Genomic DNA, 56,335 nt, shown 5'->3' with positions numbered 1-56,335 from the left:
GCGTCGCCATCCTCGACCTCAACCTCGAAGCCGGTCAGCAGGCGGTGGCCGAGCTCGGTGCCGAGCACGCCCTGTTCGTGCAGACCGACGTGGCCAGCGAGGAATCGGTGCAGGCCGCGGTGGACGCGGTGATGCGGCGCTTCGGCGCCATCCACGTGTGCATCAACGGCGCCGCGATCCCGACCGGCTTCAAGCTGCTCGGCAAGGAGGGCAAGGCGGCACCGCTGGCGCGCTTCGCGCAGGCCACCGCGGTCAACATCAACGGCGTCTTCAACGTGATGTCGAAGTGCGCCGAACAGATGGCGAAGAACGAGGCCGAGGTCGGCGAGGAGCGCGGCGTGGTGATCAACGTCTCGTCCGGCGCCGCCTACGAGGGCCAGGTCGGACAGACCGCCTATGCGGCATCGAAGGCCGCGATCATCGGCATGAACATGCCAGCGGCGCGAGAGCTCGGCGCCATCGGGGTGCGGGTCAATGCGATCGCGCCGGGCCTGTTCCTGACCGCCATGGTCGCGGGCCTCGAGGCCAAGGTGCTCGACTCGCTCAAGGAGCAGATGGAGGCGCCTCGCCGCCTCGGCGACATGCGCGAGTTCGCCCATTGCTGCGCCTTCATCGTCGAGAACGCCTACGTGAACGCCGAGACCATCCGCCTCGACGGCGCGGCGCGCCTGCGAGCGCGCTGAGCACCGCCCCTTCCAAGACCAAAGAACGAGAGAGACATACCATGAGAATCGCCGACTACTTCGACGGCGCCGCGGCGCAGTACCCCAACAACCTGGCCTTCGTCGATGGCCAGACCCGCATCGACTTCGCCGAGGCGCAGCGCACGGCACACGCCATCGCCCATGCGCTGGTGCGCGAGAAGGCAGCGGGCTGCGGCACGCACGTGGCGATCTACGCCCCCAACGACTACCGGGTCACGCTGCTGCACCTGGGCATCAACCTGGCCGACATGGCCTGGCTCTCCGTGCACATCAAGAACACGATCGAGACCAATGCCGAGGTGCTCGAGTACTTCGATGCGGACATCGTCTTCTTCCACAGCCAGTTCGCCAGCTTCGTGCCGGTGCTCAAGACCCGGCTCTCGAAGGCGCGGCTCTATGTCTGCATCGACGGCCCTTCCGAGCATGGCATCTCGATGCAGGATTGGCTGGCCGGCTGCTGGACGCCGTTTTGCAACACGTGCGAGCAGCCCGGCACCGTCGCCTTCCTCCAGCCCACCGGCGGCACCACGGGGCCGTCGAAGGGCGCGGTTCACACGCACCGCACGCTCGAGATGATGGGCCTCGCGCTGGCGACCGAATTCACGGCCACGCCCGAGTCGCGCCATCTCGTGATCGCGCCTCTGACGCATGCGGCCGGCCTGATCGTGCTGGGCTTCGCCGCGCGCGGCTGCGCGACGATCATCCTGCCGGGCTTCGATGCCGATGCGGTCTTCAACGCCATCGAGAAGGAAAAAGTCTCGCACCTGTTCCTGCCGCCGACTGCGGTCTATGCGCTGCTCGCACATCCGCGCGCGAAGACCACGGACTTTTCGTCGCTGCGCTGCTTCATCGTCGGTGCGGCGCCGATCGCGCCCGAGAAGTTCAAGGAAGCCGTGCGCGTGTTCGGCCCGATCATGTACGAAGGTTTCGGCCAGACCGAGACACTGATCCCGATTCTCGTCAAGCGGCCCTCCGACTACCTCAACGACGATGGCAGCTTCGACGAGGCGGCGGTGCGCGCTGCCGGCAAGCCGGTTGGCGTGGTGCGGGTGGGCATCATGGACACCGAGGGCAATTTGCTGCCTGCCGGCGAGCGCGGCGAGATCGTGGTGCGCTCCTCGATGACGATGCAGGGCTACTACAAGAAGCCCGAGGAGACTGCCGCGGTCTCGACCTTCGGCTGGCACCACACCAGCGATGTCGGCGTGGTGGACGAGCGCGGCTTCGTGACCATCGTCGACCGCATCAAGGACATGATCGTCTCGGGTGGCTTCAACATCTATCCCGTGGAGATCGAGAAGGCGATCCAGGACCATCCCGCGGTGCTCGACTGCATCGTGGTCGGCGTGCCCGACGAAAAGTGGGGCGAAGCGGTCAAGGCCGTGGTGCAACTCAAGCCCGGCCAGACGCTGGAAGAGGCCGAGCTCATCGCCATCTGCAAGGCACAGCTCGGGAGCGCGAAGGCGCCCAAGACGATCGAGTTCTGGGACACGCTGCCGCGCAGCGCGGTAGGCAAGCTGCTCAAGAAGGACGTGCGCGCCAAGTTCTGGGGTGACCAGTGGCGATCGGTCTGAGCGCGCAGGTTGATGCCGTCATGCGCGGCCGGCGTTCGGTGCGCGCCTTTCTCCCGACACCGGTGCCGCAAACCACGGTGGCCGAAATCCTGGCGCTGGCGGCCTGCGCGCCGAGTGGTACCAACATTCAGCCCTGGCAGGTGATCGTGTTGGCGGGCGACGAAAGGCAGCGTCTGTGCGATCGGGCGCAGCATGCCTTCCATCACGAAAGCGGGCTGCATGCGAGCGAGTACGACATCTACCCGGCCGAATGGGTCGAGCCCTACCTGGGGCGCCGACGCCGCAACGGCTTGGCGCTGTATGCCTCCTTGGGCATCAAGCGCGGCGACCAGGCTGCGATGCAGCGCCAGCATGCGCGCAACTTCGCCTTCTTCGATGCGCCGGTGGGTCTGATCTTCACCATCGACCGGCGGCTTGCGCAGAGCAGCTGGGTCGACTACGGCATGTTTCTCCAGAACGTGATGCTCTCGGCCCGTGCCCGCGGCCTCGACACTTGTCCCCAGATGGCGTGGGCGATGGTGCCGAAGCTGCTTACTGAGTTGCTCGAAATTCCGCCGCATCTCATGGTGGTGTGCGGTATGGCGCTCGGCCACGCCGACGCCGACGCGCCCGAGAATCGGTGGACGCCCGAGCGCGAGCCAGTGGATTCGATCGCGCAGTACCGAGGGTTCGCAGCCGTTCGCTGAAAACGCTACGGTGCTACTGCAGGATGCCGACGCGCGAACCCGTCGGAAACAGCTTGAACCGTTCTTCGGGCAGATCACGACATAGGTCGTACGCTGTCCCGCAACCAGAAATCCCGATACTGTACTCGGCCCGGACGGTGCCCTGGAAGTGGAAGGTCTGGACCAGCGGCTGGATCGTCTCTCGCGACACAACCTCGGCGGAGGACGTCGGGCAGTTCAGTTCGAACTGCGCCTCAGGTGCGCATAAGGGCGACAAACTCGCACCATGGGCGTCACGGCGTCCGAATCTCGAAGCCCGGTGCGACGGCGAGGGCCGCGCGGTGTGCAACTGGAGGAAGTGGCCGAGGCAGCCGACGCGTTGCTGGGTCGAGGACTCAAGCCGACCATCGATCGCGTGCGCCAGCACCTCGGCGGTGGCTCGCCCCACACCATCAGCCCCATGCTGGACGTCTGGTTCGAGCGGCTTTCTGCCCGTGTGGCAGGGGTCGCCGTCCCGACCGAGGACGATCTGCCGACCAACCTGCGCAGCGCCTGGAACCATGCCAAGCACGAAGCGTCGACTTTGGCGAATCAGGCGCTGCAGGAGGATCGCGCGACCCTGGAGCAGGGCAGGGCACAACTTTGCGCCGATCAGGCAGAGTCGACGAGGCGCGAGGAACAGTGGGCCGCTACCAATGCGGCCATCGAGAAAGCGCTCGAGGAGACGCGCGATGCGTTGGAAGCACTGCGGAGCGAGCCGGCATCGGCCCAGAGCGAACTTGCCAGCCTGCGCAAGCGCTATGACACCGATGTCGACAAGCTACGAGCGTCGCTTTCATCCGAGCAGCGCGTGAATGCAACGATGCGGGCCGATCACGAGCGGGCACTGCGAGATCGCGAGACCACGTGGGGGCAGGAGCGCGAGCGCCTGGAGGCGCGAGAGCTTGCGCATGAGCGGCGCTTCCTGGCGGAGGTCGACCAGGCTCGACCAGGAGCCAAGGTGCTGGAGACTGATCTGGCCAGGGAAAGTAAGCGTCGGCTGCAGATCGGGGAAGAAGCCGCGGTCGAACGGAAGACCCATTGGGTCGCGCTCGAGGAGGCGAAACAACTCGAGCGAAAGCTCCGCGAGGAGTTGCAGTCGCAAGCCGTTGCGCTTGCGCAGACGAGGGCACAGGGGGAGGGTCTGAGCGAGCAACTTGCGGCGGTACGGGCGCAACTCTCCAAGGAAGTGGCAACGCACGCGGAGGCGGCTGTCGCTCTCGGGCAAAGCATGAGACAAGCCACGCGAGGGCCCCATCACGAGCGGCAATCCAAGGTCGGCTGCCTACCGCCCCCTATTTATTTCTTTGACGTGATGGTCAACACGACGTCGAAGAACTCGCTGCTGCCGTCGTCGTTGTCGCTGACCAGCGCACCGATTGCGCGGTGTCGTTCCGTGTGCGTAAGCGCAATGGACTCCACCTTGGTCCTCAGCGGTGCCCGAGCTTTGGAAAGGAGCTGCGCGCTCCGAGTCAGGTCGAGCGCGGCGCCCGCTTTCAAGGCGGACAGGGGAATCAGCCCCAGGTAGCTTCCCAGCACCGCACCATCGGCGTAGGCGTTGTCAGCGCCCTCCACCGAGGCGCTATAGACCAGGCAGTCGATCTCGGGCCAGTAGTCGGCCCCCGAGAATCCCGCCTCGCTTCCCTTCAGTTGCGGCAACCTGGCTTCATGCAGCCGGATGTCTGCGATTCGGTCGGCCTTGCCGGTCATGTAGGCCACAAGGTCGCCGAGCGGCACCTTGAAAAGGATGTTCCGGACGGCATTGCCTCGGTTGAAAAAATAGGCATCGTCATGGGCCACGGCCAGGGCTTCGATGTTGACCGTCTGACCAGCCTTGAAACCCGCTAGGGCGGCGAAGTCCCGATAGAGTACGGCCATGTCCCGTACATGCACTGTGGGCTTGCCATCCGTGGAGACGAGGAGCCCGGTTTCCCGCGTCCCCTTCTTGCTTCCTGAGCCAAGGATTAGGTTCCAGTCAGCCCCATCCGACTGCACGATGGCCATCGCCTCATAGTCCGGCTTGATGTCCTTGGCGATGCGGCCGTTCTTTCGAACCGGATAGTTCTGCAGCGGGAAGCGATCGGTGATGGCGAACTGCCGGTTTAGCGTGAACAGATAGGGCGAATCGTCCCCGACCACGGAGTATTGTCCCGCGTGCCAGGTCATTCCGGAGCCCGAAGGCAGCCCTTTCTTGACGATGGGCCCGGCAAGGCGGATGTCCATGTCTGCGGCGTACGAACTCCACGCGAAGACGGCCAACACCAGCGAAGCGACGAGACTCTTGTTCATGGCGAGTCATTTCTCTAACGTTTAGACGGCTTGGTCTCAGTACAGGCGACCATCAAGGGAGTCTCCGTCCGGTATTGGCCCGGAAGCGGCCGGGTGCCAGTTGGCGACCGAAGCAATCATAGACACTGCTCATCAATGCGGCCCTACTGAAGATATTCAGCCGCCGGCCTTCCAGGCCATCAAGGACGGAGCCGTTGATTTTCTGCAGAAGCCGTACCCGCAACAGCACCTGTTGGACGCCAATTATCGGGCGCTGGAGAAGGCTAATTCGGATGACGACGTCGAACGTCGGCCGGCGGTAGACCGTCGCGGATCAGCTGCTCCGTTGGAGGCATCGACAGCATCGACAGGTCGCTGCAGCGAGCGCGGCAAGAGCAATGTGACGACGGTGCCGACGCCGACGCGGCTGTCGAGCGTGAGCCTGCCACTGCCGGCTGCACGAAACCATACACCTGCGGCAAGCCCAAGCCCAAGCCCAAGCCCAAGCCCAAGCCCAAGCCCAAGCCCAAGCCCGAGCCCTTGCCGACGTCCTTCGTGGTGAAGAAGGGGTCGAAGGGTTGACGGCGCCCGTCCCGCGGTGCTCCTGAAACGGCTCCATGCGAACCATGCTCGCACCCACGGGCGGCGCCACGCTAGATCAACGTCTGAGCGGGCGACGCTATTGCGTCGGAGCAGCAAACGCTCCACAGCGGCCTCCTAGCGTCTAAGTCTGGCAGGTCTTTGAATCGTTGCGGCTCACAATGAGTTAATGGAGACAGTGAACGAACAACTTGCCGCAGCGCCGCAAGCCCGAGAATCTTTAGGATTGCTGCGGCGCTCCACTGCCGTTTTCAGCAGGGGGGCTTGGTTCGTCGTACTTTCCAGCACTCGCAGGCCGTGTTGCAGATGCTGTCTTGCCGGATTCCGTCACGCGCATCACCGTGGCATGCCCCGAATAAGTACGCGCGCCCCGTCGATTCGACGCAGGAGGAATATCCGCTTCGATCAGTCTGGCCGTGAAAAGCACGGCACATTTCTCGATGTCGTCGTCGGCATCGATGTTCATGGGAAGTCGAGCGCAACATAGGCGCTGGAGCAGTTGCATAGGCATGGTGATCCTTTACCCTCCTCAATCGCGGCGTCAACCGATCTGAGCTTTTTGCGCTCGCATACGAGCCAGAAGGATGCGCCTCCTCGGTAGTCCCGGTCCGTGCGTCACCGCACATTGGGACGAACCGTCCGCCCCGGAGGGGTCGAAGAACTCGTTCGAGGTCCCCGTGGCGCCGAGGAATCCCCCCTTGGTGTGCTACCGCACAGACCCAAGCGCAGCACGAGCGCAGGGTAGGGCTGTTGGCGTGCGGACCTTCAGCGTTTTGACTGATGGAAGCTCGCTTCGCCACGCAAGGAGATGCAGTGAGCGAAAAAGCGATCATCTATCCGGTACCAGAGGCTGCCATGAAGGGCGCACACGTATCCGGCATGCCGGCCTATCTGAAACTGGTGGCCGAGGCCGACGCCGATCACGGTGCCTACTGGGCACGGCTGGCCCGAGAGTTCGTGAGCTGGAAGACGCCCTTCACGGCATCGCTCGATGAGCGAGAGGCGCCGTTCTTCAAGTGGTTCGAGGACGGCACGCTGAACGCCTCCTTCAACTGCCTGGATCGCCATGTCGAGCGCGGCCTGGGCGACAAGGTGGCCATCCTCTTCGAGGCCGACGACGGCCGCATCCACCGCGTCACCTACAGCGACCTGCTGGCGCGCACCTGCCGCATGGCCAACGCCCTGAAGGCGCGCGGCGTCAAGAAGGGCGATCGCGTCGTGATCTATATGTCGATGAGCGTCGAAGGTGTCGTCGCGATGCAGGCCTGCGCCCGCATCGGCGCGACGCATTCGGTGGTGTTCGGCGGCTTCTCGGCGCAAAGCCTTCGCGAGCGCATCACGGGGGCGAGGGCTGTGATGGTGATCACTGCCGATGAGCAGTTACGCGGCGGCAAGCAGCTTCCGCTCAAGGCCATTGTCGACGAAGCGATGGCGCTTGGCGGCTGCGAGTCGGTCAAGGACGTCATCGTGTACCGGCGCACCGGCCGCCAGATCGCCTGGGAGGCTTCGCGCGACCGCTGGATGCACGAGGAAACACAGGCGCAGGCCGACACCTGCGAGCCCGAGTGGGTCGGTGCGGAGCACCCGCTGTTCATCCTCTATACCTCGGGGTCGACCGGCAATCCCAAGGGCGTGCAGCACTCGACGGGTGGCTACCTGGTGCACGCAGCGGTGAGCTCGACCTGGACCTTCGACTTGAAGGACGAAGACGTGTTCTGGTGCACTGCCGACATCGGCTGGGTCACCGGCCACACCTACATCACCTATGGTCCGCTCGCGATCGGAGCGACTCAGATCATTTTCGAAGGCGTGCCGACGTACCCGGATGCGGGTCGCTTCTGGAAAATGATCCAGGACCACAGGGTCAGCGTCTTCTACACCGCGCCGACCGCCATCCGCTCGCTGATCAAGGCGGCCGAGGCCAACGAGGCGGTGCATCCGAGGCGCTATGACCTCAGCAGCCTGCGCATCCTGGGTTCGGTGGGCGAGCCGATCAATCCGGCCGCCTGGGAGTGGTACCACCAGCACGTCGGCGGCGGCCGTTGCCCCATCGTCGACACCTTCTGGCAGACCGAGACCGGTGGCCACATGATCACGCCCCTGCCTGGCGCGACGCCGCTGGTGCCGGGCTCCTGCACGCTGCCCTTCCCCGGAATAGCAGCCGCTGTCGTCGACGAAACGGGCAACGACGTACCCAACGGCCAAGGCGGGCTCCTCGTGGTGAAGAAACCCTGGCCCGGGATGATCCGCAACATCTGGGGCGATCCCGAGCGCTTCAAGAGCAGCTATTTTCCGCCGGAGCTCAAGGGCTACTACCTGGCGGGCGACGGCGCCATCCGCGACGCTGAGTCAGGGTACTTCACCATCACCGGCCGCATTGACGACGTGCTCAATGTGTCGGGCCACCGCATGGGCACGATGGAGATCGAGTCGGCGCTCGTGTCCTGCACGGCGCTGGTGGCCGAGGCGGCCGTCGTGGGCCGTCCGGACGAGACGACGGGTGAGACGATCTGCGCCTTCGTCGTGCTGAAAGGCCCGCGGCCGACCGGCGATGAAGCCAGAAAGGTTGCAACCGAGTTACGCAACTGGGTGGCGAAGGCGATCGGCCCCATTGCCAAGCCGAAGGACATCCGCTTCGGCGACAACCTGCCCAAGACTCGCAGCGGAAAGATCATGCGACGCCTGCTGCGGTCGATCGCCAAGGACGAAGCGATCACGCAGGACATCTCGACGCTCGAGAACCCGGCCGTCCTCGATCAGCTCATGGAAAGGAACTGACCATGGAAAACGATCTGACGTCGAGAATCCTGCGCGACCCGAACTACCAGGCGCTCAAATCCAAGCGTTCGCGTTTCGGCTGGTGGCTGGCGGCGGCAATGATGGTCGTGTACTACGGCTTCATCCTGCTGGTCGCCTTCGACAAGCCGTTCCTTGCAACCCGGCTGGGCAGCGGCGTCACGACGATCGGCATGCCGATCGGGCTCGCCGTCATCGTTTTCACCATCGTCATTACCGGCATCTACGTCAACCGGGCCAATGGCGAATACGACAGGCTGACCGACGCCATCGCCAAGGCGGCGCTGAAATGAGCGGCGCCCTCCTTGCGAAGCCGCTGGGCCTGGCGGTTCTGCTGGCGGCAGCCCAAGCGGCCCAGGCCGCCGGCGCCGATCTCGGCCAGCTCGAAAAGCAGCCCACCAACTGGACGGCCATCGGAATGTTTGCCGCCTTTGTCGTCGCCACGCTTTTCATTACCAAGTGGGCCGCGGCGAAGACCAAGAGCGCGGCCGACTTCTATACCGCCGGCGGCGGCATCACGGGCTTCCAGAACGGCATGGCGATCGCGGGCGACTACATGTCGGCCGCCTCGTTCCTTGGCATTTCCGCGGCGGTGATGATCGGCGGCTTCGACGGCCTGATCTATTCGATCGGCTTTCTGGTCGGCTGGCCGGTGGTGACCTTCCTGCTGGCCGAGCGGTTGCGCAACCTGGGCAAGTTCACCTTTGCCGATGTTGCGGCCTTCCGCTTCGAGCAGACGCCCGTGCGCGTGTTCGCGGCATCCGGTACGCTGGTCGTCGTGGCCTTCTACCTGATCGCCCAGATGGTCGGAGCGGGGCAGCTCATCAAGCTTCTCTTCGGCCTGGAATACTGGATCGCGGTGGTCATCGTCGGCGCGTTGATGATGGTGTATGTGCTGTTCGGCGGCATGACGGCGACGACCTGGGTGCAGATCATCAAGGCCTGCCTGCTGCTCGCGGGAGCCACCTTCATGGCCTTCATGGTGCTATGGAACTTCGGCTTCAGCCCCGAGGCGATGTTCGCGAAGGCGGTCGAAGTGAAGACCGCCATCGCAACCGCCGCGGGCAAGCCGCCCGCCGAGGCTGCAGCCGAAGGTTTCTCGATCATGGGGCCGGGAGGCTTCATCAAAGACCCGATCTCGGCGATCAGCTTCGGCATGGCGCTGATGTTCGGCACCGCCGGCTTGCCGCACATCCTGATGCGCTTCTTCACGGTGCCCAATGCCAAGGAGGCGCGCAAGTCCGTCCTGTGGGCAACCACCTGGATCGGCTACTTCTACGTGCTGACCTTCATCATCGGTTTCGGCGCCATCACCTTCGTGCTGACCGATCCGCAGTTCCTCGACGCCAAGGGCGGGCTGCTCGGCGGCGGCAACATGGCGGCGGTCCACCTCGCGAAAGCGGTGGGGGGCAACGTGTTCCTCGGGTTCATCTCGGCGGTGGCCTTCGCAACCATCCTGGCCGTGGTGGCGGGCCTGACCTTGTCCGGTGCATCGGCGGTGTCGCACGACCTGTACGCGACCGTCTTCAAGAAGGGCAAGGCCGACAGCGTGGCCGAGCTGAGGGTGTCGCGCATCACCACCGTGGCGCTGGGCTTCGTCGCGGTGGTCCTGGGCATCGTTTTCGAGAAGCAGAACATCGCGTTCATGGTGAGCCTGGCCTTCGCGATCGCTGCCTCCGCCAACTTCCCGGTGCTGCTGATGTCGGTGCTGTGGAAAGACTGCACCACCCGCGGCGCGGTCATCGGCGGATTTCTGGGGCTCGTCTCGTCGGTGGCGCTGACCGTCGTGTCGCCGGCAGTGTGGGAAGCGACGCTCGGCAATCCGAAGGGTTCCGCGCTCTTCCCGTACCAGTCGCCCGCGCTGTTCTCCATGACCATCGGCTTCGTCGGGATCTGGTTGTTCTCCGTTCTCGACAAGAGCCCACGCGCGGCCAAGGACCGGGCCGGGTTCCTGGCGCAGCAGGTGCGCTCGGAGACCGGCATCGGCGCGGAGGGAGCGTCCGGACACTGAAGTGTCGTTCGGCCCTCTCGGCCCGTGCGCCCTGCGGGCCTATTCGATGCCCTTGCCCACAGCGTCGTGCAGGTCGTAGTCGCGAACCATCACCGGTTCGATGGAGCCGCCCGAGACGCGCCTGCGCACGGCCGCATCGATGACCTGGGCGTGAAGCTGGTAGGTCTCCAGCGGCTGGTCATCGATGGCCGTCGACCGAGAGCAGTAGTGCAGTGTTTCCTTTCGAATGGTCGCACCGACGAGTGCGCCATCGATGGGCACCCAAATGGACGGAGCCCGAGGCCTCATGAAAGTAGGGAGGGTTCGACATGGGAGGTCCTGGGGTTGCTTTCGCGGCCGTCGATCCAGAGCGACGCCCTGGTTTCGATGGAATGGATGGCATCCCCGCCGTCGGCGAATTTTCTGCAGGAGATGATGTGGCACTTGCATGTCTCTTCGAAGTACAGCATCGCCCCGGCGGCCACGGTGCCGTCCAAGAAAACACCGGTGAGGTGGCTGCGTATCTCCCAGCCGTGATAGGAGAGGCGCACTGAGTCGCGGTCGTATTCCATGATGCCTCGCGTGAACAGGGACTGAGCCCGATGTTCCCTTGTACGCCGCGCACGGCCGGTCGTCAGTTCGGCAGCGTACAGAAGCAGCGCATCGGCCGTCGGATGCCGCGCACCGGGTCAAAGCAATCCGGCGTAGCTTTTCCTGTCCGCGGCATAGCAGGCACAGGCCGTTGCTTCGAGTCCCGGACGATCGAGCACGCTGAGGGTGCCGCGGTTGTACTCGATCAACCCGCTGCGCTGCAGCGAGCCGGCGGCCAGGGTGATACCGACGCGGCGCACACCCAGCATGTAGGCCAGAAATTCTTGAGTCACGTGGAAGCTGTCGGCATGGGCGCGGTCCTGGCTCATCAGGAGCCAACGCGCCAGGCGCGGGCCGATCTGGTGAAAACGCAGGCAGGCGGCCGACGCGGCCAGTTGCGAAAGCGAGACCTGTATGTAGCGGTCCAGCACCCTCTGCAGGGGCGCGCTGCGTGCAAGCTCGCGCCGGAAGTCGGCAGCGGTGATGCGCCAGGCCGCGCCGGCGCCCTGCACCAGCGCGCGCAAGGGAGCAATTTCCACGCCGAGCACGATATTCGAACCCAGCATCCCTTCGCGACCCACCATGCCGACCTCCAGCCCGGGGTGCTCGTCGATCTGCGCCACCAGCGAAATGAAGCCGTCAACCGGGAAGTAGACGTGCCGGGTGGCTGCACCGGGCTGGTGGATCACCTCGGCCAGGACCAGATGAATCGGTTCGCAGACATCCAGTAGACGCCTGCGGTCGTTGAGCGGGAGCAGTTCGATGAGGTGATTTTCGTTCGCGGCCAAAGAATGCTCCGTGGAGTGGGACGAACCACTCTGCGCGCAATTGTTCGTTGCGACTGTCTGCCAGCGCACAGACCCGATGGCGATAGCGTCCTATAAACGATGCTTGGATCAGCAAACTCGGAAGAAGGCCTCCATGCAGAATCTCACACAACCCTTCGTCAAGCTTTCCGCCGCCAATGCGGATCTCATCACGCGTTTCGCGCAGTCGCAGGACATGGCCGATCTGGTCAATACGAGCGCGCAGAAGTATCTTGAACTGGCGCAAAAGGCTTTTGGAGGGATGCCCGCCTCCGAGGCCCAGGCGGACCTGATCCGCAGTCTCACGGACAACTACTCGACCTTCGCGCGAGAACACGCCGAGAGCCTCATGGGGATGGCCGCCGAAGCACAGGCCCAAATGACTCAGCAGGTGGCGGAGGCCTCGAAGATCGTGAACCCGACAGCTTCAAGCTGAGGCTTGTCGCTGCGCGAGGGCGACGACGTCCTCGAAGGGGTGGCACGAGGTGGCCCCATGGAACGCGGCCCGATGCGCAACCCATGCCACCCCTGCCCGTCTAGATGGCGATCTTTTCCGGAAGCCCCCTCGAACATGGAGTTCTACGTGCTCCAACGCACAGACGCGTGACAAGACGACCCGTATAAAGGCGGCAGAGGTTGGGCGCGACAGCTGGCGGCCTCTGCGAGCGAATCGAAATGCAAGAGCAGCAGGCCTTGTTCCGGTTCGGTGCGCCGCTACCGAAGCTGTTGGTGGGGCACCTTTTCTCCGGCAGCTTCGATGGCCGGCGGTAGCCGGCAAAAGGTACGCATGAACGACATGACCCAACCCTTCACCAACCTGGCCTCGGCCAATGCGGCGCTCGTCACGAACTTTGCGCAGTCGCCGGCGATGTTCGAAATGGCGAACGCCAACGTCCAAAAGTACTTCGAGCTGGCACAGCAATCTTTCGGTCGCGTCGTCGTCTCCGACGTCTATGCGGACCTGATCCGCAAGCTCACGGAGAACTACTCCACGTTCGCGCGAGAGTACTCGGCAAGCCTTATGGGTTGGTCCACCCAGGGGCAGAGCCTGTGGGCGCAACAGGTACAGGCGGCGTCGGATCTCCTCGCAGAATCGGGCCAGTCTACGACGACTGCGATGGAGAGGACGTCGGGCACGGTCAAGCACCTGCGCGCCAGATAAAGGCAATTCTGCGGGTGCGACGATCGATCTCCCGCCGGTGAGCACACGCTCGTGACCGCCTGTGCGTGGGTGGCGCCAGTCTGCCCGCAGTCGCGCAGTGCGACTGTCTGCCAGCGGGCAGACCCCGGGATGAATTGCGGTGCCGGAGGGAGATCAGATCGCGGTCGTCGAAGGAAGAAGCCGGTCGTACTCGTTCTTGACCACCGCATAGCACTCGCAGGTGCGGCCCTCCAGTCCCTCGCGGTCGAGCACTGAGATACGGCCACGCGAATAGCGGATCAGACCCGCATGCTGCAGCTTGAGCGCCCCTTCCGTCACCCCTTCGCGGCGGACGCCGAGCATGTTGGCGATCAGCTCCTGCGTCATCACGAGCTCGCTGCCCTCCAGGCGGTCCAGGCTCAGCAGCAGCCATCGGCACAACTGCTGGTCCAGCGAGTGGTGCCGGTTGCACACGGCGGTCTGTGCCATCTGCGTGATCAACGCCTGCGTGTAGCGCAACAGCAGGTGCAGCACCGGGCCGGCCCGGTCGAACTCGTCCTTCATGACCTGCGCCGTCAACCGGAAACCCCGACCGGCGCTCTGCACGACCGCGCGGCTGGGCGTCGATTCGCCTCCCATGAAGAGCGAGATTCCGACGATGCCCTCATTGCCGACCACCGCGATCTCGGCCGAGGCGCCGTTCTCCATCACGTACAGCAAGGACACGATGGCGGTGGTCGGAAAGTACACGTGGCTCAGTGTCTTGCCGGATTCGTAAAGCACCTGGCCCAAGGGCATGTCGACCGCTTGGAGTTGCGGTAGCCACCGCGCCCACTCCGCCTCGGGCAGGGCGGCTAGCAGACGGTTGCTCAACGGGTCGGAGGATTGACTCATGACGAACCTCCTTGGAAATCGGATTCGTTCGGAGCGCGCTCCCGCAGCGCGTCCGACGCAAGGCCAGTATAGGGATACTGGGCCCTTCTGTGCGCCATCGCACAGATCGGGGGCGCTATGGCACCTGCGCTCGTTTCTCGATCAACCCCGTCAACAGCGCAAGTTGCTGCTTTTGGATCTCCAGCAGTTCTTCCCATTGCCTCTCGCGCAATTGATCGATCTTGTCATGCAGCAGCATGATCTCGAGTTCGGCCTTGAGGTTGACCTCGTAGTCGTGTTCCGCATGGATCCGGTCCTTCTCGGATTGCCGGTTCTGCGACATCAGGATGATCGGCGCCTGCACTGCCGCCAGCATGGAGAGAAACAGGTTGAGCAGGATGAACGGGTAGGGGTCGAAGGTCGTGCCGCGCGTCGCGAGGAGCAGGGCATTGAGCGCGACCCACAGCAACATGGTGGCGCCGAAGAGTCCGACGAAGGTCCAGGAGCCTCCGAACGACGCGACCGCGTCTGCCGCGCGCTGGCCCCTTGACTGCCCGGCATCGGCGTCCTGCACGACATTGCGCGAAACGGGCGTTCGCTCCGCGACATGTCGCGCGATACGCCGGGTCCGCTCGTCGAGGGCGCCGAAAGGCGAACCCAGGAGCTTCGTTGCGATGTCGTCGAGCTGATTCATGGAGGCAAACCGACTACGTCGACTGGAGTGCCCTCATTCGCTGGGGGGCCATGTGGAGATTCGCTCTGTGCTCCAGGACTGCGCTCAAGATGGATTCGGACGACCAGACGGCTGGCGCAGTGGCCTCTCTATCGATCTCGGCGCACAGGGTCTCGCCGAGTACTGGCACCAGGCCGTTCACCAGCCTGGTCTCGACCGCGAGAACGAAAGCGCGGTGCGGGGCGTCGGGCATGACGCGCCCATTCAGATAGTCGAAGACCAGAGTCTCGGCGGCAAACAGGGAAAGTGACATTACGTCGCCCGATGATGGAATGACGACAGGGTAGCGAGTGACGCCATCAGCGTCTGTTCGATACCGAACACATGCGAGCGACAAGAGCGGTGGGGAGGGCGCGGTCTACATCGATCCCGACGACGCCGCGGCCATTGCCGCAAGGATCGAAGGGTCGGCGTCCCGGCCTGGCGAGATGCGCAAGGTCGGACTCGCCAATGCCTCGTCCTATACCTCCACACGGATGGCGTCCAGCTATGTCGAAACCTATCGCAGGGCGCTCAAAAACGCAAAGGCCTCTCGACCGGCGGGAGTGGAAAGGGGCGCCGGTCAGAGACTACTGGTTGTCGATGAGCGCTTTGATCGCCGCGATGGCTTCGTGCCTTGCCTCGTGGAGCGCCGCTCCCTCAGTGCGCGCACCGGTTTCGACATTCGCGACAGGTATCCGGTCGTCGATTTGATAGGACCAGCTCCAACGCTCCCCGGTGTGCAAGACGTTGATCGTCACCTGGTGCCCGTGATGTTCAAACTGCGCGTTCGTCATGCGATGCCTCCGACAGGCGGGAACCTCGGGCGCCCCCTTGCCTCAGGTGCAGGAGCGTTTGCTCCACGAGGACATGCCTGGCGAAAGCCTGCAGATCGCCCTCCGACGGACCGGACCCATTGCCGCACAGTTGCTCCCGAAAGGCGAGAACGATCCTGTCGTGAGCGAGCTGGCGTGCAGCGGAGGCCTGCGCGATCAGTAAATCCTCAGACATTGCTACGGCGGCCGGGTCCATGACTTTGCTCCGAATTCAGGTTACCTCTTTGTCTGGAGAATCTGGGACAGTCGCCGGCATCGAGGTACCACGCTTGCGAGTGGGTGCCGAAGCAACCTCTACCAGCGCCGGACTGACTGTCGCCTTGGAGCATGGAGCGATTCGTGGGCCCCGTCTGTGCGCTGCCGCACGGTCCGCTGAGCGTGGATCCGTGGTACGTGTAGACGCGTCACGGGTGCGTTTAGCGCCTGTGGTGGCGAGGAGGCTAGTTCAAGGGTGCGCCACGAATCGTGTCCGACGAGCGCCGGAGTTGGTCCTTCATGGCGCGATCCATCGACGGAGTGCGCCGCCCCAGGTCGACAAGGCAGCAGGCGATGATGAAGGCCATCAGCGCGCCAAACACGATGTACTCGAAATCCATGCGCATCTCCTCTGCTGTCGTTGCGAAACACCACTTAGAACCGATATGGCAATTTCGTGAAGCGAGGTTACGGATATGTGTCCGAGCCGACGTGTACATTTCGTTGAGCGAGCCTAGTGGGACGCTTACCCTATCGGGTCGTCGTCCCTATCTGGCGCCGATACGCATCATTCGATCCCAGCCGTAGAGCGCCACCCGGCCATCGTCGAAGGCGTCGCTTCCGCCGGTCGAACCCACCGCCAGGCGGGCCGTCAGCGAAGCGAAAACCACGATTCGGCAACAATGGACGATTCGGACGAGCCCTGCGGCGCCCCGGTCGTGCTCGGCCAGAAATCCAGGTAACCGAATGCCAAGGTTGCCGCATGCCCGACCTCGATTGCCACCGTGCGACTGGAAGAAAACCCTGTTTTGACCAAGACTGAACTCATCGCAGCCGTCGTCGCGCATGCCAACCTCACCAAGGCCGACGCTGCCCGAGCTTTTGATTCCGCGCTCGAGAACCTGGCCTGCACCTTGGCAAAAGGCGAGGGCGTGCAGCGGGTCGGCTGCGGCAACTTCACTGTTTCGAACCGCGCCGAACGTTCGGGTCGCAATCCGTCGACCGGCGAACCGATGACCACCAAGGCGAGCAAGGCCGTGAAGTTCACTGCTGGCAAGTCCTTGAAGGATGCGGTGAATGCAGCGGTCTGATTTCACGCTTGCTTGGCGTCCTTGACCTGTATTTCGGTTCAGGCGTGTTGCTTCTAGTCGGATTCTGGCGAAGTCGGAAACCCCTGAGAGCTGACGTCTGAGTTTTGCTTCGCGACCGGCAGGTTGTCGCTCGTCGGCCCGGCCAGCCGCAGTGGCGCGATCAGCTCCCGAATTTGACTGGTTGCCGCCGCTCAAACTGCTGCGGCGAACGACGGAGAAGCCGACGTTGGGGACTGCCTGCGCATGGATGACCTGCACCGCCGAACGAAGGGCGGCCATGTCCACCGCTTCGCGGTCGCCGTCGCTACGCCGCCGCTCAGTTCAGGCGGAGTGCACCCGAAAGTGCGGCGGAAAGTAGTTGGGCGACGTGGTGCCGGTGGCCAACGAGAAGACCCTCGAGGCCGTGATCGCGAACCGCTATGAAGTCATGGCCGGCTATGCACGCGAAATGCGCCGTGCCACCCGCGAAGAGCTGGCGCAGCTCGCCAAGGGCGCCGACCTGTCGGTGCTGAAGGCGGCCAAGACCTGGCTGCACCGCGACGACGACAAGGTCCCGGCTGCTGCACGCTCGAATCTGGTCCAGGCCCGCGCGGCCCACCCGGGTGCTCGCGTGACCATGCGCGAAGCCGGGATCGCGCGGGGTGAGACCTGACGATCAGCCGCCCGGTGTCGACCGGGCGAACTACCTTCAGCGCTTTTGGCCAGGCTGCTGTTGCGTACCTTGACCTGGTTGTTGCCCGCTCTGCTGCTTGCCCGGGTCTTGCTGTTGCTGCCCCGGATTACTCGGGCTGCCTTGCCCCGGTTGTTGCTTCCCCGGGTCCTGCTGTTGTTGGCCGGGATTGCTGGGTTGATTGGGGTTGTTCTGTCCTGATTGGTTAGCCATATGAATGCCTCTTAAAGTCATCGGAGCAATGGCGCTCCGGAAACTAAGGTAGGCATCATCTCAGCAACCACGCGTAGTCACTCACGCAGTCGAATCGTAGGACTGGTTTCGCAATGCCTGGCGATCAAGAGCGTCGCGCTCTCCTGGCTGCTTCAGAACGCATGCGGGTGCGCTTATCGCTTGCAGTGCGCCAGCGCGATTCCCAACTCCCGGGTCGTGTACGGCTTGGGGAGCCACCACGTTCGGGTGGAAGTTCTTGTTCGCCGGGATCGTCGCATAGGGGTCGGTAGCGCCGCGGTCGTGAGTCCCGCCGAGCTGGGTGCGCCTGCAACGGGGGCTGACAGTGCGGGCACCAATCCGGCGCCTCCAGCCCGAGGGTGCGAGATCGTAGCGCCGAAGGCGACCCGTCCTCGCGCCGATCGCGCGCGCCTACCGAGGTGCGCACCGGCGTCGCAGGAGGAACTCGAAACGCTGGCAGCAGTGCTTCGCGCATGCTCTGAATCGATGCTTCATGAGATGCGATCTCCTGCTACACCCAGGCCTTCGGCGCGGTCGAGCGCACGGCGCGATTCACGTCCGAACCCTAGTTCAGGTCCTTGTCCTTCCAGACCTTCGAGCCTCCGAGGGAAACCCCCGCCTGTAGGCCGGCCTTGGTCAGCACATAAGCGGTGCCGCCGGAGAACGCGACAGCACCCGCCTTGACATTGGCCTCGTCCTTGCCGGTGCCTGCGCCCGCGGCAACGCCGGCCGAGGCATCCCAGCCGTTGTCGATGAATTCGGCCAGCGACTTGGAATCCTTGAACACGAAGAGATAGCGCGTGTCGGAGGCCCCGATCTGCAGGCCTGCGCTCGCCTGGGCGATGTTCATGTACGTGTCCTTTTTGGACTTGCTGTCGTGCGCTATGCCCTTCCCGCCCGCTCCGCCAAGGCCGAAGCTCAAACCGTAAGTCGTGAACACGGCGTAACCCGGCGCGTTGCCTACCGCGTTTTTGATCTCGGCATCGGCCTTGTAGAAGTCCTCGAGCGCCTGCTTGGCCTTTGCCCTGACCTCGGCCTGCTTGGCAGCGTTGTCCTGCGCGTAGGCTCCGCGGGCCAGCAACGATGCCAGCGATGCACCGATGAAGAGTAGTTTGCGACGTTTCATTGCGTTCTCCTTTTCACGTGTCGTGCAGAAAGGCACGAGGGAGGCAGGCTCTCGGAGGCACTGTCTCCCTTCGAGCGACCCGTCCGAATGTTCCCACAGATCCGGTGACCTCGGCTATTGGACCAAGGGAAGTCCACGCCCAGCGAGGCGGCGGTACCCATGCCTTCCTTCCAGATAGAGATAGCGGCGCTCGCGTCGCCGCCCAGCTTGATTTTGTTGGTATAGAGCGAGGCCTTCTGCACTGCACGACCATCACAACCTCGTTGCGACACGCCGGCCTGGAGGCCGAGACTCGCCGCCGGAGGAATGTAGCGATTGCACATTCCCAGAATGCAACGTCAAGCTGACATTCTCCCAGGCCCCGCGAGGTCGACGAAAGTCCGGTGCCAGCGCAGCCGTCACGACTTTTGCGCGCCCAGTCAAGCTATCGGACTGTAGACAGCACCGTGGCACGACATCGGGCCTGTTCGGGGCGCTGCAGGAAAATGCAGTTGTCCAAAGCGCGCTGCTGCATGTCGCTCAATCTCGGAACCGAAGATGGTGGAGGACGCCAACCATTCTGACCTTGGTTCCATCCGGTGTTGTTGCCCCACCGATTGGGATCGGTGTTCCAGCCATTGTTATTGCCCCAGCGATTGTTATCGTTATTCCAACCATTGTTATCGGTGTTCCACTGTCCGTTCCGCCTGTTCTGCATTTGCCACATACAAGAGTTGAAGTCTATTCCCGAACGGCCACTCGCACAAAACCTCCGCTCGGTTTCGAAACCACCATCGTTGCGCTGAGCCAGCGCGGGGACCACGGTCATGAGCCCCACTAGAGCCAGTATCGGATTCACAATGTGCTTCTTCATTTTGCATCCCCTTCAACACGTTGCACGCCGTCGCCCTCTGGGGCAGCACAGTGCCGACCACCTTTGGTTCGGTGGCGGAAGCCTCGCTCCAAACGTCTTTCAGAGCTTCCTTGGCGTCGCCGTGGGCCTTCTGGGCTTCACCCTTGACCTGCTTGACGAGACCCTTGACCTGCTGCTCGTGTCAGCGTTTCGTCGTTAGGCGCTGACCAACCATCAGGATACGCAGGCCCTGCCCGGTTTCAGGTAGGCCAGCCTCCACAAGGAATGTCAGCAACGCGGCCTACAAATCCCACGGCGACCCACCGGTGACCAGCCAGCGCTTCCGAAAAAGCACGGCGGCCTTGCGAAAGCACCGCGCAAGGCAACGTCCGCGTCACGTCCTGTCCGTTTCGAGCGCTTCCACGCCGTCAACACCGCGCTGATCGATTTGTACTGGCGGATGCCTGCTTTCATGTGTTGCGCAAGGCTGGCGATGTCGGTCTCGACCAAGACATCCGTGGTCGACCAGAGACCACTGGGCTTGCAGACTTCCTGGTGAAAATCCCTCAGCGCATCCCCGGATTCAGTTCCTTCCGAACTTCGTCTTGGCGACGCCCATGCAACTTGCCTTGGCATCACCCGACATGCCGTCGCACTTCTGGGTAGCGACCTTGTAGTCGGCGTCGAGCTTTTCCTGGATGGCGTCGTGCTTGGCCTCGCCGATCTCCTTGCCCATCTTGGCGTTGGCCAGCGCCTTGGTCCTGAGTGCCTTGGCCTCCTGGACGCACACGTCCTTGGCATTGCCCGACTGGTCATCGCACTTTTCCTTCGCGACCTCATAGGCCGCGTCCGCCTTGGCCACCAGCACCTTGTTCTGGTCGCTGATTTTGGTGGTGTAGCCGTATTCCAGTTCGGCGCGCGCGACCTTCTCCTTGCCCTTGGCTTCTTCTACACAGATGTCCTTGGCATTGGCAGCAAGCGCAGCGCACGTCGCCTTGTCAGCCTTGGCGTCCGCGCTGATGCGGGTCTTGCCGGCTTGGTACTCGGCCTTTGTCATCGTCGCAGCCTGTGCCATTGGCAGAACCAGCATGGCGACTACAAGAGTCAAAGCCTTGAGATTGAATTGAGTTTTCATACGAACCTCTCTTTGCCATCGGAATTGGAGATCGCAAGACTTTCACTGCGCCCTTGCTTGGGCACCTGGCAAAGTGCGCGATACCCCCTTTGCTGTAGCATTTGTAGAAGGTCGAGTGCATCTTGTCTGTGCGCCATCGAACATGCGCGTCGTCCGTTGCGTCATCCCTCGACCGTGGGATGGCGTCGATCACCCGTGACGCCAATGCCGAGTCGGATGTGCCTCGCGCGCAAGGTTGCGCTCGATCCAATCGTCGGGATTCCACAGCCGTACTTTTCGAGCGTTGCGGGTCCCGGGATTTCAGGCAATAGCAATCGCTGCCCGTGGGTCAAGCCCAGCGATGGCCCTCGTCTGTGCGTTAGCGAACATAAAAGGGGGTTTCGGGTGCCTAAGCTCTTGCATGCGCTGTAGAAGACGACCACCACGTAGTCCTCGAAGCCGTCCCCTCCCTGGAACTCCGTGATGGCCGCTTCGCCCGACCCAAAAAAGGACCGCCTGCTCGCTGCGCTGCCGCAAGCCGAGTGGCAGCGCTGGTTCCCGCAACTTGAGCGGGTTTGACATGCCGCTGGGCCCGGTCCTGTACGAGTCGGGCGGCGCGCTCAGCCACGTGTACTTTCCATCCGCCGCCATCGTCTCGCTGCTCTATGTCATGGAAAACGGCGCCTCGGCCGAGATCGCGGTCGTCGGCAACGAGGGCATCGTCGGCATATCCCTCTTCATGGGCGGCGAGTCCACGCCCAGCCGCGCGGTGGTGCAGAGCGCGGGCCATGGCTGGCGGGTGAAGGCGCAGATGATGAAGGACGAGTTCAACCGGGCCGGCCCGGTGCTTCACTTGCTGCTGCGTTACACCCAGGCGCTGATCACGCAGATGGCGCAAACGGCGGTGTGCAACCGGCACCATTCTCTGGACCAGCAGCTATGCCGCTGGCGTTGGCCACAATTCAGCCATGGTACCGCTGCACGTCCAACTCGCGAGCTCAACGCTTCGAGGCGTCATCAGGCGCTTGCATTTCCCACTGGAAATCATGCTGGTATGCGTGCGCTGGTACGCGGCCTACCCGCTGAGTCTGCGGCACTTGGAGGAGATGATGGCCGAGCGCGGCGTCCTCGTCGACCATGAGACGGTTCACCGCTGGGCACTGAAGATGTTGCCCGTACTGGCTCATGTTTTTTCGTCGGCGAAAGCACGCCGTAGGGCGTTCCTGGCGGGTCGCCGAGACCTATGTTCAGGTCGGCCAGGCGTGAAGAGCCGGCGGCGCGCCGATTCTTTGAGCGGGCCAGCGAGCAGCACAACTACCCTGAGAAGGTCACCATCGACAAGAGCGGTGCCAACACGGCTGCCGAGAGAGGCCTGATCGCCGACAGCGGTCTGGGCATTGAGTTGCGTCAGTCCAAGTATCTCGACCACGTCGTCGAGCAGGACCACCGCGCGATCAAAACGGAGAGTGCGGCCGATGATGGGATTCAAATCGTTCTGGTCCGCGGCTCGCCTGATCGCTGGCATCGAGCTCATGCACATGATCAAGAAGGGGCAGCTCAGCTGCTCCACGGGCTTGGTCGTGTCCGACGCCGATCGCTTCTACAGTCTCGCCACCCGCTGGGCGACATCAACGTCGGACTTGCCACGCCTCGTCAGGCTTATCGCGACAGAACCGGAAAAGGTGGCAGGAGCAACTCAGAAGAAGGTCGGCGATGTCAAGGATCGCTGTAAGTATGGTCACGAAAGCCCTGACCAATCGGGTAGTCGAAGCAGGCGCTGCCGGCCGGAAAGATTGCGCACGCGGCGCGTCGGGCGCTGAGCAGTTCGCTGTAGGTTTCATCTTCGATCAGCGCGACGGCAGGCCGCGCACCGGCGCGAAAGCACGGCCGGCGCCGTCAGAGACGCACTTCGACATGCGTGGGTAACGCGCCGCCCTCCGGCTCGACGAAGGCCACCACGCCGCCCTCTACCCGCCGGAACGCCAGATCGAATCGGCTCGCGCCTACGGAAATGTTGCCGATGTTCAGTGAATCGATGCCGACGGGCAACCGAGGTCTGTTGATGAGCATGCCGTCTGCCTGTGCGTCGATTTCCACCCCCAGGCACGCCTGCAGTAGCATGAACACCGATCCGGCAGCCCAGGCCTGTGGGAGACAGGCGACCGGGTAGGCGGTGGGCGATTCGCCCGGCGAACGCTTGAATCCGCAAAACAATTCGGGCAAGCGCAGCCCGAAGAAGGCGGCGGCCTCGAACAGGTTGTTCAGCAGATGGACTGCGCCATCGCGGTCGCCATACCGCGCCACCCCCGCGGCGCAAAGTGCCACGTCGTGCGGCCAGACAGACCCGTTGTGATAGGACATCGGGTTGAAGCGCGCCATGTTTGAAGGCAGCGTGCGGACGCCCCATCCGGAATCAAACGCGCCCGAAAGAAGATGCCGAGCCACGATGCGTCCACGTTCGGGCGAGGGGAGGCCGCTGAACAAGAGGTGGCCGGCGTTGGAAGCGCGCACACGGCATGGGCTGCCCTTGCCGTCAAGCGCGATCGCATAGAACTGGAGATCGTCCTGCCAGAAGGCTTGCTCCACCCGGGCCGCCAAGGACGACGCAGTCTCGCTCCACCGTGCAGAAGCAAGGTCATCGCCGCGGCCGGTTGCCAGCGACGCCATGCCACGCAGTGCCGCATACGTGTAGCCCTGTACCTCCACCAAGGCGATCGGTCCGATTGGCGAACTGCCGTCTTCGTGGAAGACGGAGTCGTGGCTGTCCTTCCAGCCCTGGTTGGCGAGTCCGGTGGCCTCTCCGCGTGCGTAGCTCAAAAAGCCGCCATGGCGCGTCATGTTGCCCTCGATCCATGCGATTGCCGCCACCAGCGCGCTCCATATGCTGTTGATGAATACGGAGTCTGCGGTGCGCTGGGCGTAGGCCGCGGCCAGCATGACGAACAAAGGTGTGGTGTCGACGCCGCCGTAGTACTGGCCGAAGGGCAATTCGTTGACCGCCGCCATTTCGCCCTTGCGCGTCTCGTGCATGATCTTTCCGGGCTCGGCGTCGCGGAAGGTCGATGTCTCGAGCGCCTGGTGAGCCGCCAGGAAAGAAAGCACACCTCGCGCAAGGGCCGGATCGATCCACAGCGTTTGCATCGCCGTGATCACCGCATCGCGGCCGAAGGGCGTCGCAAACCATGGAATGCCCGCGTACGGGTACGGGCCGGTGGGCAATTCGGTGGTCAGTAATGCGAGGTCCGCCTCCGACTTGTCGATCCATGCTTGGAACAACCGGTTCGACACACGCAGCCGCGCGCCACGGCGGCGGTGCAGTCGCAGCATGGAGCGTGCCTGTGCCGCGGCGTTGCGGTACCTCTGGCGCGACGGCAGGGTCTGCGTGGTCCCCACCTCGACGTACAGCGTCCAGTGTTCGCGTCCGGCTAGGAGCACCTCGAATTCCGCGTGGCCTTCGGTCAACCGTTGCGGCACCTCCGAGAACGACACCACGGCGCTGCGCCACACGGCGTCGAGACCCTGATAGCGCAACGCGACGCCGCGGTCGTCGACTTGCGCGTCGGCGAGATCGCCGCGCTTGGTCCGGCTCTGGCCTCGCACCTCGAACATGTCCCGGAAGTCGGCTGCGTAAAGCAGTTGGATCGGCACGCGCGCGGCGGCGTCGCTGTAGTTGGCAAGTGAAATGCGTTCGTACACGCAGGCGTTCCACAGAAAGCGACGCCGTTCCAGATGAATCACGCCTTCGGCCATCGAGGTTTCACCCAGCGGTGGCAACGGGTGGTTAGTCATGCTGGCTGTGAAGAAGGCGTTGTCCTGGCTCACCGCACTCGAAAGGAGCGCCGGCTGGCGCCCGTCCATCAGGAGGCGGAAAGTCGACAGGAGTCGGGTATCGTTGTGGAAGAGGCCGTCACCCTCGCCGGTGACATCGCCAAACGCATCGGCGACCAGGAAGGTATCGCCTTCCTTCAAGACGAAAAGCCGCTGTCCGGAGCGCGCAGGCGGGGCGGGCCACGCATCTTCCTGCGTCGCCGTGGATATTTCCGTGGCCGTGATCACGGCACGGCTCCTGCAGGTCCAGGTCTTCTCATGCCGCCTCGCCTTCGAGCAGACTGGCTCGGCTGTCGCGCGCTAGCTGCCAGTAGAGTTGCGCGTAGTGCTGCGCCATTGCCTGCGCCGTGAAGCGCTCATCGAATGTGGCACGAACCCGCGAGCGCGGCAGACGCCGTACGGTTTCGACGGCCTCGGCCGCCTGCGCGACGTCGTCCACGATGTAGCCCGTGACGCCCGAGTCGACGATCTCGGGCACCGAGCCACAACGCCAGGCAATCACCGGAGTGCCGCAAGCCATCGCCTCGATCATGACCAGACCGAACGGTTCGGGCCAATCGATCGGGAATAGCAGCGCGCGCGCATCGCCGAGGAATTGACTCTTGTCCTCATCGCCGATCTCCCCGAGAAACTCGACCAAAGGGTGGTCAAGAAGCGGGCGAATCTCACGCTCGAAATACTCGCGATCGACGTTGTCGACTTTTGCGGCGATGCGCAGTGGAACGCCGGACAGCTTCGCGATCTCGATGGCGCGGTCCGGCCGCTTCTCAGGCGAAATGCGGCCCAGGAAAGCCAAGTAGTCGCCCCGTGCCGAACCGCTGAACCGATAGCTGTCCGCGGCCACGCCGTGGTGCACCGTCGCGTACCAATTTCCATCGGGCAGCGGCTTTCGTTGGTTGTCCGAAATAGACACGAGCGGATACTTCTTCCATCGGCGGTAGGTATCAGGCAGGTCGGCGATGTCAAGCCGGCCGTGCAGTGTCGTCAAGGTACGCCCAGCGACATCCTCAAACAAGGGAAAGTGCAACATGTCAGTGTGGAAATGCAGCACGTCGAACTCGTCGGCCATGCGCCGTACCTCATCCAGCATCGACAGGTGGCTCGCAAGATCGGACTTAAGGATTGCAGGGTCCAGGCGGAGCGCCTGACTGCGCGTGGCCACGAGCGTGGCTCGCGTTCGAGCCTCGCCGGACGCGAACAGAGTGACTTGATGGCCATGGTCCACAAGGGCGTCGGTCAGGTGCGCGACCACCCTTTCCGTCCCGCCGTACATGCAGGGCGGGACCGATTCATAAAGGGGTGCGATCTGAGCGATTTTCATGGCTGCTCTCCTGATACCAACCAGACAACACTACGCGGGTCAAGTGACCGAAAGTGTGGGATTCGTGGACAACGCATGTAGGAGATCGCGAAACTTCGCTAAATTGGTGAAGCCCGTAGCGCGGGCGACGTTCGAGCACCGATTTGTCGCACGCCTTCGCCGACATCGTCGAGGAAATCAATCAGAGTCGACGATGTGATGCTTTGAGGAACTCAACCTAGATATCGGCGATAGACCTGGAGAGCCAATAGCGCTGTGGCTTCTGCGACGGCAGCGTCACCGCGCTCTCGATCCGCCGCGCGATGCGCCCGCTGATGCCGGACTTGGCTGCGGCCAACTCCTGGGTCTTCTTGCCGTTGTTCATCTAGAGGCATACCTGCTGAGCCATGATTCGGGGACCTGCCACGGGGGCCGACCTCTTCTTGAGACCTGAATCCGTCATCGTGAACCCCACCAAACCGGCGCCGCCGGTGGCTCGTCGCCTACGGCGGCTACTCCCTCACCACCGGCCATCATGCGTGTCGTTCAGCCAGCCGGCCAAGGTGAGTGTCGCCGACGCCATTGTCCTTATTCAATTTTCTATTGGTCGGGGCGAGAGGATTCGAACCTTCGACCCTCCGGTCCCAAACCAGACACGCGACCTTGCGTCATATCCGGTGCCTTTCGCCCGTGCCGTTTTTCGCCACCGTCAAATTCTGATTTGGTCCGGCCGCGGTTCATCTGCGTCCATCATTCGAGCCACCGCGCTGACCTGAGCGGCCCCCGCCCTGAATCCGCGATCCACCTGGCGGCGAACGCTGTCTGTCAAGGCCATTGCCGCAACAGACGCAACCGATCCAAACAGCTTGCGGCCTGGCCCTTCGAAGGTTCCAGAATCACCCCTGTCGCCGACGCTGCAGTCCCTCTGTCCCCGTCGAATCAGCATGAACGGCGAGTCCTCGCGACTCTGCCCTCCGCCGGAGGCAAGTTGGATGCACTTGTGATGAACGGAAGGGAGGTGAGATGAAACGGATGTCGTCCATCGCCCACTTCCGGCGTCTGTGCTGCCTTGGCATGCCGCCTCAGTCCGTGATGCCCAACCTGCTGGCTGCAGCGCATGATTCGCTGCCCTCGGAGACCAACGGATTCTTTTGGGCCGACGAGAACGGGGGCTTGGCCGGGTTCACGCCCGAGTACGTGGTTCCGGAGGTCGTCACCACGCTGGCGGAAGACTTCGCGGGTGTGGTGGAGCGCGCGTTGGCCCTCAGTTTCGAAATGACGATGCGTCGGGGCGTTGCGATCGGAAACCTGCGCCGATCTTCACCCGGGACTTCTATCGCGGCAGCACCTATCACCTGATCTATCGCCCGTACGCGTTGCATCACGCCATCGATGGAATCGTGCGCGATTCGCCGCAGGGAAAGGGACTGGGCGCTTTGGTGTTGGGCCGGTCAGCCCGGCAGCCTGAATTTAGCTCGGTGGAAAAGAACATTCTCCGGCAATCACTTCCCTACCTCGCGCATGCCATGCACCCACCCGAGACACCTGATGTAGACCACTTCGCGGCCGAGCTTGCGGACAGCGGCCAGAAGGGCCTCGTGATCCTGACCCAGAGAGCGGAGGTCGCCTACATCAGTGCCCGGGCTCGCGAGATCCTCCTGCTGGCGGCTCATCCCGGCGCGCCTGCGGAGGGAGGCAATGGCAAGGGCGCAGCGCATGTGCCTCCGGCGATCCTGAGGGTTTTCGCCAACCTCGTGCTGATTTCGCAGGGGAGCGATGCGGCCCCCCCTGTGGCCCAGTGCGACAGTCCCCTGGGCCGCTTCATATTCCGCGCGCACTGGCTCGATCCCGTCTCGGACTCCGCAAGTGCCATGATCGGCGTCACCGTTCAACTGCAGGAGCCATTGGTCCTGCTGATGACGCGCAACATGCAGGCCGAAGGGCTCTCTGACAAGCAGAAGGAACTGTGCCTGCTGCTGGCGCGGAACCATTCGTTCGCGGCCATCGCGGCACAGCTCCACATCAGCCTTGCAACGGCGAAGGACTATGCGGACCGCGTCTATCGCAAGCTCGACGTGCACACCCGCGAAGGGGCCTTGCGCAAGCTCAGCCGCCCATGACGCTCGCGTGCAATCACGGGGACGCCCACTTGACGCGTGACACCACGCCCCCGTCGATGCGCAGGTCGCCACCGGACATAAAGCTCGCATTCGGCCCGATGAGCCATTCAACAGCCGCGGCAATGTCCTCCGGCGTGCCGACGCGTTTCATGGGCACTGCGGACCTGAGCGCTGCGAGTTGGGGGTTGGCTTTTTCCTCCTGCATGCCCATGCCGGCGTGGATGAGTCCGGGGCCGATCGAGACGATGCGTGCCCCGCGCTCGCCCCAGGCGCCGGCGACTGCTTCGACGCGCAGTTGATTGCCACGTTTGGACACCGCGTAGGCGCCGTAGGCATCGTCCTTGTGCAGCGTGCCTACAACCGCGAGAAGCGCGCCGCTTGGCGCGGTCGCGAGTTGTTGTTCCAGTTCCACCGGCGTCGGCATGATCTGGGGCGCTGCGCTCGCGATGATGGCGGCGACGCTGCCCTCCTGTGCCAAGGGCAGGAAGGCATCCATGACCAGTGCGGCACCGAGCGGGTCCACGGCGTAGATGCGCTCAGGCGACGCCATCGTCGGAGACAGCCCGGCCGTGTGAATCATTGCTCGCAACCGGCCGGCCGCTTGCGCCGCTGCGGCAAGCGCGCTGACGGACTGCGCATCTGCGACATCCACCGCCTGCGTCAAAACGTCATAGCCGGCGTCGCGCAAGGTCGCCGCAGCCGATGCCAGCACGCCGGCGTCGCAGTCGGCCAGCAGTAGTCGCTGGCCCGCCCCGATACGGCGCGCGCAATCCAATCCCATGTCCCCTAAGCCGACGATGACCATGACCGAAACGTTCTTCACTGCGACGGCCGTCCTTGATCCGGCCGGCTGTAGTCGCACACGCCCTGCGGGAAGATCTGCTTGAGCTTCGCAACAGAGGCGTCATCTGGAATCCACGGTCCATAGGTGCCGTCAGCCAGCGCCGTGTCCACGCTCTTCAGCGCGCACTTGTAGACCCCTCCTTCGAACGGCGCGCCGGCGACGATTCGCGAAGTGCCGAACAGGGGGAATGCTTGCGTGCAGGCGCCCTTCGGCTTGTCGTCGAGAATCCCGTCCCAGACGTCGGGCCCGGAAAACAACAGATTGCCGTTGACATCGAAGCAGCTGTCCACAGCTGCAGCCGGCCGGTTCCTTGCGACACCCAGGTGCGGATGCGCGAGGATGTTGGCCATCCACTGGTCCATGACGTCGACCGCCGCGAAGTTCTTGTCCACCTGCGGCACGCCCGGCCTGGTGTCGGTGAACCAGATCACCAGGTTGTCGCTGGTCCCCGTCTTCTGCAGCACGCGCTTGCGCACCGCGAAGGACTGGTGCGCGTCATGCATGTTGACTTCGCGTTCCAGGTACTGGCGGTTGTCGATGGTCGGCAGCAGATCGTTGCCGCTGAAGACGAGGCCGGAAGCGTAGGCCGCCTGCATGGCCCCGAGGTTGCCTTCGGTTCGCGGTGCAGGCAGATCGTCGGAAAGGGGGCGTGTCATGTTGCGCCGGCTCCAGGGGTCGAACAGCGAAGGGTTGTTTCTGAGATCGGTGTTCGTGATGCCGGGATAGAACGGAAAGCCCTCCTGCAGCATGTCCTTGGGCTGAACCCAGCCGCCCACCTTGAAGTTGAGGTCGAGAAACTCCGCCGGCGTGACATTGCCTGCCTTCATCGACTTCAAGCCGTACTGCACGCCGACGTTGTCCCAGGTATGGCGCGCGTAGCCGTCGTCACCGAGGCCGTAGATGTTGCGCGCGTCGCCGAAGTGCGTCCACTGGTTGGTGTTGATGGGGGCGATGTCGCCCTGCGGCACGTAGAACACCGCGTTGGGTGCTTGCCCGTACCACGGGTTCATCACCAGCGGGAACAGCCCGCGCCAGCCTTTCACGCACTCGGTCGAGCCGGTGGTCATGCTCGGACCGGCCAGGCCGAGGGCCTGCTTGTACGGTGCCATCGGGTCGGCCACCGACGGCTCGCCGTTCATGCCCACCAGCAGCGTTCGATTCTTGACATCGCTCCAGCGCACGTTGTTTCGGTCGATCACGTCCATGTAGTACTCAAGCAGTTCGCAGTCGCCGACGTGGGTCACCTGCGACACCATGTCGGGGAAGGACTGAACGGGCAGCAGGGCGTCCAGAACGCCGGGATGGTTCTGCGCCAGGATGTACTGCGCGATGGCGCCCCCGGATCCGCCCAGCCCCACGGTGTAGGTCGGCACGCCATAGCGTTCGATGAAGCGCTCCTTGGTCATCATCGCGGTCTCGTCGGCCAACTGCAGGTTGTAGTGGGTGCCGGTGTTGTTGCCGCTGGAGTGCGCGATGGCGTAGCCCCGCTTGAGCATTTCGGGTTCGAGCGAACGATCGCTCACGGATCCTTGCGAATGCCCGATCCCGACACCGCCATTGAAGTAGTAGTTGAGGCGGCCGTTCCATAGACTGGTGTCCGGGTGCGCCGGATCCTCTCCACGCGGCGCCAGCATTGCGAAGCTGTACAGGAAGCGGTTGATGGTGCCGACTTCGCGGCGCACGATGAAGTCCACGGTGCGTTTGTCGGGCAGCGTCACCTGGGTCATGTCGGTCGGCGCCGCGTCACCCGGTGGCAGAAGTTTCCAGGTGTTGTCTGCCGCTCGATACCAATAAGAAATGAAGCTGTCGATGGAGCAGTCGCGGCTGTAGCCGGCGATGGCGCCGCCTGCGTCGAGCACAGCGTAGCCAGGCGAAACAGCCGAGTCGACCTTCGGTTGCAGCCCGAACATGTTCGTCGTGCAAACGAAGGGGGCCTGGTGAGGCCCCGAAAACATAGGACCCTCGATGGGGTAATTGGTGAGGTGGATCGACGCTGCGACGATCAGGCCGTGCGCGAAACGGACTTGGAGCGTGTTGTCCCCGTCCTTGAAGCCGGTGACAACGCCTTCCAGCCCCCATCCGCTGGAGATCAGCGGCGGTGCCGGCGTAGTCTTCACGCCATTGATCCAGATCTCCACCTTGTCGTGCAGGATCCTGGGCGCTTGCACCTCGATGCGCGCATCTCCACCCGAGACCCACTGCGGTGCACTCGAAAGAATCCGAAGGGTTACCAGCGCCAGCTTTTCATTGCCAGCGTCCGATTTCCCATTGCCAACGACCACCGCCTCGACGCGAGGATCTTTCGCATCGGATGCCGCCGCAACAGATGTTGTCGATTCCGGCGCGGCCGCCGAGGACTTCACGGACGATGTCGACGGCGTGGATGCCGCGAAGCCTGACGACTCGCCGCCTCCACCGCCGCAGGATGCGATGGAGAGTGCCATCAGCAGCGAGCACACGAGGCATCGTCCGCCCGATCCCAACAGAATCGTTTTCATAGATTCTCTCCTTCGATCGTGTATCAACTCAGGCGAAACAGTGTGAGCGCAAGACCCGCAGCCGTCTGCCCTCCTGCGGAGGGCAATTGCATCCGGGTGGCGGGCGTCGAGGGCCAGTCCAAACCGCCTTGAACTTGCTCAGCGGTTGCGAACGCCTCTTCAAGACTGCCTGCTGCCATTCGAAATTTGCTGTCGAATGACGGCGGTCGCCGAAACCTGACCTTGGCTCTTTTCTTAACGAACGGCCGGTGCAATCTAGAACTTGACTTCGCCGACGTCGTTGAGGAAGTTCGAGTGCGACGCTTGCCTCGGATCGCGAGCGGTAACAGACAACCAAGACGAAATCGCGCGTGAGCGGCTGCTTCCCAATGTCGAGAAATGGCATTCAGGGCCCATCGCGGTCTTTCGGCTTCGGCTCCAGCATGTCCGCAATGCGTATAACGCCGACATTGGCCCAGTCGAGGCGCATCGAGCCGGATGGATTTTTTGTTCCGCTTGGGCCCATCCCCGAATGGCGAGGCGCTCACTGCCCGATCGATGCCTTCAGCTCCGAGAAGCTCATGATCCGGCCGGCGATCGCGCTGGCGGCTACTGTGCAAGGGCTGGCGAGCCACAGCGCGCCCGGGCCCGAGCGACCCGGAAAGTTGCGATTGATCGCGCTGATCGTGACTTGGTCCTCGCGCTCGCTGGCGCCCGGGCCCGCATTGATGCACGCCCCGCAACCGGGCTCGACCAACTCGACGCCCATGCGCTCGAAGAGCGCCACCATCTGCATCCGGTCGCTGCGCGCGCGCACGTCCTCGCTGCCGAACTGCAGGAAGAACCGCACGCCCGGCGCGATGCCGAGCCGGTGTTGCTCGGCCCAGGCCAGCACCGCGTGGTAGGCCCCAATGTCCTCGAGCTTGCCCCCCGTGCAGGAGCCACCGTACGCAATGTCGATCGCAACCGCCTTGTCGAGTGCCGACAGCGCAAGGCCCTGCCCGGGATCCCCGGGGCGCGCCACCATGGGTTCGAGCGTGCCGCAATCCACCTCGATCTCGTGCGCATACTGCGCCCCCTCGTCGCTGCGCATCCAGGGTTCGAGTCGGAAGTCGACGCCCCGACGCTCGCGCAGGAAGCGAAGCGTTTCATCGTCGGGGGCCACGATGCCCGTCAGGCCGCCGATCTCGGCCACCATGTTGGTGAGCGTGGCGCGCGCGTCCGTCCCCATCGCGCGCAAGGCCTCGCCCATGTACTCGAAGACGAGTCCGACCAGGCTGCCGTTGCGGACCTCCGGCAGGCGCAGCAGATGCAGCACGACATCCTTGGCGTCGACCCCGTCGGGCAGCGTCCCGCGCAGCTGCACCCGACAGACCTTCGGCGCCGCCACGCGCACATCGCCCGTGATCCATGCGTTGGCCATCTCGCTCGCACCGATGCCGAAGGCGAATGCCCCGAGCGCGCCGCAATGCGGGGTATGGGAATCGGTGCCGATTGCGACCTGGCCCGGCAACACGTAGCGCTCGGTCATGATCGAGTGGCAGATGCCTTCCGCCCCCTTTCTGCCGGGCACGCGGTGATGCAAGCGAACGCCGTGCTGCGCGCAGAATTCTTCCTGCATCCTGCCCATCGCCATCGCGGAGTCGAGCAGCCCCAGGGCGCGCTTTGCCGGTGACATGGTCTCTTCGACATAGACCAGGTGATCCGCGAAGCACTGGATCGATGCGACGTCGTGCAAGGCAATGTCGGGGCCCATCGCGTTGTTCATGAACGCGGCGCACATCCCGGTCACGTAGTCGTGCGAGTAGCGCCAATTCGCCTTCACGAAGCTGATGCCCGAGGCCGAAGGCGGCCTCCTGGCCGAGCGCGCGATGATCTTCTCGACGTAGGTCAATGGGCGGCTCTCGGGCGGCTGCGGCTCCATCGCGATCTCGCCGGCGAGCCGGGCCTTCGTGTAGTTGAATAGCCCTCCTCGCGCCAATACATCGGCCGTCACGGCATCCAGCCCCGCCACCAGCTCCGAGACCGGTATCGCCTCGCCCGCGCGGATGCGATCGACGAGGCCGAAGTCGCTCGACGTGAAGATGCCGAGGTTGTGGCAGTTCTGGCGATAGATGCGCTCGAACTTCTGCGCAATGACCAGGCGGATGCCCGCCATGCGCTCGGCATAAGGACTGGCCTCGCGCGACGAGCCCTTGCCGTAGCGCGTGCCGGCCACCGTCACCGCGAAGCCGCCGCGCCGTACCTGGTCGGTGCCGATGGGCCTGCGACCCTCGCAGGTAAGGCCCACGTAGGGATAGCGGCCGAGCGTTTCGTCGACATGGAAGCAGGCCCAGCCCGGCGTGATCTCGTCCGTGGACACGTCGTCGCGCAGCTTGCCGGCTTGCGCCTGCGAGAGATCCTCGCCGGCGATCTGCCGCTCGATCAGCGTCGGATCCTCCGACAGGAAAAGGATGCGGCCTTCGAATCGGATGGCATGCATGTCGGCTCCTCTGGCTGCGCCGGTCATTCGACCAGCTTGACGTCGGCATCGCGAATGATGCTCTCGCGCTGCTGTCGCTCCGCCTGCATGCGCTTGGCGAAATCCGTCACCGTCCCGCCAGTGGGCGTGAGGCCCAGCTCGGCGAGCTTGCTGCCGACGCTCGGGTTGCGCAGCGCGATGCCGACGGCCTCGTTGAGCCGAGCGACGATCGGCGCCGGCGTCGACTTGGGCGCCATCAGGCTGTAGCTCACCAGCATGTCGGTGCCAGGCAAGGTCTGCCCCATGCGGGGAATCTGCGGCTGTGCCTCGTACACCTTGGTGGACGCCACGCCGACCAGCTTGATCTTGCCGGCCGCCACCATCGGCTGCGCCGTGCTAACCAGCGTGATCAGCATGTCGATCTGGCCCCCGGCGAGGTCGCCCAGGGCCGCGCCGGCTCCGCGGTAGGGCACATGATTGAGGCGGACCTGGCCTGACTTGGCAATCAGCTCGCCCAACAGATGATGATCGGTGCCGACGCCGGGGGTGCCGAAGCTCAACGGCGCGCTGCTGGCCTTCGCTTGCTTCAAGAGGCCTGCGAAGTCGTTGGCCGGTGACGCGCTATTGACCGCGATCACGAGCGGCGCCTCCGCCAGGTGCGCGACCGGCGCGAGCGCGGCCACGGCGTCTTCCGCCTTCTTGCCGTAAAGCGCCGGATTGATGGCGTACAGGCTGTCGGTCGCCAGCAGCAGCGTGTAGCCGTCGGCGGGCGCCTTGGCGACCAGCGAGGTTCCGACCAGCCCACCCGCACCCGTGCGGTTGTCGACCACGACCGGTTGCTTGAGCGTCTCGGTCAGCGAGTTGGCCAGCACCCGTCCCAGGATGTCGGCGCTGCCGCCCCCCGCGAAAGGCACGACGAGCGTGATCGGTCGGGCAGGATAGGCATCGGCGGCGGCAGCGCCACTGACGATGCCGCAGGCGCAGGCAGCCAGTGCGGCGCCGCGCATCAGCGTTCCGATGGCGAAGTTCGCGCTGTTCAACTTCATGCTTGTCTCCAGGTGTGGGTATAGCCCTCACTCTAGATTTCCCTTAGAGACACAAACTTCAATTTGGCGCATTGTTCGTTCCCATTTGGAACTTATCCGCACCGATGCGCACCGATTTCGATCCCGTCACCCTGCGCCTCTTCCTGGCCGTCTGCGAAGAGGGAAGCATCGTCAAGGCGGCCGAACGGATGTCCATCGTGCCCTCGGCCGTGAGCAAGCGCATGGCTGCACTCGAGGACGACGTCGGCATCGAACTGCTGCAGCGTGGCGCCGGGGGCATGGGCCCCTCCGAGGCCGGTCAGGCATTCGCAAGTCAGGCCCGGGAAGTGCTCGCCGGCATGGACCGCATGCACACGACCATGCGCGACATGGCGACGGGCGGCGCCGGGACGGTTCGCATCCTCGCGAGCCTGGCGGCGCTGTCGCACCGTCTGCCTGCCGACATCGCCGCCTTGCTTCGAAAGCACCCGGCCCTGAAGCTGAGTCTGCGCGAGGCGTCCTCCAGCGAGATGGTGCGGCAGGTGAAAGAGGGGGCGGCCGACCTCGCGGTGTGTTGGGATGTCGCAGACTTGACGGGGCTGCGGGCCGTGCCCTATCGACCCGACCATGCCTGCGCCCTGGTCTCGCGCGCCCATCCGCTGTCCCGAAGGAAGTCCGTGCCCTTCGCAGAGACGCTCGGCTACGACCATGTGAGCGCGATGCCCGGCAGCATGATGGAGACGATGTTGCGCCGGCATGCGGCGGTGGCGGGCAAGACCTTGCAGCCACGCATCGAAGTCGAGAGTTTCGAGGGCGTCGCCCATGTTGTCGCGGCCGACCTCGGCATCGGCATCCTGCCGCGCGAGGTGCTGCGCCCATGGGTCGACGAACTGCCGATTCGCGTGATTCCATTGTCCGACGGATGGGCCACCCGCCGTTTCGTCGTGTGCTTTCGGACGGATCCCTACGTGTCGCGTGCCGCGCAGATCGTCGCAGAGGGGCTTCGGCTTGCCGCCACCATCGCGGCGGAATGAACGCGTCCGCTGTCTTCCCCTTCTCGAACGTTGAGCCGCGCAGCGTCAAACTGCCGCTCATGGCCGAACCGAGTCGTTTGGCCGCCGCCCTGCGAAGGGGGGGTGCACAGCGAACTACTGCGTTGGCCCTTGACAGCCGCCCGCTGCCATTCTTACACCGGCGGGAAGCGATTCACAGCGGACTTTCAGCACCGCGGCCGCGGCATGAGGGGTGTAGGCCCCGCCTACGCCCAACCGTTGCGTTGCCCGTCTAGGATCAGACCCGGCTCGCAACACCGGGCCAACCTCATTTCGAGTTCCACCCTTCAAGGAGCGAGCATGGCATCGAAGTCAAAGAAGTCCGATAGCGTCAAAAAGCCCAACATCTTGGTCATCTGGGGCGATGACATTGGCATCTACAACCTGTCCTGCTACAGCCACGGTGTGATGGGCTACAAGACGCCCAACATCGACCGCCTTGCTAAGGAAGGGATGATGTTCACCGACTCCTACGGCGAACAAAGCTGCACGGCTGGCCGGTCCTCTTTCATCACCGGGCAGAGTGTGCACCGCACAGGACTGTCCAAGGTCGGAATGCCTGGCGCCGACGTCGGCCTGCAGGCCGAGGACGCGACCATCGCAGAGTTGCTCAAAGCACAGGGATACGCCACCGGGCAGTTCGGCAAGAACCATCTGGGCGACATGAACAAGTACCTGCCCACGGTGCACGGCTTCGATGAGTTCTTCGGCAATCTCTACCACCTCAACGCCGAGGAGGACCCTGAGGATCCCGACTATCCGAAAGACCCCAGGTTTCGCGCCAAGTTTGTGCCGCGCGGGGTCCTTAAATGCGAGGCGACCGACAAGGAAGACAAGACCGAGCAGCCGCGCTGGGGCCGTGTCGGCAAGCAGAAGATCCAGGACACCGGCCCGCTGAACCGAAAGCGAATGGAGACCATCGACGACGAGATCGTCGCCGGCGCCAAGGACTACATCAAGCGCAAGGCCAAGGGCGACCAGCCCTTCTTCTGCTGGGTCAACACGACCCACATGCATTTCCGCACCCACCCCAAGCCAGAAAGCGTCGGACAGGCCGGCGAGAGTCAATCGACCTACCACGACACGATGATCGATCATGACCGCCATGTCGGCGAGTTGCTCGATCTGCTCGATGAGCTGGGCATTGCCGAGAACACCTTCGTGATGTATTCGACCGACAACGGTCCGCACATGAACTCCTGGCCCGACGCCGGCATGACGCCCTTCCGTAGCGAGAAGGACACCAACTGGGAAGGTGCCTTCCGAATCCCGCAACTCGTGGGGTGGCCCGGCAAGATTCCGGCCGGCGTGGTGTCGAACGACATCGTTCAGCACCACGACTGGTTGCCGACTTTTCTCGCCATGGCCGGGGAACCCGACATCATCGAGAAGTGCAAGAGGGGTTATGCTGCCGCTGGGAAGAAGTTCAAGGTGCACATTGACGGCTACAACTTGCTGCCCTTTCTGACGACCGAAGGCGTGAAGAGTCCGCGGGAGGACTTCTTGTACTTCGACGACGATTCGAACCTCGTCGCGATCCGCATGAACAACTGGAAGTTCGTCTTCATGGAGCAGCGCACAGCAGGCACCTTGAAGATCTGGATGGACCCATTCACAGTGCTGCGCACTCCCAAGTGCTTCAACCTTCGGACCGACCCGCTAGAGCGCGCGGACATCACGTCCAACACCTACTACGACTGGTACATGTCCAAGGGCTATCGAATCTTTAGCGCCCAGGCCATCGTCGGCGCTTTCATGAAGACTTTCGAGGAGTTCCCGCCGCGCCAGAAGGCTGCGAGTTTCACAATCGAACAGGCACACGACAAGCTGGGCAGTGCAGCCGCGGCATCAAAGTAGAAGAAGTTACCGCTTTGACAGGTGGAACGGTCGTTTAGATCGCTCGACCGAGGGGCGGCTTGCGCTGCCCGGCCGCACGACGGGCGCTGGTGGAGGGCAGGGCAGGGCCCATTGCGGAAGTAGCCGCTGCAAATTTGATTGCCCCAAACCAGACACCGACGCGTTGGATCACCGCCGACGGGGGACACCCAGGTGTCGGGTCGCGATTGGCATGGTGAAAGTCGCAGGCAGGCAGCCGCGCGCCCTGGAGGCACCTTCCGCAAAGCAGCCGTCGGCAGTTCATGACGATAGCGGACTTCTACCGAAGCGGCAGGTGCGTCTCACCGGACCTCCAGGCTCACCTTCTCGATCGTCCCAGTGAATCGGCTTTTGACGCCCGCCACGTAGTCGCCCGAGACGGGCGTGTCATCGTCCTCGCCAACGTCAGCGCCCTCGTCAGGCGAGATGATGAAGGGAATGCTTTTATCGATCCGACCTTCCGCCACCTTCTGCCCGCCGACCGATAGTGAAGCCGTGCCACCTTTGCCGGGGCCGCCGCCGTCATACGCGAAGTCCAGCTTGATGGTCGCCTTGCCCGGGGGAAGCGCCTGAGGAGAGGCCACCGTGTAGCGTTCGAGGCCGACCCAGTTATAGGTGTACGTCGGCCTGCCGTCCTTCAGGTACAGGCTGAAGCCGCCGAAACGCCCGCCTTGCGCGAAGATCACGCCCTCGGCGCCGCCTTGTGGGACGTCGATCTCGGCGGTGATCGTGCTGGAGCGGTTCTTCGCGTTGATGAACGTGTTCTCCATCATGCCTGTCATGCCAGGGTAGAGCGTGATCGAAGTACGCGTTCCCATTAAATCGGGTCGCCCGGCGATCGCCGCGTTGAAGCGCTCGACGCTGCGGTCGTCGATCGGAAGCACGTTGTACTTCGCCGCCTCTTTCAGGAACACGGCCTGCATCTGCTTCAACTTCGCCGGCTGCGTCCCAGCGAGGTCGGTGGCAAGGCTGTAGTCGTTGCGCGCATCGAAGAGCTCCCACGTGTCCTTGTCGAGCGTCGCGCGTGGCTTGGGTTCCCATGGCGCCCTGTGTACGGTACGCGCGAGCCAGCCATCGTGGTAGATGCCGCGGTTGCCGAGGATCTCGAAATACTGCGTTTTCCGTCGGTCGGCCGCCTTCGCATCATTGAGCGTGTAGGCCATGCTCACGCCCTCGAAGGGCTTCTGGACCGTGCCGTTGACAGACTTCGGAAACGGCAACTGCGCCACTTCGAGCACCGTCGGCGCGAGATCGGTGATGTATTGCCACTGGGAGCGAATTTCTCCCCTCGACTTGATCCCCTTTGGCCAGTGCATGACCATGCCGGTCTTGGTGCCGCCGTAGTCCCCCGCCACCTGCTTTGTCCAAGCGAAAGGCGCATCTCCAGCGACTGCCCAGCCGGCGGCATAGTGTGGGTAGGTTTCCGGGCCGCCCCACTTGTCGAGGTTCTTCAACTGGTTCTCGACGGTCTCCGGGACACCATTGAAGAACGTAAGTTCATTGAACAAGCCGGTCGCCCCCCCTTCGGCGCTGGCACCGTTGTCACCGGCGACGTAGATGAAGAGCGTGTTGTCCATCACCCCCAAATCCTCGATCGCCTTCACGAGGCGACCAATCTCGTAGTCCGCCTGCTCGGCAAATCCCGCGAAGACTTCCATCTGGCGTGCAAACAGTCGTCGCTCATCGGGCGTCAGCTTGTCCCAATCCTTGATGCCGGCGGGCTTGGGCGCGAGCTTCGTTCCAGCCGGCACGATACCGAGCCTGATCTGCCGCGCCAGCGCGTCCTCGCGGTACTTGTCCCAGCCCTGATCGAATTTGCCCTTGTATTTGTCGGACCACTCCTTCGATACATGGTGCGGCGCGTGGGTCGCGCCAGGGGCGAAGTACATGAAGAACGGCCTGTTGGGTGTCATCGACTGCTGGAACCGTGTCCAGGCGATGGCCTGATTCGTCATGTCGGTCATGAAGTGGTAGTTCGGATCGGCGGGCAACTCGACCCGAGTCACCCCGTCGTACAGGAGCGGCGACCATTGGTTGGTCTCTCCGCCAAGGAAGCCGTAGAACTTCTCGAAGCCCGACTGGGTGGGCCACGTCGTGAAGGGGCCGGAGATGCTGGTTTCCCAGGCCGGCGTCAGATGCCACTTGCCGAAGGCAGCCGTGTTGTAGCCGTTCAGACGCAGCATCTCTGGCAGCGGCGCGACGCTCGCCGGACGGATGCCGGTATTGCCCTCGAACGCGGTGGCAATTTCCTGCACGGCGCCCGTGTTGTTAGTATGATGATTGCGGCCCGTGATCAAGGCCGCCCGGGTGGGCGAGCACAGCGCAGCGACATGCATGTTGTTGTAGCGCAAGCCCCCGGCGGCGAGCCGGTCGAGCGTCGGCATGGCAATCGCACCACCGAAGGTGCTCGGGTGCGCAAACCCCATGTCGTCGAGCAGCACGATTACGACGTTTGGCGCGCCCTTTGGTGCTTTCACCTCGAAACGAGGCGGCGCTTTTGCGTTGCGCACGTCGACTTCGGTGACGGGCGTGCGCCTTGGCTCAGCGATCGGGAGGACCGTCCGCTCAAGCGCCCCCGGTGACGCTTTCTGTGCCGCAGCGACGCCCGCGAGGCTGAGGCCCAGCGCGAATGCTGTCAACGCACAACGCAGGCTGTCCGGTTTCATCGGTGTACGGCCCCCGGAAAAATCGTCATTCGACTTTTTCATGGTGCTTCCTCCAACATCGATCGTGTTGCTGGCTGTATGGCGTTCCGCGAACTACTTGCGGACGACTGCCGCGCCATTGGGGCCGGTGCACCCCGCACGGTAAACGCCCTTCGCGCAATTCACTTGTGACGGCGGCGGTACCGGCTTGCGGACGGCAGCGGCGCCATTCGGTCCGACGCAGCCGGCGCGGTAGGCGCCCTTGGCGCAGGCCGCCGCCGAGGCGTCCAGCGGCAGCAAAGCCGCCAACGTAAGTACGGCGGCGGCGGCAGTTGAGCACGGTCCTTTCATGGTGAGTTCCTTTCCAGAAACCGGCGTTTTTCAAATCGACCGGCACAGCTTTTCGAGCAAATTCACCTTCGGCTAGACGATCGCCGCAGTATCAACACGGACGACTGTAGGCCTTGCGCGCACTGCGCGCACCTTCCCTTGTGGCCAGTAGACGGCGAGCATTCCGAAGTCCATAGTGAGAAATATTCGCCTCCGAAACGTGCTCTCGAGCCATCGTCGCTGCCGAAATCAGTTGCGGTTCGGGGGCGTCGAGCGGTGGCACTGACGTGATGCGGTTAGCCATCATTGAGCCGAGGTACACGAAATGAAGCAACGAACCCTGTGCTGCCTGACGTTGGCGGGGCTGTTAATTTCCGAAGCCAGCGCACAACAGTTCGTGTACCCGGCCAAGGGCCAGAGCCCGCAGCAACAGAAGAGTGACGAGGCGGCCTGCTATTCGTGGGCGGTCAAGCAGACCGGTTTTGATCCAGCCAAACCACCTCCGCCCGCGCCCACGGCCAAGCCGCCGACCACAGCGACTGGGACAACCCCGGGTGCAGGTGCTCGCGGCGCGTTGCGCGGCGCCGCTGTCGGCGAGATCGCAGGCGGAAACGCCAGCGCCGGTGCGGCGGCGGGTGCGGTGGCTGCGCGCGGGCAAAGCCGCCGGCAGAACGTGGCGGCCGCGAATTCGGCCCAACAGCAGCAGGCTTCGGCCACGCAGCAAAAGCAGGCCTCGTTTGCAAAGGCTCGCGCCGCATGCCTAGAGGGTCGTGGCTACACAGTCAAGTAAGGCGGGGCCTAGGTTGAGCCATGACCGGCCAGCCATGGTGGATGCTGTGAGGCGGGGCGCTGAAGTTGGAGGCGTCCGCCCGCGCCTCGCGGCGCGGACTAGCTCAAGACGCGGCGCTCATCTTCTCCATCACCCCAGGAAAGGTTAAAGCTCGCAGGCTCAGCATTTCTGCAATGACGCATCCGAATCCCGAACACGCGCCTCCATTGCTCGAGACGGTTTGCTTGAAAGCAGATCTTGACGAATCTCGGCTCGTGGCCGGGGCTGCGAGTTCGCAACTGCTCCACAAAGCGGCCCGTCGAATGCCCACCACGGCAGGCCGTTGCCGTCGAGGCGGTGGCTGGCGGCCACGCACTGAACTCTCACCTTTTGCGATACGGACGAGTCTTGCTTCTAGCGCTTATCCGCACCTCTGCCGACAGGTCTGTCCTTGTGGCGACGAATTGACGCGGAACCGAATTTGGGCAATCTCACCAAGGCCAGTTTGTCACGCGACTGCGTGCGCCAAGCCCACAGGGTGAGACCAATTCCAATCAGCGCCGGCATCGTGACAGCCGGGAAGTCGCACGGAATGACCGCGGGCCCGCAGATGCCGACCGCGATTTCCCAGAAGTGAAAGATCGCATGTCCCGTGAGCCAGAGCGTGGGCGTTCCCCAGCACGCCACTCGGTAGGACGGCCGCACGGCGCCGGTGATGAGCGCGCCGCCGATCAGCGCATAGAGCAACGCGATGTCGCGCAGGAGATGCTGGTTGAAGGGACCGGTTTCCATCACCCCGGGCACGGCCTTGTACCAGGCGAAGGGAACCATCAACATCACGACGCCATTGATGAGTAGAGCGACGCCGAGCACCGCGGCAAGGCCGATAGCGATCCTTTGAAACAGGGGCCGATTGAGATCCTCTGTCGGCGCGAGCGGTTGCAAAAGACCGGATTTGCTGTTCATGCTTGTTCCACGGCGCGTTGCGAATGGGTCGCAGGCCCGCGGCGAAAACTGATCGCCAGCCTATTGAATGCGCCCATCATCCCGATCGCTACCGCGAGATCGACGAGTGCCTTTTCGTCGAACACCGCCGACGCAACTTGAAAGTCGGCGTCGGGCACCTGGATGTCCGCCACGCGGGTCACGCTCTCGGTCCAGGCGAGCGCGGCGCGCTCGCGTGCATCGAAGAACTCGCCGGCCTCGCGCCACACGGGAATCAGAGAAAGTGTCTCCGTTCTGAAGCCCCGCTTGAGCAGGTCGCGTGGCCGATCAGGGCTTCGTGCGCGTCGGTGTCGAAGAAGATGCCGCCCTCGCCCTCCTGGTGGACTGCGTACTCGCGACCACGGATCTCGAAACGGTGCAGGTGCATGTCCTGCCAGCCGAACGCGACCTGCAGGATCTGGTGAAGCCGCGCGACGCTCGTATCGCCTCGTACCAGAAGGCGCCGTGCTGCGCAACATCAGCCCGCTGATCTGGCGGCCAGCCATGGTGGATGCTGTGAGGCGGGGCGCTGAAGTTGGAGGCGTCCGCCCGCGCCTCGCGGCGCCGACTAGCTCAAGACGCGCAAGCGCAGCGCGTTCACTTCGCCCTCAGGCTTGGCGCTTTTCGATCCAATGGGTGGCCGGACCATGCAAGCGGTTGCCAAGCTCCAGGGCCTGGATGAGCCTTTCCTTGTTGGCGCGATTGTCAGGGATCCATAAATGGTCGCGTTCGTCAGGCTCGCGGTCAAGGAACACTTCTTTAGAGCGACGAAGCCTGATCTCGGTGAGCGCTCGAATCGTCGTTTTCAACGCAAACTCCTCAAGGAAGGTTCGTATCAGCCCGCAGTGCGCGGACGAAGCGCCCAGGATTCGTGTCAGAGTTGGGAGCCAAGCCAGATCGTGAAATTTTTCAGCATTCCATCGTTCAGTCCTGAACGTACCCGAACTCGGCTCAAAGTTGAAGAGCTTAATTCGTGAAAAACTACTGATACCAAAGTAGTACATGTAATTACAATAAATTACATGAATACACGTTACGACGCCGGATGGCTCACCGGGAAAACCGAGTACCAAGGTCGAGGATCTTCGCCGCGACGCATTTCTCAACGGTCAAAGGGGCCCACAGTTGCTGGGGGATGGCGTAGCTGGGCGTTGGTCGTTTGGTTGATCATCGCCTTGGCCTGGACTCTGAGTTTGGCCGTAGGGCTTTGATGTCTAGTCCTCGCTCCGGCGGGGAATGAGGACCCTTACCTGCAGTCCTCGCGGTTGCCTCGACCCACAGCTTGGCCAGATAACAGTTGCGCCCCGTGCCAAGACAGCCGGGATGCCCGCCGTCATGCGGCGAGCATGGACTTACCTACTGTGCCAACCGAGTAATACGATCCATAAAACTAACGAGGAGGGCAGATATGCCAAAGTCGACTGAACGCGCGCACGCCAAGTTGCTATGGGACGCTGCCTGCGAACGGATCGCATTCGCGCTCGAGCCTCCGCCGGAACTGGGAAAACTGGATCCCCCAATCAATCTTCAAGAGGCAATCCAGATAGCACAGGCCGCCCTGGAGCGTCTGCGCGACGCATACTCACCTGAAGATTCCCCGCCGTGAGCGGCCAGTCTGCGCTTGTGGATGCAGACGGCAGTCGCTCAAACGTTCAATGGCTTCGAGCAGCTGCCAGCAATTCAGCCGCGTCTGTTCGAGCCGCACGGCGACAAACTTCCTCCAGTTCCTGAATGACAACGTCGATGCGTTGCAGGAACAGTTTGCGGCTGCCAGGGAGGGCGCGTGTGCTCAACGCCCATGCGAGCTGGGCCAAGCGTTCTTCCTCCGCATGGCGTGCCCACGGCTTCAATTCGCAGTAGCAGAGAAGCGCAAGGCGTCCAAGAGTTTCGTGGCGCCGGGCATGCGCGACGTCTGCCACGAGATCGTCGAGGCCGAGCATCAGGTTTTCTGTGGCGCGCATCATGTTGCAATGCAGCATTTTGTGCCGAACATGCATGTGGCTCACCTAGTTCTGGCTACTGTTCAAGTCTTTTTCAACAGAATGCATCTACATCGTCACCTGCCGCGTACCGACACTTACAAGTCTTGTGCGATCCATGCAACGAGAGCGACAACGGCCGTGATCGCCATCCATCGAAGTAATGGCCTGTTCCAAATTGAGAACAGCACTAGGACTGCAAAGGTTACGGCTGCGCCGGTAACGATGGGGTCTTTCATCGGATGACGCAGCCGGAATCGCATGCCAGTGGCGTGAGACTGGAGCCTAAGACAATCGGCACCCGCAGGTGCCGATTGCTGCCTACAGTCAAACGCATGCCGCTGTGCTGTTCGACTGGTCGCCGGCTGCCCCGCTAGGGTTCGCAAACGCCCGGCTTACGGGCGCGCACGCTCATGGTAGTCAGAGGCCGTAGTACTTGTCCACACCGCTCCGATAGGCGTCATCGTAGTCAGGCACGGCGTCGCTCCCGTAGCGCGGTGCGCCTTCGAGTTGAGCCTTGTCCAATGGCACGACATAGCCATCCTGAGAGGTGTCGTACTTCAGCATGTTCCAGGGGATGGGGTAACGGTCCGTGCCCATGCCCAGAAATCCGCCGAACTCCATCACTGCGTAGCGCACCCGACCCGAGACTTTATCGATCATCAAATCATCGATCGTGCCGAGCTTGTCGCCGGCAGGGTTGTAGACCGAGGTCCCTTCGACCCGTTCCGAAGAAATGACAGTGGAGATAGCCATAAGACGCTCCTACATCGGTCGGCACCGCTGGGGGCGACGACCTCGAGTGCAAGGCCCAGCAAAACGGGTATCGCTCAACAGAGCCGCGACGCGGATCAGCTAGCGGACTCTCTTCCTGTAGTCACCGGCCTCCATCAGTACGGTTCGCTTTCCTTCACGGAACTGAAGATGGATCACGGTGGCGCTCGTGAGATTTTTTTCTCCACGCTCGCCTTGCCGTTGCGGCTTGCGGCGAAGCCTGCTCGCTTCTAACAGCGACCGTTCAAGTGGTGCAGACGTAGACGCTGCCGTCGCTCACACTGGACCCCGCCTGGGCGAACTGGGCGCCTCGAACGGCAGTCATCCAAGCAGCCGGAATGGACCTCCGTACCGACGATTCGCCACCGACTGGCGCCGAGCGCTGAAGCATGGTTGCGCTTCTTGGCCGCTCTATAGAGCGCTGCAGATGCAACATTAGAAAATTTTCACCGTGAGCGTAGATTTGTGGCGACTGGTGGGTGCAGGATCGAAGGAGTTTTGACTTCCGGGAAGATCTGCAGCGACCGCCTAATCCAGGGTGGCGTTCCGATACTCGGCGAGCGTCGTCCGACGGAACTCGGTCACAGGGATCAGCCGGTCGCCCAAATCGTCGAAATGGGCGCGAATGTAGGCATGCTCGCGGACCCAACATCCGCGTGAAGTGCCGCCATCCAACAAGGTGAGGTAGCAAACGCGGAGGGGTGCCGGGCATCCTTCTTCGGCGTCGGTTAGCTGAATCACCTGGTATGGGCTTCCGCTCGTCACAAAGAGAACGCTCGGCTCCAAGTCGCACCCGAGAAGAATTGTGCAACTGGCGACGACTGCCATCATGGACGACGTCTTCATTGCTGGCCTTCCGGGGAGCGCGGGGAACACTTGATTGAGCGCTTTCGCATGGCCGTCGTCAACTCCAAAAAGTGGGGACCACGGCGTGGTGCGCACAGTCATGCTGGGCGGATGTACTGTCCAGTTATGTTCGTCTCGTGTTCCATGATGCGCAGCAGGAAGTCAAGAGGCGGCAATGACTCGGCGTGAGTGTGATTCAGGATCCACGAGCCGCCCGCCTCTCGGGCTTGGATGGCCACATTTCGCGCACCTCCTCCTTTACACGTTCGACCAGGTGGCCAACCTCCTCCAGGCAGGGAGAACAGCCCAGCCTATTCAATCCTTAGCAGGCTTACATGGTCCGCCCAAGAAGAGCAAGACCTCGGCCCCCACCATCGACGGCCAAATGCGCGATGACTTCCCCCGCGCGTGCCGGCCTTGACGAAAGCGGTGGATCCGATTCAGCGTATTTACGAATCAGCCGCGCCGAACATCTGCCGCAACTCGTACGCGCATGGAGAGGCCCTTCGTGTTAAGTGTCGATCCTACGAAATTGCACGCCACTAATCGACACGTGAGCCGGGTGCCGCAGTGGCAAACTTGATGCATGCCAAACCACAAGCTGCTCACGCGGACGGCGTTGTTGAAGGAAGAACGCACTCGCCAGCCAACCGAAGCTGACTCCTTGGGAGAGGGCAACGATGAAGTCGCCAACGATATTGGGACGGACAAGCAATCGCACTTGGCCAGCGAAAGATCAAAGGAAGGGGCGCACAACGAGGCGCCGCTGAGCCGAAACGAAACCCTCGCCACCGTCGAACCCAGCATTCCTCTTGAAGAATCGGCGGGGAAAAGGTTCAGGCAAAACGCAGCAATAGCTTTCATCTTCGGCTTGGCCGCACTGACTTTGGTTTTGATCGTGCACCTCCATCCATAGCGACTGCCTTCTTGCCAGCACCACACGCAGCAGGCCGCAGCGCTATGGCGCGGTGCCCCTGCAAATGGGCGATTGGATCGGACGGAAGTCATCGCCCCGCCGAATTTCCTCGCGGCGAAAGGAGCCGAAGGCTGGCTTGGGGATATGGCGCAGTTGCGCGTTGGTTATCGGCCTGGCCACGCCCTGGGTTGGACCCTGAAGATGGCTATGGGCCTTTGAGGGTGGGCGCATTCCTCACGGCTGTGTCTTGCCCCAGAACGCAGACATTGCCTTGAGACGTTCTTTTTCTTCGCTGTTGAGGTAGCCCGAAGTCGTCGCGATCGACGAATGCCCGAGGTTGTTTTTTACGACCAGCAGCGGAACCGGCTCATGCCCGGCCCGACCCTTCAGCGCGTGGGACGCGTGCGTATGGCGTAGCCAATGCGTCGTTGCCTTGCGGATCCGCGCTGCTTCGCCTGCATCGAGCTGCGCAGCGCTGCATGAAGGCTTGGACAGCCTTGTACAAACCTGAATCCGACCAGGTCGCAGGAGGCATCGCGGCCCCGTCCCTGAACCTGGCCAGGATGGCGACATCGGCATTTTCTTCAGCCATCACGCTCTTGGATCGACCGATCCGGGTGAGTTCGTCGCGCAGCTCGTCGACCAGATCCTGCGGGACGGGGACTTCTCTGATCTTGCTGCCTTTCCCCACGACAGTAAGCATCCAGCCGGTCATGGCGACGCCATCAGCGTCCTCGAACTCGTCGTTGGCCAGGAGCAGGAGCATCGCCTCCTTCGGCCGACCCATGTCGTGCCGGCCCGAGTGACTCAGCCGGTTCCAGTCCTTGGCGAACTGCCTGCCGAACGAGGAAGTTTTAGGAAGGCTTGCGTGCTTTTTCTTGGGAGCCGCTTTCGAGCGCATCGAAAAGACTTTCAGGTGTCTCGAAGCGCTCGCCGGCTGACGCCCGAGCTTCCACCATCGCTGCAATCGTGGTGGCGTTGGTCAGGACTGCGACACGCTGATGGGGCTCGCGCTCCTGACACCACCGCACGACCTCAATCCCAGAGCCTTCAGCCAGGAAAAGGTCCGCCACGGCCAGATCCTATTCCCCTTTATGTCCTGCAAGCCAATGGACAGCTCCACCTTGGGAATGAGCAATTGCTAAGACATTTGCATCGCCCAGATCCGCCAGCGCAGGGACTAGATGATCACGGATTTTCTCGCTGTCTTCGACTAAGAAGACGGTGAGGGGCAGTTTTTCGCCCTCCGCATTGACTTTTATTCCCATCGCTCTCCCCTATGAGGCTGGGAAATCGGCCGGTCCAAGTACCGACGAACCTCAACCGGATTTTCGCCGACCGCTCGCATCGCCACCCTTAGATCCGTCTCTGTAACGCCCATCTTGCGACACCAGTATTCAAGCTGCCAAGGCTCTTTCAACAAAATGACAGTCGGGTCGTCCGGAACTCGATAATGGTGCATCCTCTAAAGTCTTGAGGCCAATGTGCACCTCGGGCGCGGGACAACATGTCGACCGCAGCTAAGAAAGCGCTGACAGGGTGAGAACTCCCGCGAAAATGGTCGGTAACGTGTCTTTGACACTGGAGGCTTCCGCACGCTGAATTTGGCCGATAAGCGCTAGATCGCGCATCTGTCAGCGACCAGCGTATCCATGAGGATCATGGGAGCAGCCTCCTGTCTGCTCAAACCCGTCTCTTCGTCACGTCCTACTGCCTTCAACTTCCTGCTGGCAGCTTCCCTCAGGATCCGGCGCACGTATCGTCGGCCCGCGGCGCAGGGTTAAGCCACTAATTATTCTTTTTTGAGTCTTTTATTGCTTGGAGCAATGCTTCGGTGTCCGTTGGTTGTTCGAAATCTTCACTTAAAGTAGGAGATGAAACGGCCCCTCGGTCGCGCGAAATTTCGTTCAAAATCTGAAGCGCCTTCGTGACCTTTTGCTCCGTCAAGACGGTTAATTTGAAGATCCAGGTGCGCACGATGCTCTGAGAGTTCCGCCATTCGACTTTGCCTGATGAGTACGGCCACTGTCAGCAATAGGGCGTTCGAGCTTACAATTCCCTGGAGCCAGAAAAAGGGAGGCTCGTCAACGTGTCGCCAGCCAGCGTGCCAGCCCCATAAATTGACTGCCACCCATCCGCTGACGAATCGAATGACAAATGCGAAATAAGCCGGACTTCCGAAGAACAGGCTGATTCGTTCGATTAGGTTACGCGTCGACGACACCTCTTCTTCCTGTTTTTGATCAAGGCCTGCAACCACATCAAGGTTCTTCTCTCGCGTTGACGCAGGGAGGGGGTCGGCGGCGGGCGCGGGATCGAGAGGATCATTCATAGCTGAGCATGAGAGTTATCCCCATAGCCATTTTGGGCAGCACAGAAAGCCCGGGGGCCGGCTACGCCCGTCGACGCCCTGAGGTTGCTGAAGTCTGCCCCTCGGCGCTGCGCTGCACTGGGAATGGGCACCCCTGAGACGACAGCGGTTAGCGCGGCTCCTCCGGTCACCTTTAGAAACTCTCGTCGATCTGGTTTCTGCCATCGCCAATGCTCCGTACAAAGAACCGAATTGATTATTTCTATGAATCAACTGGGCTGAATGCTACGTCCGCCAAAACTGTCGATCTATGCATATTTTTGGCAAGAGTTAAATCGCTACGCACCGATTGCAGTGGCGCGCATACGAAAGAATCGCTCCGATGGATCACAGGGAAAGCGATTAAATAATTGTCATAATCCAGAGTTCTGCCGTTGACAAAATCTCATCTCTGTGAACGCACGCGGTAGACGACGGGTGCCGTTAGAGATACATTTGCGCTTGTCTTCATTCTTCGGGCCCCTCTTAACGCCTTTCCGCTGTTTCCTTGGCCGAATTAATGACAGAGAACTCAAGAAGGACCGCTAAACCTCTTCAATTCCCATCTCAATGCAGCTCGGCCAATTGCCAAAGCACCACGTATCTAAAGGAAATTTCCTGCGAAAGCGACATGCCTGTGCGAAAGGAGACGCCCTCGATGAACACGATCACAACCTTGAACGACCTAGCCCAATTGCCCGACGGCGAACTAGTAGCCTGCCTCTCGGGTATTCGGGCTGCGATCCACAAGGCCAAGCAAGCTCACGCCAAGGCCCAAGCCGAAGGGAGGGCGCCGCCCCCCGTCCACCTCCCAGCCTACGTGTGGCGGGCAAGGCCAAGCAGCCATCGAAAGCCACGTCCTGACATGCCTATAGACGATCTGGGCATGCGCGTTTCCATCTCCAGCGCCCTCAAGGAGTTAGGCATCGTTTACCTCGAGGACCTTGCCGAGATTGACGAACAGGAGCTGCTCGGCCACGACGCCATAGGCGTCAGGACGGTGGCGCGGCTGCGTGATGCGTTGCAGCAAGCCGGATTGGGCTTTCGCAGACCGACCGGGCAGCACGCAGGTAGCCTCTTCCCTCATCCGTAGAAAGCAGCTGTAGTCGCAGCGTCGCCACCCCCGCCAGCCCTAGTGCGGTGGGTATCAGTTGCATCTGACCGCCCCGGATTCAGCCGGAGAAGACGTCTGGCGACGAGCTCGTGCCGATCTCGCCTCTACCGGGCACCAATCCCTGACGCACGCGGCCCGGCAGGGCCGCACAAGTCCAAGATCCAAAGCACTGTTCACCCATGGGATCGTTCGTGAGGCCACCGCCTTCTGATGGGAGGTCGGCCCTGGCATGCGCGCACCACGCTCAGGCGAAAATCGGTGATCGATGAATCTTATGCAGTTCACGAGGCCGCGTGTCCACGTGGCAGGCGCTTGGCGTCGTTGTTTGCGGTAGCGCAACCCGAGGTGGTGCCGACGCCTGTTGCAGGGGCACCTCCCTACGCAGAGAAACAATGAAAAATGGTAGGTTCAACCATGCAATTTGGTCACCTGTGAGCATCCGCAACCGCCTACTACTGTTGGTGTTTGCAGTCTGGCTACCCTCGGTAGCTGCGTTTGCGCTGCTCGCTTTCACCACATACCAGCGCGAAGCGGCGGCCGCGCGGGACCAAGTGGAGCACCTCGCTAATGGCCTCAACACCTTCGTCGAGCGCGAGCTCGATAACCGCGCGGTCATGGCAACGACACTCGCGGCCACCGACGCAGTGCGGGAAGGCGATTTGCGAAGATTCCATGAAGAGGCCACGGCGGCCACCCGAGCCAGCGGCAACTGGGCATTCCTGGTGGACCCAAAGGCGCAGCTGGCGCACACGCTGGTGCCGTGGGACCAGACCGAACCTATTCCGCGCCCGGCCGGAGCGCCATTCGAAACAAGCGAGCCTGCAGCGTATTTCAGCTCCTACGGCCCCGTCCTCAAGAAACCGGTGTTGGGCGTGCTTGCCCCGGAGACGAACGGCGATCCCCCCAGGTACAACGTTGGCGTCTCCTTTGAACTGTCCGTCATCCAGGAGATAGTCAATCACCAAAAATTTCCATCGGACAGTGTCGCGGCAGTCATTGATCAAGACCACAGAGTGATCGCCCGAAGCCGAAAACCCGAGGAATGGGTAGGCAAATCCGCTACCGGAGACCTGAAACGCAGGGCTCAGGCAGGGGATGTGGGATTCGCGGAATCGACGACGCTCGACGGAGTCCGTTCGTTGACCTACTTGACCCGAGGGAACCGATATGGGTGGAGCGTGGTCTTCGCTTTCCCCATGGCCGCACTCAACCAGGCAGCCTGGAGAATCACGATTCAGGCAGTGGCTGCCTCGGGAACCCTGCTGTTGCTGGGATTGGCATTGGCTCTGTACGCGGCGCGGAGCATCAGCAATCCGATGATGGCGCTCCGAGACGCTGCAGCGCAACTGGGCAAGGATGAAGTGCCGCCGAAACTGACCACTGGCGTGTCGGAGGCTGACGACGTGAGTGCCGCTCTCCATGACGCTGGCCTGCGCTCGCAGGACGCCAAACGCACGCTGGAAGCGCGTGTGGCAGACGCGGTCGAAGAAGCGCGAGAAGCCCACGCCACGTTGCTGAACGTACGCAAGCACGAGGCGATCGGGCGGCTGACCGGCGGCATCGCCCATGATTTCAACAACCTGTTGCAGACCATCAGCACCGGCCATCAGGTGCTCAGCCGGACCGTTTCGGAAGGACCCCAGCAGCGGGTGTTGCAAAGCGCGATGCGAGCCACGGCAAAAGCAGCTGACCTCGTTCGCCAACTTCTGACCTTTGGAAGGGCACAGCGGCTAGCGCCGCAACCGGTCGACATCGGTGATTTGGTACTGAAGAGCCAGGAGCTTACAAGCAAAGCTGTCGGGGAGCGCTCCGTGTTGTCGGCTTCCATTGAACCTGGCTTGCCTGCCGTGTTCGTCGATCCGACCCAACTCGAGTTGGCGATACTCAACCTGGTTTTCAACGCGCGCGACGCGATGCCGGACGGCGGCCACGTGCTTATCGTCGGCCGACTCGCCTCGGCAGCGGAAACGCAAAAGTTGGGTTCGGGTCGATTCGTCGCCGTCGAGGTGTCGGATGACGGCCCGGGAATGGACGCTGACACCGCCGCCAACGCGTTCGAGCCGTACTTCACCACCAAACCCATCGGGGCCGGCAGCGGGCTTGGCCTCGCGCAGGTGCTTGGCTTCGCACGGCAGTCCGGCGGGGACGCTCGAATCGAAAGCCGTGTCAACGCAGGAACGCGCGTGAGCCTTTACCTGCCTGCGTTTGAAGGGACCATCCCGGTGCAGGAGACGATGATGGTCAAGCTGCGACATGCCCCGCCCCTGAAGATCCTCATGGCCGAGGACGACGTACTGGTGTCTTCCGTCGTTGTCGTCGCCTTGGAGAGCACCGGACATCACGTGACGCTGTGCCGTTCCGCCGAGGACGCCGTCACTGCGCTCACAAGCGAGCAGGAGTTCGACGTCCTTTTCACAGACGTGGTGATGACCGGAAAAATGACCGGGCTCGACCTCCTCAGTTGGTGCCGCATTCATCGGCCGTCGCTACCCGCCGTCGTTGCCACCGGGTACAGCGCCCAGGAGACGACGTTGAATGTGACGATGCTTCGCAAGCCCTATGGTGTGGAAGCATTGCTTGAGGCTTTGCAGCAGGCGTTTGAAAAGGAACATCCGCCCGACACCGCTGCGAACACCGAAGAAGTGTAAGGACGTTCCTAAGCAATCGAGGAATTGCGAGCGCACCTGTGCCGAAAATGCGTTCGCAACGCCGTCGGCCTGGCTTCGCGTTGGTTGTCGGCCTGGTACCGCGCCCTGGGTTGGACCCTGAAGATGGCTATGGGCCTTTGAGGGTGGGCGCATTCCTCACGGCTGCGTCTTGCCCCAGAACGCAGACATTGAACCGCCCCGGATTTTGAGGAGGCTCCTTCGATAGAGAATGGAGCCAAGATGAGGAAGTCCCCGAAGTTTTCCCCGGAAGTTGTGGATCGCGCGGTGCGCATGGTCTTCGACGCCAAGGACCAGTACCCGTCGCAGTGGTCGGCGATCGAGTCGATCGCCGGCAAGATCGGTTGCACGGCCGAGACGCTGCGGCGCTGGGTGCGGCAAGGCGAGCGAGACAGCGGCGTGCGCCCAGGTGCAACGTCGCTTGAGCAGCAGCGCATCAAGGATCTGGAGCGTGAGGTGCGCGAGTTGCGCAAGACCAATGAGATCCTGAAGCTGGCCAGCGCATATTTCGCCCAGGCGGAGCTCGACCGCCATCACAAGAAGTGAACGCCTTCATCGACGAGCACCGCGCTCGCCTTGGGGTCGAGCCGATCTGCCGCGCGCTGCAGGTTGCCCCATCGGCATACCGGCGCCACGCCGCGCGCCGGCGCGATCCGGCACTGCTGTCGGTGCGAGCCCGGCGTGATGCGATCCTGACTGCCACAGGTGCTGCGCGTGTACGACCAGAACCTGGGCGTCTACGGCGCCGACAAGGTCTGGCGCCAACTCGGGCGCGAGGGCACGAGCGTCGCGCTGCACCGTGGAGCGGCTGATGCGGCTGCTCGGCCTGCAGGGCGTGCGTCGCGGCAGGTCGCTACGCACGACCGTGCCCGATGCCAAGGCGGCATGCCCGCTGGACCGTGTGAATCGGCAGTTCAGGGCTGAGCGTCCGAACCAGCTCTGGGTGGCGGACTTCACCTACGTCTCGACCTGGCAGGGCTTCGTCTACGTGGCCTTCGTCATCGATGTCTTCGCCAGGCGCATCGTCGGCTGGCGAGTCAGCAACTCGATGCAGACAGACTTCGTGCTCGACGCGCTGGAGCAAGCGCTGTACGCACGCCGCCCAGAGCGTGATGGAGCCCTGGTGCACCACAGCGACCGCGGTTCGCAGTACGTGTCGATCCGCTACAGCGAACGGCTGGCCGAGGCGGGCATCGAGCCCTCGGTGGGCAGCACCGGCGACAGCTACGACAACGCCCTGGCCGAGACCATCAACGGGCTGTTCAAGGCCGAGATCATTCACCGGCGCGGGCCATGGAAGACGCGCGAGGCTGTCGAACTGGCGACCCTGGGATGGGTCTCGTGGTTCAACCATCATCGTTTGCTGGAGCCCATCGGCTACATCCCGCCGGCCGAAGCCGAGGCCAACTATTGGCGTGAGCAAGGTCGCTCGATGACCCCAGGCAAGCCCGCGCAGCAAGCCACGCTGCAGGAGGGTTGAACCATGAGTACATGGCCCAACCGGGGGGCCTCCGGCGGCCCCTGCGGGGGGCTGAATGAAGGAGAATCCAAACAGCCAACCCCCCACCCTTGAGTCAGACCACTCCGGCTTGACTCAAGCCAACAGGCCTCCTCGAAACCCGGTGCGGTCACCGTTCTGAAGCCCCGCTTGAGCAGGTCGCGTGGCCGATCAGGGCTTCGTGCGCGTCGGTGTCGAAAAAGATGCCGCCCTCGCCCTCTGGTGGACTGCGTACTCGCGACCACGGATCTCGAAACGGTGCAGGTGCATGTCCTGCCAGCCGAACGCGACCTGCAGGATCTGGTGAAGCCGCGCGACGCTCGTATCGCCTCGTACCAGAAGGCGCCGCCAGATCAGCGGGCTGATGTTGCGCAGCACTGCGCGCAGCTATAGGACCTCCTGTCAGATGCTCCGGCTTCCATCCTCGAAGCTTACTTTGCTGCACTGCACACCCCCAGGAATGTGATGCTCTCCTGTATGGATACCTCGGCGAGAACGACCTGCTGAGCGTGCGGACCGACGCCGAGAAGTTCTTGCTCCTGTCGGCGTCCAACCTCGTCGAGTGTGTTGCCTTCGTCGGAGCACAACTGCGTCCGAGATGAGCCGCGTGCGCGGTCGGTCAAGGTGGGACGAGTGGACGCTCACGATGTGTCTACCGACCTTGTCCACCGAGGCAGACGGAGCGCCGATTGCAAGGATGGACGTGTGGAGGAGGTCCTAAGCCATCGCCGAGCGAGCGGGCCACGACAGCAGCGTCGCTCAGGTACCCTTCCCCGAGCGCGCGCAGGCGGCGGTCTCGAAGCGCAAAGTTGACGAGAGCCCCCGAGCGTTTTCCTCACACGCGCGGAGGCGTGAGATGAAGGCACACGGGTATCGGGATGGCGGAGCGCAGCGAAACTTTGCCGGCGCAGTTGAAAAGGATGGTCCAGTACGTCAACCAGGAGCCGAAGGCGCAGCGGCTAGGCGCTACAGAGCGCCTGCGCCAGGAGATACTGCGAGATCCGAAAGGGGCGCAGAAACTGGCCGAGCAGTTGGTAGTCGCACGCGCACCCGTGCGAGGGATGAGTCGGTAGTGCCTCTGCTTTCGGACCGGAGGACGCGACCATCGACCGTTAGGGCGGGCAAGGACGTGCACCGCTTGGTAGGCTCAATCGTCATATTCGTCGTCAGCCTCCGGCGTCGAGTTCTCAGGACCCACCAACTCATCGTCTACGTAGGACAGCAAAGCCGCATTGCCCGCGTTGTACGCATCAAGCCAGTTGTCGAACTTGTCATCGCCCGTTTCGAGGTCCAGCCAAACTGCCGGATCTTCTGTGCTTTCCAGGATGATCCAAAGGAAACTGCCCGGACTCGGGCGGTCCACGAACACGGCCAGGCGGCGGTATTGGTCAGGCATGGCGAACAGCATAACCATGGCCGTGGAAAATGCTAGAGGTCAGGCCCGCCAACCGTCTCATCGGGCGAATCGCTGCAGCTTGCCATGGGCTGCAGCGATCCTCCTCATACCGGCTTCAGTGTCGATGGTCAACACCTCGGCCCGGCGGAAGGAAGAGCGAAGAAATCCGCTGGATACGGCGCACCGTGTCGCGAGAGACGAGGTACGCCTGAATTTCCTTTTCGCTCATGAC

The 56,335-nt window shown here is 62.9% G+C and carries 54 protein-coding genes, 6 pseudogenes and 1 other annotated feature (1 of these 61 cut by a window edge); of the genes and pseudogenes, 23 read left to right on the top strand and 37 right to left on the bottom strand.

From position 1 onward, the window contains the following. The 4 genes and pseudogenes from QTI17_RS30355 to QTI17_RS35140 form a co-directional block, all read left to right on the top strand. Positions 1–683 carry the 3' portion of an SDR family NAD(P)-dependent oxidoreductase gene (locus QTI17_RS30355; protein WP_286537514.1) on the top strand. Its footprint begins 94 nt before the window's first position, so 683 of the gene's 777 nt are visible here — the last part of the coding sequence; its start codon lies beyond the left edge, outside the window; the stop codon is at positions 681–683. A 41-nt stretch (positions 684–724) separates the two neighbouring features. Beyond that, entirely contained in the window at positions 725–2,278 is a 1,554-nt protein-coding gene (locus QTI17_RS30350) for a class I adenylate-forming enzyme family protein (RefSeq protein WP_286537513.1), read from the top strand. Between the two features lie 20 nt (positions 2,279–2,298). Then, the gene (locus QTI17_RS30345) at positions 2,299–2,964 is read left to right on the top strand and encodes a nitroreductase (RefSeq protein WP_286537594.1); all 666 of its coding nucleotides are present in this window, start codon (positions 2,299–2,301) and stop codon (positions 2,962–2,964) included. Between the two features lie 265 nt (positions 2,965–3,229). Beyond that, positions 3,230–3,562: pseudogene (locus QTI17_RS35140) on the top strand (DNA-binding protein); the annotation flags it as partial. A 216-nt stretch (positions 3,563–3,778) separates the two neighbouring features. Here the strand turns inward: QTI17_RS35140 and QTI17_RS30335 are convergent. From QTI17_RS30335 to QTI17_RS30325, 3 genes are all read right to left on the bottom strand, one after another. After that, complete coding sequence (locus QTI17_RS30335; protein ID WP_286537510.1) at positions 3,779–4,087, bottom strand: hypothetical protein; 309 nt, start codon at positions 4,085–4,087, stop codon at positions 3,779–3,781. Positions 4,088–4,281: 194 nt separating this feature from the next. Further along, positions 4,282–5,271, bottom strand: a complete 990-nt coding sequence (locus tag QTI17_RS30330) for a DUF6929 family protein (RefSeq protein WP_286537507.1) — start codon at positions 5,269–5,271, stop codon at positions 4,282–4,284. A gap of 799 nt (positions 5,272–6,070) precedes the next feature. Further along, entirely contained in the window at positions 6,071–6,316 is a 246-nt protein-coding gene (locus QTI17_RS30325; protein ID WP_286537504.1) for a hypothetical protein, read from the bottom strand. Between the two features lie 314 nt (positions 6,317–6,630). Here QTI17_RS30325 and acs point away from each other — a divergent pair, with 314 nt between their 5' ends. Genes acs through QTI17_RS30310 form a run of 3 tightly spaced genes read left to right on the top strand, consistent with a single transcriptional unit; the run spans position 6,631 to position 10,657 of the window. Next, positions 6,631–8,628: an acetate--CoA ligase gene (gene acs, locus QTI17_RS30320; protein WP_286537502.1), complete on the top strand. Its 1,998-nt coding sequence runs from the start codon at positions 6,631–6,633 to the stop codon at positions 8,626–8,628. A gap of 2 nt (positions 8,629–8,630) precedes the next feature. Then, positions 8,631–8,939 carry a DUF485 domain-containing protein gene (locus tag QTI17_RS30315; protein ID WP_286537501.1) on the top strand — a complete coding sequence of 103 codons (309 nt, stop codon included), beginning with the start codon at positions 8,631–8,633 and terminating at the stop codon, positions 8,937–8,939. Further along, positions 8,936–10,657 (top strand): cation acetate symporter, encoded by a 1,722-nt coding sequence (locus QTI17_RS30310; protein WP_286537499.1) that lies wholly within the window; start codon positions 8,936–8,938, stop codon positions 10,655–10,657. The genes QTI17_RS30315 and QTI17_RS30310 overlap by 4 nt, the downstream gene beginning before the upstream one ends. A 39-nt stretch (positions 10,658–10,696) precedes the next feature. Here the strand turns inward: QTI17_RS30310 and QTI17_RS30305 are convergent, their stop codons facing one another. The 3 genes from QTI17_RS30305 to QTI17_RS30295 form a co-directional block, all read right to left on the bottom strand. Continuing rightward, positions 10,697–10,945 (bottom strand): hypothetical protein, encoded by a 249-nt coding sequence (locus tag QTI17_RS30305; RefSeq protein WP_286537498.1) that lies wholly within the window; start codon positions 10,943–10,945, stop codon positions 10,697–10,699. Continuing rightward, on the bottom strand, positions 10,942–11,208 hold the full coding sequence (locus tag QTI17_RS30300; protein ID WP_286537495.1) for a hypothetical protein: 267 nt from the start codon (positions 11,206–11,208) through the stop codon (positions 10,942–10,944). Before QTI17_RS30300 ends, QTI17_RS30305 begins: the two co-directional genes overlap by 4 nt. Positions 11,209–11,325: 117 nt before the next feature. Further along, positions 11,326–12,015, bottom strand: coding sequence for a Crp/Fnr family transcriptional regulator (locus QTI17_RS30295; RefSeq protein WP_286537494.1), 690 nt, complete (start codon positions 12,013–12,015; stop codon positions 11,326–11,328). A gap of 133 nt (positions 12,016–12,148) precedes the next feature. On the opposite strand from QTI17_RS30295, the gene QTI17_RS30290 reads away from it, so the two are divergent. Then, positions 12,149–12,469, top strand: a complete 321-nt coding sequence (locus QTI17_RS30290; protein ID WP_286528506.1) for a hypothetical protein — start codon at positions 12,149–12,151, stop codon at positions 12,467–12,469. Between the two features lie 351 nt (positions 12,470–12,820). Next, entirely contained in the window at positions 12,821–13,195 is a 375-nt protein-coding gene (locus QTI17_RS30285) for a hypothetical protein (RefSeq protein WP_286537493.1), read from the top strand. A 153-nt stretch (positions 13,196–13,348) separates the two neighbouring features. Here QTI17_RS30285 and QTI17_RS30280 read toward each other — a convergent pair whose 3' ends face one another. The 4 genes from QTI17_RS30280 to QTI17_RS30265 all read right to left on the bottom strand — a co-directional run bounded on the left by QTI17_RS30280 (position 13,349) and on the right by QTI17_RS30265 (position 16,191). Next, positions 13,349–14,068 (bottom strand): Crp/Fnr family transcriptional regulator, encoded by a 720-nt coding sequence (locus QTI17_RS30280; protein WP_286537491.1) that lies wholly within the window; start codon positions 14,066–14,068, stop codon positions 13,349–13,351. Positions 14,069–14,183: 115 nt separating this feature from the next. Then, positions 14,184–14,741, bottom strand: a complete 558-nt coding sequence (locus tag QTI17_RS30275; protein WP_286537489.1) for a DUF1003 domain-containing protein — start codon at positions 14,739–14,741, stop codon at positions 14,184–14,186. Between the two features lie 608 nt (positions 14,742–15,349). Beyond that, positions 15,350–15,556, bottom strand: coding sequence for a hypothetical protein (locus QTI17_RS30270; protein ID WP_286537488.1), 207 nt, complete (start codon positions 15,554–15,556; stop codon positions 15,350–15,352). A 479-nt stretch (positions 15,557–16,035) separates the two neighbouring features. Next, positions 16,036–16,191 carry a hypothetical protein gene (locus QTI17_RS30265; RefSeq protein WP_286537486.1) on the bottom strand — a complete coding sequence of 52 codons (156 nt, stop codon included), beginning with the start codon at positions 16,189–16,191 and terminating at the stop codon, positions 16,036–16,038. 408 nt (positions 16,192–16,599) lie between these two features. Between QTI17_RS30265 and QTI17_RS30260 the strand changes: the two genes are divergently transcribed. Both QTI17_RS30260 and QTI17_RS30255 read left to right on the top strand, forming a co-directional pair. Continuing rightward, entirely contained in the window at positions 16,600–16,881 is a 282-nt protein-coding gene (locus QTI17_RS30260) for an HU family DNA-binding protein (protein ID WP_286537593.1), read from the top strand. Positions 16,882–17,239: 358 nt separating this feature from the next. Then, positions 17,240–17,506 (top strand): annotated as a pseudogene (locus QTI17_RS30255) (DesA/ISL3 alpha bundle tail domain-containing protein); the annotation flags it as partial. 841 nt (positions 17,507–18,347) lie between these two features. On the opposite strand, the gene QTI17_RS30250 reads toward QTI17_RS30255, so the two are convergent. From QTI17_RS30250 to QTI17_RS30240, 3 genes are all read right to left on the bottom strand, one after another. Further along, positions 18,348–18,908, bottom strand: coding sequence for a YSC84-related protein (locus QTI17_RS30250; RefSeq protein ID WP_286537484.1), 561 nt, complete (start codon positions 18,906–18,908; stop codon positions 18,348–18,350). 424 nt (positions 18,909–19,332) lie between these two features. After that, positions 19,333–19,761: a hypothetical protein gene (locus QTI17_RS30245; RefSeq protein WP_286537483.1), complete on the bottom strand. Its 429-nt coding sequence runs from the start codon at positions 19,759–19,761 to the stop codon at positions 19,333–19,335. 562 nt (positions 19,762–20,323) lie between these two features. Beyond that, positions 20,324–20,875, bottom strand: a complete 552-nt coding sequence (locus QTI17_RS30240; protein ID WP_286537481.1) for a hypothetical protein — start codon at positions 20,873–20,875, stop codon at positions 20,324–20,326. A gap of 462 nt (positions 20,876–21,337) precedes the next feature. Between QTI17_RS30240 and QTI17_RS30235 the strand changes: the two are divergent. After that, positions 21,338–21,803 (top strand): annotated as a pseudogene (locus QTI17_RS30235) (Crp/Fnr family transcriptional regulator); the annotation flags it as partial. A 19-nt stretch (positions 21,804–21,822) separates the two neighbouring features. Next, a pseudogene (locus QTI17_RS30230) lies at positions 21,823–22,467 on the top strand (IS6 family transposase); the annotation flags it as partial. A 283-nt stretch (positions 22,468–22,750) separates the two neighbouring features. Here QTI17_RS30230 and QTI17_RS30225 read toward each other — a convergent pair. The 3 genes from QTI17_RS30225 to QTI17_RS30215 all read right to left on the bottom strand — a co-directional run bounded on the left by QTI17_RS30225 (position 22,751) and on the right by QTI17_RS30215 (position 26,367). Beyond that, positions 22,751–24,910, bottom strand: a complete 2,160-nt coding sequence (locus QTI17_RS30225; protein ID WP_286537480.1) for an amylo-alpha-1,6-glucosidase — start codon at positions 24,908–24,910, stop codon at positions 22,751–22,753. A gap of 28 nt (positions 24,911–24,938) precedes the next feature. Continuing rightward, the gene (locus QTI17_RS30220) at positions 24,939–26,003 is read right to left on the bottom strand and encodes a glycosyltransferase family 4 protein (RefSeq protein ID WP_286537478.1); all 1,065 of its coding nucleotides are present in this window, start codon (positions 26,001–26,003) and stop codon (positions 24,939–24,941) included. A gap of 217 nt (positions 26,004–26,220) precedes the next feature. Then, positions 26,221–26,367, bottom strand: coding sequence for a hypothetical protein (locus QTI17_RS30215; RefSeq protein WP_286537477.1), 147 nt, complete (start codon positions 26,365–26,367; stop codon positions 26,221–26,223). A gap of 638 nt (positions 26,368–27,005) precedes the next feature. On the opposite strand from QTI17_RS30215, the gene QTI17_RS30210 reads away from it, so the two are divergent. Both QTI17_RS30210 and QTI17_RS30205 read left to right on the top strand, forming a co-directional pair. Beyond that, entirely contained in the window at positions 27,006–27,341 is a 336-nt protein-coding gene (locus QTI17_RS30210) for a hypothetical protein (protein WP_286537476.1), read from the top strand. A gap of 17 nt (positions 27,342–27,358) precedes the next feature. After that, on the top strand, positions 27,359–28,102 hold the full coding sequence (locus QTI17_RS30205) for a helix-turn-helix transcriptional regulator (protein WP_286537475.1): 744 nt from the start codon (positions 27,359–27,361) through the stop codon (positions 28,100–28,102). A 13-nt stretch (positions 28,103–28,115) separates the two neighbouring features. On the opposite strand, the gene QTI17_RS30200 is transcribed toward QTI17_RS30205, so the two are convergent. The 4 genes from QTI17_RS30200 to QTI17_RS30185 all read right to left on the bottom strand — a co-directional run bounded on the left by QTI17_RS30200 (position 28,116) and on the right by QTI17_RS30185 (position 34,930). Next, positions 28,116–28,925, bottom strand: coding sequence for an SDR family oxidoreductase (locus tag QTI17_RS30200; RefSeq protein WP_286537473.1), 810 nt, complete (start codon positions 28,923–28,925; stop codon positions 28,116–28,118). After that, positions 28,922–31,390, bottom strand: a complete 2,469-nt coding sequence (locus tag QTI17_RS30195) for a DUF6351 family protein (RefSeq protein ID WP_286537592.1) — start codon at positions 31,388–31,390, stop codon at positions 28,922–28,924. The genes QTI17_RS30200 and QTI17_RS30195 overlap by 4 nt, the downstream gene beginning before the upstream one ends. Positions 31,391–31,967: 577 nt before the next feature. Then, entirely contained in the window at positions 31,968–33,905 is a 1,938-nt protein-coding gene (locus tag QTI17_RS30190; protein ID WP_286537471.1) for an aconitase family protein, read from the bottom strand. Between the two features lie 23 nt (positions 33,906–33,928). Continuing rightward, the gene (locus QTI17_RS30185) at positions 33,929–34,930 is read right to left on the bottom strand and encodes a tripartite tricarboxylate transporter substrate-binding protein (RefSeq protein ID WP_286537469.1); all 1,002 of its coding nucleotides are present in this window, start codon (positions 34,928–34,930) and stop codon (positions 33,929–33,931) included. A gap of 104 nt (positions 34,931–35,034) precedes the next feature. On the opposite strand from QTI17_RS30185, the gene QTI17_RS30180 reads away from it, so the two are divergent. Together QTI17_RS30180 and QTI17_RS30175 are read left to right on the top strand one after the other, a co-directional pair. Then, complete coding sequence (locus QTI17_RS30180; protein WP_286537468.1) at positions 35,035–35,943, top strand: LysR family transcriptional regulator; 909 nt, start codon at positions 35,035–35,037, stop codon at positions 35,941–35,943. A gap of 318 nt (positions 35,944–36,261) precedes the next feature. Then, the gene (locus QTI17_RS30175) at positions 36,262–37,818 is read left to right on the top strand and encodes an arylsulfatase (protein WP_286537467.1); all 1,557 of its coding nucleotides are present in this window, start codon (positions 36,262–36,264) and stop codon (positions 37,816–37,818) included. A gap of 320 nt (positions 37,819–38,138) precedes the next feature. Here the strand turns inward: QTI17_RS30175 and QTI17_RS30170 are convergent, their stop codons facing one another. Next, entirely contained in the window at positions 38,139–40,544 is a 2,406-nt protein-coding gene (locus tag QTI17_RS30170; RefSeq protein WP_286537466.1) for an arylsulfatase, read from the bottom strand. A gap of 199 nt (positions 40,545–40,743) precedes the next feature. Between QTI17_RS30170 and QTI17_RS30165 the strand changes: the two genes are divergently transcribed. Together QTI17_RS30165 and QTI17_RS30160 are read left to right on the top strand one after the other, a co-directional pair. Further along, positions 40,744–40,908, top strand: a complete 165-nt coding sequence (locus QTI17_RS30165; protein ID WP_286537465.1) for a hypothetical protein — start codon at positions 40,744–40,746, stop codon at positions 40,906–40,908. A gap of 228 nt (positions 40,909–41,136) precedes the next feature. Continuing rightward, the gene (locus QTI17_RS30160; protein ID WP_286537464.1) at positions 41,137–41,601 is read left to right on the top strand and encodes a hypothetical protein; all 465 of its coding nucleotides are present in this window, start codon (positions 41,137–41,139) and stop codon (positions 41,599–41,601) included. Positions 41,602–41,994: 393 nt separating this feature from the next. Here the strand turns inward: QTI17_RS30160 and QTI17_RS30155 are convergent, their stop codons facing one another. The 7 genes and pseudogenes from QTI17_RS30155 to QTI17_RS30125 all read right to left on the bottom strand — a co-directional run bounded on the left by QTI17_RS30155 (position 41,995) and on the right by QTI17_RS30125 (position 46,163). Beyond that, positions 41,995–42,546 (bottom strand): hypothetical protein, encoded by a 552-nt coding sequence (locus tag QTI17_RS30155; RefSeq protein WP_286537463.1) that lies wholly within the window; start codon positions 42,544–42,546, stop codon positions 41,995–41,997. After that, positions 42,543–42,845: pseudogene (locus QTI17_RS30150) on the bottom strand (carboxymuconolactone decarboxylase family protein); the annotation flags it as partial. The gene QTI17_RS30155 and the pseudogene QTI17_RS30150, both read right to left, overlap by 4 nt. Then, entirely contained in the window at positions 42,800–42,979 is a 180-nt protein-coding gene (locus tag QTI17_RS35135; RefSeq protein ID WP_353506745.1) for a plasmid pRiA4b ORF-3 family protein, read from the bottom strand. The pseudogene QTI17_RS30150 and the gene QTI17_RS35135, both read right to left, overlap by 46 nt. Before the next feature lie 193 nt (positions 42,980–43,172). Continuing rightward, entirely contained in the window at positions 43,173–43,373 is a 201-nt protein-coding gene (locus QTI17_RS30140; protein ID WP_286537461.1) for a hypothetical protein, read from the bottom strand. A gap of 843 nt (positions 43,374–44,216) precedes the next feature. Next, complete coding sequence (locus tag QTI17_RS30135) at positions 44,217–44,570, bottom strand: hypothetical protein (protein WP_286537460.1); 354 nt, start codon at positions 44,568–44,570, stop codon at positions 44,217–44,219. Between the two features lie 393 nt (positions 44,571–44,963). Then, positions 44,964–45,299, bottom strand: a complete 336-nt coding sequence (locus QTI17_RS30130; RefSeq protein WP_286537458.1) for a PRC-barrel domain-containing protein — start codon at positions 45,297–45,299, stop codon at positions 44,964–44,966. Positions 45,300–45,845: 546 nt separating this feature from the next. After that, positions 45,846–46,163, bottom strand: coding sequence for a hypothetical protein (locus QTI17_RS30125; RefSeq protein WP_286537457.1), 318 nt, complete (start codon positions 46,161–46,163; stop codon positions 45,846–45,848). 586 nt (positions 46,164–46,749) lie between these two features. On the opposite strand from QTI17_RS30125, the gene QTI17_RS30120 reads away from it, so the two are divergent. Next, a complete protein-coding gene (locus QTI17_RS30120) occupies positions 46,750–47,079 on the top strand; it encodes a hypothetical protein (RefSeq protein ID WP_286537456.1) in 330 nt (109 codons plus the stop codon). Between the two features lie 234 nt (positions 47,080–47,313). On the opposite strand, the gene QTI17_RS30115 is transcribed toward QTI17_RS30120, so the two are convergent. The 7 genes from QTI17_RS30115 to QTI17_RS35125 form a co-directional block, all read right to left on the bottom strand. Continuing rightward, a complete protein-coding gene (locus QTI17_RS30115; protein ID WP_286537590.1) occupies positions 47,314–47,520 on the bottom strand; it encodes a site-specific integrase in 207 nt (68 codons plus the stop codon). After that, positions 47,447–47,980 carry a CAP domain-containing protein gene (locus QTI17_RS30110; protein ID WP_286537595.1) on the bottom strand — a complete coding sequence of 178 codons (534 nt, stop codon included), beginning with the start codon at positions 47,978–47,980 and terminating at the stop codon, positions 47,447–47,449. Before QTI17_RS30110 ends, QTI17_RS30115 begins: the two co-directional genes overlap by 74 nt. Beyond that, positions 47,934–48,152 carry a response regulator gene (locus QTI17_RS30105; RefSeq protein WP_286537455.1) on the bottom strand — a complete coding sequence of 73 codons (219 nt, stop codon included), beginning with the start codon at positions 48,150–48,152 and terminating at the stop codon, positions 47,934–47,936. The genes QTI17_RS30110 and QTI17_RS30105 overlap by 47 nt, the downstream gene beginning before the upstream one ends. A gap of 9 nt (positions 48,153–48,161) precedes the next feature. Beyond that, positions 48,162–48,347 (bottom strand): hypothetical protein, encoded by a 186-nt coding sequence (locus tag QTI17_RS30100; protein ID WP_286537454.1) that lies wholly within the window; start codon positions 48,345–48,347, stop codon positions 48,162–48,164. Next, the gene (locus QTI17_RS35130) at positions 48,338–48,541 is read right to left on the bottom strand and encodes a DUF3606 domain-containing protein (RefSeq protein ID WP_353506742.1); all 204 of its coding nucleotides are present in this window, start codon (positions 48,539–48,541) and stop codon (positions 48,338–48,340) included. Before QTI17_RS35130 ends, QTI17_RS30100 begins: the two co-directional genes overlap by 10 nt. 396 nt (positions 48,542–48,937) lie before the next feature. Further along, entirely contained in the window at positions 48,938–49,411 is a 474-nt protein-coding gene (locus tag QTI17_RS30095) for a DUF1003 domain-containing protein (RefSeq protein ID WP_286537453.1), read from the bottom strand. Further along, the gene (locus tag QTI17_RS35125) at positions 49,408–49,647 is read right to left on the bottom strand and encodes a twin-arginine translocation signal domain-containing protein (protein ID WP_353506744.1); all 240 of its coding nucleotides are present in this window, start codon (positions 49,645–49,647) and stop codon (positions 49,408–49,410) included. Before QTI17_RS35125 ends, QTI17_RS30095 begins: the two co-directional genes overlap by 4 nt. 440 nt (positions 49,648–50,087) lie before the next feature. Between QTI17_RS35125 and QTI17_RS30090 the strand changes: the two genes are divergently transcribed. The 3 genes and pseudogenes from QTI17_RS30090 (at position 50,088) to QTI17_RS30080 (ending at position 54,689) form a co-directional block, all read left to right on the top strand. Next, positions 50,088–50,522: a DNA-directed RNA polymerase subunit alpha C-terminal domain-containing protein gene (locus QTI17_RS30090; protein WP_286537451.1), complete on the top strand. Its 435-nt coding sequence runs from the start codon at positions 50,088–50,090 to the stop codon at positions 50,520–50,522. 452 nt (positions 50,523–50,974) lie between these two features. Beyond that, on the top strand, positions 50,975–53,191 hold the full coding sequence (locus QTI17_RS30085; RefSeq protein WP_286537449.1) for an ATP-binding protein: 2,217 nt from the start codon (positions 50,975–50,977) through the stop codon (positions 53,189–53,191). Between the two features lie 240 nt (positions 53,192–53,431). After that, a pseudogene (locus QTI17_RS30080) lies at positions 53,432–54,689 on the top strand (IS3 family transposase). Further along, positions 53,710–53,826 (top strand) — a sequence feature (AL1L pseudoknot). Its footprint overlaps the pseudogene before it by 117 nt. A 189-nt stretch (positions 54,690–54,878) precedes the next feature. On the opposite strand, the gene QTI17_RS30075 reads toward QTI17_RS30080, so the two are convergent. Together QTI17_RS30075 and QTI17_RS30070 are read right to left on the bottom strand one after the other, a co-directional pair. Further along, on the bottom strand, positions 54,879–55,085 hold the full coding sequence (locus QTI17_RS30075; RefSeq protein WP_286537447.1) for an IS1096 element passenger TnpR family protein: 207 nt from the start codon (positions 55,083–55,085) through the stop codon (positions 54,879–54,881). A gap of 769 nt (positions 55,086–55,854) precedes the next feature. After that, positions 55,855–56,103, bottom strand: a complete 249-nt coding sequence (locus QTI17_RS30070; protein ID WP_286537446.1) for a hypothetical protein — start codon at positions 56,101–56,103, stop codon at positions 55,855–55,857. Positions 56,104–56,335: the final 232 nt, after the last annotated feature.

It is taken from the genome of Variovorax sp. J31P179 (genome assembly GCF_030316985.1).
GTDB lineage: Bacteria > Pseudomonadota > Gammaproteobacteria > Burkholderiales > Burkholderiaceae_C > Variovorax > Variovorax ginsengisoli_B.
This window is presented reverse-complemented; position numbering and strand designations above follow the sequence as displayed.

Coding starts and splice junctions, on each gene's coding strand:
- QTI17_RS30350 (WP_286537513.1), top strand. CDS start 725: ATGAGAATCGCCGACTACTTCGACGGCGCCGCGGCGCAGTACCCCAAC.
- QTI17_RS30345 (WP_286537594.1), top strand. CDS start 2,299: ATGCGCGGCCGGCGTTCGGTGCGCGCCTTTCTCCCGACACCGGTGCCG.
- QTI17_RS30330 (WP_286537507.1), bottom strand. CDS start 5,271: ATGAACAAGAGTCTCGTCGCTTCGCTGGTGTTGGCCGTCTTCGCGTGG.
- QTI17_RS30325 (WP_286537504.1), bottom strand. CDS start 6,316: ATGAACATCGATGCCGACGACGACATCGAGAAATGTGCCGTGCTTTTC.
- acs (WP_286537502.1), top strand. CDS start 6,631: ATGGAAGCTCGCTTCGCCACGCAAGGAGATGCAGTGAGCGAAAAAGCG.
- QTI17_RS30315 (WP_286537501.1), top strand. CDS start 8,631: ATGGAAAACGATCTGACGTCGAGAATCCTGCGCGACCCGAACTACCAG.
- QTI17_RS30310 (WP_286537499.1), top strand. CDS start 8,936: ATGAGCGGCGCCCTCCTTGCGAAGCCGCTGGGCCTGGCGGTTCTGCTG.
- QTI17_RS30305 (WP_286537498.1), bottom strand. CDS start 10,945: ATGAGGCCTCGGGCTCCGTCCATTTGGGTGCCCATCGATGGCGCACTC.
- QTI17_RS30300 (WP_286537495.1), bottom strand. CDS start 11,208: ATGGAATACGACCGCGACTCAGTGCGCCTCTCCTATCACGGCTGGGAG.
- QTI17_RS30290 (WP_286528506.1), top strand. CDS start 12,149: ATGCAGAATCTCACACAACCCTTCGTCAAGCTTTCCGCCGCCAATGCG.
- QTI17_RS30285 (WP_286537493.1), top strand. CDS start 12,821: ATGAACGACATGACCCAACCCTTCACCAACCTGGCCTCGGCCAATGCG.
- QTI17_RS30280 (WP_286537491.1), bottom strand. CDS start 14,068: ATGAGTCAATCCTCCGACCCGTTGAGCAACCGTCTGCTAGCCGCCCTG.
- QTI17_RS30275 (WP_286537489.1), bottom strand. CDS start 14,741: ATGAATCAGCTCGACGACATCGCAACGAAGCTCCTGGGTTCGCCTTTC.
- QTI17_RS30270 (WP_286537488.1), bottom strand. CDS start 15,556: ATGACGAACGCGCAGTTTGAACATCACGGGCACCAGGTGACGATCAAC.
- QTI17_RS30265 (WP_286537486.1), bottom strand. CDS start 16,191: ATGGATTTCGAGTACATCGTGTTTGGCGCGCTGATGGCCTTCATCATC.
- QTI17_RS30250 (WP_286537484.1), bottom strand. CDS start 18,908: ATGAAACGTCGCAAACTACTCTTCATCGGTGCATCGCTGGCATCGTTG.
- QTI17_RS30245 (WP_286537483.1), bottom strand. CDS start 19,761: ATGAAGAAGCACATTGTGAATCCGATACTGGCTCTAGTGGGGCTCATG.
- QTI17_RS30240 (WP_286537481.1), bottom strand. CDS start 20,875: ATGAAAACTCAATTCAATCTCAAGGCTTTGACTCTTGTAGTCGCCATG.
- QTI17_RS30220 (WP_286537478.1), bottom strand. CDS start 26,003: ATGAAAATCGCTCAGATCGCACCCCTTTATGAATCGGTCCCGCCCTGC.
- QTI17_RS30215 (WP_286537477.1), bottom strand. CDS start 26,367: ATGAACAACGGCAAGAAGACCCAGGAGTTGGCCGCAGCCAAGTCCGGC.
- QTI17_RS30210 (WP_286537476.1), top strand. CDS start 27,006: ATGAAACGGATGTCGTCCATCGCCCACTTCCGGCGTCTGTGCTGCCTT.
- QTI17_RS30195 (WP_286537592.1), bottom strand. CDS start 31,390: ATGGCACTCTCCATCGCATCCTGCGGCGGTGGAGGCGGCGAGTCGTCA.
- QTI17_RS30190 (WP_286537471.1), bottom strand. CDS start 33,905: ATGCATGCCATCCGATTCGAAGGCCGCATCCTTTTCCTGTCGGAGGAT.
- QTI17_RS30185 (WP_286537469.1), bottom strand. CDS start 34,930: ATGAAGTTGAACAGCGCGAACTTCGCCATCGGAACGCTGATGCGCGGC.
- QTI17_RS30180 (WP_286537468.1), top strand. CDS start 35,035: ATGCGCACCGATTTCGATCCCGTCACCCTGCGCCTCTTCCTGGCCGTC.
- QTI17_RS30175 (WP_286537467.1), top strand. CDS start 36,262: ATGGCATCGAAGTCAAAGAAGTCCGATAGCGTCAAAAAGCCCAACATC.
- QTI17_RS30170 (WP_286537466.1), bottom strand. CDS start 40,544: ATGAAAAAGTCGAATGACGATTTTTCCGGGGGCCGTACACCGATGAAA.
- QTI17_RS30160 (WP_286537464.1), top strand. CDS start 41,137: ATGAAGCAACGAACCCTGTGCTGCCTGACGTTGGCGGGGCTGTTAATT.
- QTI17_RS30155 (WP_286537463.1), bottom strand. CDS start 42,546: ATGAACAGCAAATCCGGTCTTTTGCAACCGCTCGCGCCGACAGAGGAT.
- QTI17_RS30130 (WP_286537458.1), bottom strand. CDS start 45,299: ATGGCTATCTCCACTGTCATTTCTTCGGAACGGGTCGAAGGGACCTCG.
- QTI17_RS30125 (WP_286537457.1), bottom strand. CDS start 46,163: ATGAAGACGTCGTCCATGATGGCAGTCGTCGCCAGTTGCACAATTCTT.
- QTI17_RS30120 (WP_286537456.1), top strand. CDS start 46,750: ATGCCAAACCACAAGCTGCTCACGCGGACGGCGTTGTTGAAGGAAGAA.
- QTI17_RS30110 (WP_286537595.1), bottom strand. CDS start 47,980: ATGCGCTCGAAAGCGGCTCCCAAGAAAAAGCACGCAAGCCTTCCTAAA.
- QTI17_RS30100 (WP_286537454.1), bottom strand. CDS start 48,347: ATGGGAATAAAAGTCAATGCGGAGGGCGAAAAACTGCCCCTCACCGTC.
- QTI17_RS35130 (WP_353506742.1), bottom strand. CDS start 48,541: ATGCACCATTATCGAGTTCCGGACGACCCGACTGTCATTTTGTTGAAA.
- QTI17_RS30095 (WP_286537453.1), bottom strand. CDS start 49,411: ATGAATGATCCTCTCGATCCCGCGCCCGCCGCCGACCCCCTCCCTGCG.
- QTI17_RS30090 (WP_286537451.1), top strand. CDS start 50,088: ATGAACACGATCACAACCTTGAACGACCTAGCCCAATTGCCCGACGGC.
- QTI17_RS30070 (WP_286537446.1), bottom strand. CDS start 56,103: ATGCCTGACCAATACCGCCGCCTGGCCGTGTTCGTGGACCGCCCGAGT.